At 73.7% G+C, this 50,801-nt stretch carries 39 protein-coding genes and 1 tRNA gene; 19 read left to right on the forward strand and 21 right to left on the reverse strand.

Annotated features, from left to right (window positions below):
• Positions 1-30: 30 nt before the first annotated feature.
• Positions 31-1,326, reverse strand: coding sequence for an acyl-CoA dehydrogenase family protein (locus tag ACFV57_RS38250; protein ID WP_385242396.1), 1,296 nt, complete (start codon positions 1,324-1,326; stop codon positions 31-33).
• A gap of 385 nt (positions 1,327-1,711) precedes the next feature.
• Here ACFV57_RS38250 and ACFV57_RS38255 point away from each other — a divergent pair, with 385 nt between their 5' ends.
• Entirely contained in the window at positions 1,712-2,911 is a 1,200-nt protein-coding gene (locus ACFV57_RS38255; RefSeq protein WP_385242399.1) for a Gfo/Idh/MocA family protein, read from the forward strand.
• Positions 2,912-2,999: 88 nt separating this feature from the next.
• Here the strand turns inward: ACFV57_RS38255 and ACFV57_RS38260 are convergent, their stop codons facing one another.
• Positions 3,000-6,248 carry an amidohydrolase family protein gene (locus tag ACFV57_RS38260; protein ID WP_385242402.1) on the reverse strand — a complete coding sequence of 1,083 codons (3,249 nt, stop codon included), beginning with the start codon at positions 6,246-6,248 and terminating at the stop codon, positions 3,000-3,002.
• Positions 6,249-6,471: 223 nt separating this feature from the next.
• Between ACFV57_RS38260 and ACFV57_RS38265 the strand changes: the two genes are divergently transcribed.
• Positions 6,472-7,395 carry an alpha/beta fold hydrolase gene (locus ACFV57_RS38265; protein ID WP_385242404.1) on the forward strand — a complete coding sequence of 308 codons (924 nt, stop codon included), beginning with the start codon at positions 6,472-6,474 and terminating at the stop codon, positions 7,393-7,395.
• Positions 7,396-7,426: 31 nt separating this feature from the next.
• Here ACFV57_RS38265 and ACFV57_RS38270 read toward each other — a convergent pair whose 3' ends face one another.
• Complete coding sequence (locus ACFV57_RS38270) at positions 7,427-8,329, reverse strand: transketolase family protein (protein ID WP_385242407.1); 903 nt, start codon at positions 8,327-8,329, stop codon at positions 7,427-7,429.
• An 87-nt stretch (positions 8,330-8,416) separates the two neighbouring features.
• On the reverse strand, positions 8,417-9,157 hold the full coding sequence (locus ACFV57_RS38275) for a transketolase (protein WP_385242409.1): 741 nt from the start codon (positions 9,155-9,157) through the stop codon (positions 8,417-8,419).
• A gap of 54 nt (positions 9,158-9,211) precedes the next feature.
• Between ACFV57_RS38275 and soxR the strand changes: the two genes are divergently transcribed.
• Positions 9,212-9,724 (forward strand): redox-sensitive transcriptional activator SoxR, encoded by a 513-nt coding sequence (gene soxR / locus ACFV57_RS38280; protein ID WP_385242411.1) that lies wholly within the window; start codon positions 9,212-9,214, stop codon positions 9,722-9,724.
• Here soxR and ACFV57_RS38285 read toward each other — a convergent pair.
• On the reverse strand, positions 9,705-9,998 hold the full coding sequence (locus tag ACFV57_RS38285; RefSeq protein ID WP_385242414.1) for a YiaA/YiaB family inner membrane protein: 294 nt from the start codon (positions 9,996-9,998) through the stop codon (positions 9,705-9,707). The two genes, soxR and ACFV57_RS38285, sit on opposite strands and share 20 nt — an antisense overlap.
• Before the next feature lie 190 nt (positions 9,999-10,188).
• Between ACFV57_RS38285 and ACFV57_RS38290 the strand changes: the two genes are divergently transcribed.
• The 6 genes from ACFV57_RS38290 to ACFV57_RS38315 all read left to right on the forward strand — a co-directional run bounded on the left by ACFV57_RS38290 (position 10,189) and on the right by ACFV57_RS38315 (position 16,425).
• Positions 10,189-10,265: transfer RNA gene (locus tag ACFV57_RS38290), tRNA-Pro, on the forward strand.
• Between the two features lie 113 nt (positions 10,266-10,378).
• Positions 10,379-10,876: a winged helix-turn-helix transcriptional regulator gene (locus tag ACFV57_RS38295; RefSeq protein ID WP_385242417.1), complete on the forward strand. Its 498-nt coding sequence runs from the start codon at positions 10,379-10,381 to the stop codon at positions 10,874-10,876.
• A gap of 502 nt (positions 10,877-11,378) precedes the next feature.
• Entirely contained in the window at positions 11,379-12,671 is a 1,293-nt protein-coding gene (locus tag ACFV57_RS38300; protein ID WP_385242420.1) for an MAB_1171c family putative transporter, read from the forward strand.
• A 60-nt stretch (positions 12,672-12,731) separates the two neighbouring features.
• Positions 12,732-14,003, forward strand: a complete 1,272-nt coding sequence (locus ACFV57_RS38305) for a cytochrome P450 (RefSeq protein ID WP_385242423.1) — start codon at positions 12,732-12,734, stop codon at positions 14,001-14,003.
• Positions 14,004-14,319: 316 nt separating this feature from the next.
• Complete coding sequence (locus tag ACFV57_RS38310; RefSeq protein WP_385242426.1) at positions 14,320-15,576, forward strand: D-alanyl-D-alanine carboxypeptidase family protein; 1,257 nt, start codon at positions 14,320-14,322, stop codon at positions 15,574-15,576.
• A 138-nt stretch (positions 15,577-15,714) separates the two neighbouring features.
• Entirely contained in the window at positions 15,715-16,425 is a 711-nt protein-coding gene (locus ACFV57_RS38315) for a DUF309 domain-containing protein (protein WP_385242429.1), read from the forward strand.
• 14 nt (positions 16,426-16,439) lie between these two features.
• On the opposite strand, the gene ACFV57_RS38320 is transcribed toward ACFV57_RS38315, so the two are convergent.
• From ACFV57_RS38320 to ACFV57_RS38355, 8 genes are all read right to left on the reverse strand, one after another.
• Complete coding sequence (locus tag ACFV57_RS38320) at positions 16,440-17,546, reverse strand: hypothetical protein (RefSeq protein WP_385242432.1); 1,107 nt, start codon at positions 17,544-17,546, stop codon at positions 16,440-16,442.
• A complete protein-coding gene (locus ACFV57_RS38325; protein WP_385242435.1) occupies positions 17,546-18,790 on the reverse strand; it encodes an MFS transporter in 1,245 nt (414 codons plus the stop codon). The genes ACFV57_RS38320 and ACFV57_RS38325 overlap by 1 nt, the downstream gene beginning before the upstream one ends.
• A 21-nt stretch (positions 18,791-18,811) precedes the next feature.
• Positions 18,812-19,792 carry a metallophosphoesterase family protein gene (locus ACFV57_RS38330; protein ID WP_385242438.1) on the reverse strand — a complete coding sequence of 327 codons (981 nt, stop codon included), beginning with the start codon at positions 19,790-19,792 and terminating at the stop codon, positions 18,812-18,814.
• Positions 19,793-19,914: 122 nt separating this feature from the next.
• Positions 19,915-20,247, reverse strand: coding sequence for a DUF427 domain-containing protein (locus tag ACFV57_RS38335; protein ID WP_385242440.1), 333 nt, complete (start codon positions 20,245-20,247; stop codon positions 19,915-19,917).
• A 128-nt stretch (positions 20,248-20,375) separates the two neighbouring features.
• The gene (locus ACFV57_RS38340) at positions 20,376-20,834 is read right to left on the reverse strand and encodes a thioesterase family protein (protein WP_385242443.1); all 459 of its coding nucleotides are present in this window, start codon (positions 20,832-20,834) and stop codon (positions 20,376-20,378) included.
• A complete protein-coding gene (locus tag ACFV57_RS38345; protein WP_385242445.1) occupies positions 20,831-21,787 on the reverse strand; it encodes a 3-hydroxyacyl-CoA dehydrogenase NAD-binding domain-containing protein in 957 nt (318 codons plus the stop codon). Before ACFV57_RS38345 ends, ACFV57_RS38340 begins: the two co-directional genes overlap by 4 nt.
• Positions 21,788-21,887: 100 nt before the next feature.
• Positions 21,888-22,781, reverse strand: coding sequence for a 3-keto-5-aminohexanoate cleavage protein (locus ACFV57_RS38350; RefSeq protein WP_385242497.1), 894 nt, complete (start codon positions 22,779-22,781; stop codon positions 21,888-21,890).
• A 37-nt stretch (positions 22,782-22,818) separates the two neighbouring features.
• Positions 22,819-23,676, reverse strand: a complete 858-nt coding sequence (locus tag ACFV57_RS38355; protein ID WP_385242447.1) for a TetR family transcriptional regulator C-terminal domain-containing protein — start codon at positions 23,674-23,676, stop codon at positions 22,819-22,821.
• A gap of 192 nt (positions 23,677-23,868) precedes the next feature.
• On the opposite strand from ACFV57_RS38355, the gene ACFV57_RS38360 reads away from it, so the two are divergent.
• From ACFV57_RS38360 to ACFV57_RS38375, 4 genes are all read left to right on the forward strand, one after another.
• Positions 23,869-25,932: a SpoIIE family protein phosphatase gene (locus tag ACFV57_RS38360; RefSeq protein ID WP_385242449.1), complete on the forward strand. Its 2,064-nt coding sequence runs from the start codon at positions 23,869-23,871 to the stop codon at positions 25,930-25,932.
• Positions 25,933-26,075: 143 nt separating this feature from the next.
• Positions 26,076-27,494 carry a glutamine synthetase family protein gene (locus ACFV57_RS38365; RefSeq protein WP_385242452.1) on the forward strand — a complete coding sequence of 473 codons (1,419 nt, stop codon included), beginning with the start codon at positions 26,076-26,078 and terminating at the stop codon, positions 27,492-27,494.
• The gene (locus ACFV57_RS38370) at positions 27,494-28,666 is read left to right on the forward strand and encodes an amidohydrolase family protein (RefSeq protein WP_385242455.1); all 1,173 of its coding nucleotides are present in this window, start codon (positions 27,494-27,496) and stop codon (positions 28,664-28,666) included. Before ACFV57_RS38365 ends, ACFV57_RS38370 begins: the two co-directional genes overlap by 1 nt.
• Before the next feature lie 85 nt (positions 28,667-28,751).
• Positions 28,752-30,032, forward strand: coding sequence for an MFS transporter (locus ACFV57_RS38375; protein WP_385242457.1), 1,281 nt, complete (start codon positions 28,752-28,754; stop codon positions 30,030-30,032).
• 40 nt (positions 30,033-30,072) lie between these two features.
• Here ACFV57_RS38375 and ACFV57_RS38380 read toward each other — a convergent pair whose 3' ends face one another.
• The 3 genes from ACFV57_RS38380 to ACFV57_RS38390 form a co-directional block, all read right to left on the reverse strand.
• Positions 30,073-32,454: a phosphoketolase gene (locus ACFV57_RS38380; RefSeq protein ID WP_385242460.1), complete on the reverse strand. Its 2,382-nt coding sequence runs from the start codon at positions 32,452-32,454 to the stop codon at positions 30,073-30,075.
• A gap of 143 nt (positions 32,455-32,597) precedes the next feature.
• Positions 32,598-34,097, reverse strand: coding sequence for a M81 family metallopeptidase (locus ACFV57_RS38385; RefSeq protein ID WP_385242463.1), 1,500 nt, complete (start codon positions 34,095-34,097; stop codon positions 32,598-32,600).
• A gap of 86 nt (positions 34,098-34,183) precedes the next feature.
• Positions 34,184-35,356: an ROK family protein gene (locus tag ACFV57_RS38390; RefSeq protein WP_385242466.1), complete on the reverse strand. Its 1,173-nt coding sequence runs from the start codon at positions 35,354-35,356 to the stop codon at positions 34,184-34,186.
• 223 nt (positions 35,357-35,579) lie between these two features.
• Between ACFV57_RS38390 and ACFV57_RS38395 the strand changes: the two genes are divergently transcribed.
• The 4 genes from ACFV57_RS38395 to ACFV57_RS38410 are packed head-to-tail and all read left to right on the forward strand — an operon-like array spanning position 35,580 to position 41,521.
• Positions 35,580-37,388: a peptide ABC transporter substrate-binding protein gene (locus tag ACFV57_RS38395; RefSeq protein ID WP_385242469.1), complete on the forward strand. Its 1,809-nt coding sequence runs from the start codon at positions 35,580-35,582 to the stop codon at positions 37,386-37,388.
• Entirely contained in the window at positions 37,385-38,335 is a 951-nt protein-coding gene (locus ACFV57_RS38400) for an ABC transporter permease (RefSeq protein WP_385242472.1), read from the forward strand. Before ACFV57_RS38395 ends, ACFV57_RS38400 begins: the two co-directional genes overlap by 4 nt.
• Positions 38,336-38,346: 11 nt before the next feature.
• On the forward strand, positions 38,347-39,270 hold the full coding sequence (locus tag ACFV57_RS38405; protein ID WP_385242500.1) for an ABC transporter permease: 924 nt from the start codon (positions 38,347-38,349) through the stop codon (positions 39,268-39,270).
• A 10-nt stretch (positions 39,271-39,280) separates the two neighbouring features.
• Complete coding sequence (locus tag ACFV57_RS38410; RefSeq protein WP_385242474.1) at positions 39,281-41,521, forward strand: dipeptide ABC transporter ATP-binding protein; 2,241 nt, start codon at positions 39,281-39,283, stop codon at positions 41,519-41,521.
• On the opposite strand, the gene ACFV57_RS38415 is transcribed toward ACFV57_RS38410, so the two are convergent.
• Positions 41,508-42,248, reverse strand: coding sequence for a L,D-transpeptidase (locus tag ACFV57_RS38415; protein ID WP_385242477.1), 741 nt, complete (start codon positions 42,246-42,248; stop codon positions 41,508-41,510). The genes ACFV57_RS38410 and ACFV57_RS38415 overlap by 14 nt on opposite strands.
• Before the next feature lie 578 nt (positions 42,249-42,826).
• Between ACFV57_RS38415 and ACFV57_RS38420 the strand changes: the two genes are divergently transcribed.
• Positions 42,827-44,218 carry an NADP-dependent succinic semialdehyde dehydrogenase gene (locus tag ACFV57_RS38420; RefSeq protein WP_385242480.1) on the forward strand — a complete coding sequence of 464 codons (1,392 nt, stop codon included), beginning with the start codon at positions 42,827-42,829 and terminating at the stop codon, positions 44,216-44,218.
• An 83-nt stretch (positions 44,219-44,301) separates the two neighbouring features.
• On the opposite strand, the gene ACFV57_RS38425 is transcribed toward ACFV57_RS38420, so the two are convergent.
• Entirely contained in the window at positions 44,302-46,542 is a 2,241-nt protein-coding gene (locus ACFV57_RS38425) for a SpoIIE family protein phosphatase (protein WP_385242483.1), read from the reverse strand.
• 410 nt (positions 46,543-46,952) lie between these two features.
• Between ACFV57_RS38425 and ACFV57_RS38430 the strand changes: the two genes are divergently transcribed.
• Positions 46,953-47,753 (forward strand): class I SAM-dependent methyltransferase, encoded by an 801-nt coding sequence (locus ACFV57_RS38430; protein ID WP_385242486.1) that lies wholly within the window; start codon positions 46,953-46,955, stop codon positions 47,751-47,753.
• 116 nt (positions 47,754-47,869) lie between these two features.
• Here ACFV57_RS38430 and ACFV57_RS38435 read toward each other — a convergent pair whose 3' ends face one another.
• The 3 genes from ACFV57_RS38435 to ACFV57_RS38445 all read right to left on the reverse strand — a co-directional run bounded on the left by ACFV57_RS38435 (position 47,870) and on the right by ACFV57_RS38445 (position 50,661).
• Entirely contained in the window at positions 47,870-49,114 is a 1,245-nt protein-coding gene (locus ACFV57_RS38435) for a metallophosphoesterase (RefSeq protein WP_385242488.1), read from the reverse strand.
• A gap of 126 nt (positions 49,115-49,240) precedes the next feature.
• Positions 49,241-49,783 carry a DUF1990 family protein gene (locus ACFV57_RS38440; RefSeq protein ID WP_385242491.1) on the reverse strand — a complete coding sequence of 181 codons (543 nt, stop codon included), beginning with the start codon at positions 49,781-49,783 and terminating at the stop codon, positions 49,241-49,243.
• A complete protein-coding gene (locus ACFV57_RS38445) occupies positions 49,780-50,661 on the reverse strand; it encodes a YndJ family protein (RefSeq protein WP_385242494.1) in 882 nt (293 codons plus the stop codon). The genes ACFV57_RS38440 and ACFV57_RS38445 overlap by 4 nt, the downstream gene beginning before the upstream one ends.
• Positions 50,662-50,801: the final 140 nt, after the last annotated feature.

The raw sequence follows: 50,801 nt of genomic DNA on the forward strand, positions 1-50,801 counted from the left end.
GAAGAAGACCCGCGCCACCCCTCGCCGGCGCTAACCGGTCGGCTGCAACTGAGCCCGCTCCCGCAGGAGAGAGGTGCGCCGGCCGGCCACCGCGGGCTCCGGCGTGTCCGTGGCCCGGTCGTCCTCCTCCGGGTCGGGCGGTTCCCTGCGCACCAGGTGCGACAGGCGGCCGGACCACTCGCCCTTGGCCGTGCCGAGCGCCAGCTCGCCCAGGCGCAGCAGCTGGATGTCGGAGGTCCCGGCCGGGGCGCAGATGTGGTGGGCGTCGCGCAGATAGCGCTCCACCGGGCGGTCCGTGAACAGCCCGCAGGCGGCGTGGATGTCCATCGCGTCGCGCGCCGACTCCAGCGCGGTCTCGACGTTGACCAGCTTGGCGTTCATCAGCTCGGCGTCGCAGGGCAGGCCCTGGTCGAGCAGGTGGACGGCGTGGTAGGCGGCCAGTCTGGCGGTCAGCAGCCGGGACTGGACGCGGCCGAGCTTGATCTTGATGTTGCCGAGGTGCGCCAGCGGTTTGCCGTAGCGCTCCCGCTCCGCGCAGAACCGCGAGGTCTCGTCCAGCACGGCCTGGTGGATGCCGAGCGACACCGCGGTCAGGTTCGGACGTCCGTACAGCACGCTGGAGGAGTACGCGACGGACAGCCCGTCGCCCTCCTGGCCGAGCAGATTCGCCGCCGGCACCCGGCAGTTGTCGAAGAACAGCTCCCCGAAGCCGAAGCCGTGCAGCCCCATCGCCTGCCGCTGCTCGCCGACCCGGACGCCCGGCCGGTCCGCCTCCACCAGGAACGCCGACAGGCCCGAGGAGCCCTCGCCGGTCCGCATGACGACACCGTGCAGATCGCCGACGTGGCTGTTGCCGACGTAGATCTTGCGGCCGTTGAGGACGTAGTCGTCGCCGTCGCGGACCGCCCGGCTCGTCATGCCGAGCACATGGCCGCCGGACTGCGGCTCGGTGACCGCGATGGTCGGCAGGCACTCGCCCGCGGCGATGGCCGGCAGCCAGGTCTTCTTCTGCTCCTCGCTGCCGAAGTGGATGATCTTCGCGGCGCCGAGCTGGGACGCCTGCGCCATGGCGCCCATGGCGCCGCTCACCCGCGACAGTTCCTCGATGATCAGGGTCTTGGCCAGATGTCCGGCCCCCATGCCACCGTAGGCGCGGTGGACGGTCGCGCCGATCCACCCCTGGCGGGCGATCAGGCGCGACAGGTCGTGGCACACCGTACGGGCCGCCTCCATCTCGGCTATCCGGGGCCGGATCTCGCTCTCCGCGAAGTCCCGCACCCGGCGCCGAAGCGCTTCATGCCGCTGGTCGGTGAAGTAGCGATGCAAGACGAGCCTCCTACGCTGTACGCCCCCGCGCTCTGCCGCCCCCTGCTTGCCGGACGGCGCCCCCCGGGTGTTCGCCGCCGGTCACCGTGGCCCCCAGCCCTGCCGTTTCGAACGGTCATCGGTTGCTTACCTCGTGCAATACCCGTTGGCATACCTGTTGCACGGCGCATAAAACATCAACTCCGTGCATTTATGCGAGCAATGGGAGTGCGAAGAACACATTCACCACCCCTGTGGTTTACGGTGCGTGAAGCACGTCCGGCAGTGTTCCCGCGGGGTGGCGAAGAAAGGCGCGACGCCGGTGGTCCACGGCCCCCGCCGCCCCGCCGTTCGCAGGTTCCGAACCCCACCGACCATGGAGTCCGTCAGCCTCTGGAGGCACCTCATGACCGACGATCTGCGCCTGGGCGTCATCGGCTTCGGCCTGCGCGGCGATCTCGCGCTCACCGCCCACCGGCCGGGGTACGGCGCCCGGGTCGCCGCGGTGGCCGACACCGATCCGGACGCGTTGGCGTACGCCGCCCGACGCCTCCCCGGAGTCGAGACGTTCGCCGACCACCGCGCGCTGCTGCGCCACCCCGGTCTCGACGCCCTGCTCCTCCTCACGCCCGACCACACCCACGCGGACCTCGCGCGCCAGGCGCTGCGCGCGGGGCGGCCCGTCTTCGTGGAGAAGCCGCTGGCGACCTCGATAGCGGACTGCGACGCGATCCTGCGCACCGCCTTCGAAACCGGTACGCGGCTGTACGTCGGTCACAACATGCGGCATATGCCCGTCATCCGCCTGATGCGCGAACTGATCACGCGCGGTGACATCGGCCGCGTCAGAACCGTGTGGGTGCGGCACTTCGTGGGACACGGCGGCGACTACTACTTCAAGGACTGGCACGCCGAGCGGCGGCACACCAACGGACTGCTCCTCCAGAAGGGCGCGCACGACCTGGACGCGCTGCACTGGCTCGCGAACGGCTACGCGCGCCAGGTGCAGGCACTGGGCGACCTGATGGTGTACGGCGACCCCGCGATGCGGCGCGCCCCCGGGGAGCCCCGTCCGGAGGACTGGCTGGCGCACGACGCGCACTGGCCGCCCGGCAGCCAGCGCGGCCTGAACCCGCGGATCGACATCGAGGACGTCTCCCTGGTGAACATGCGCCTGGACAACGGCGTGCTGGCCGCCTACCAGCAGTGCAATTTCAGCCCGGACTACTGGCGCAACTACACGGTCATCGGCGACGCGGGCCGGCTGGAGAACTTCGGCGACGGGCCGGGCGGTTCGGTACTGGTGTGGAACTCCCGCCAGTCCGGGTTCCGCGCCGACGCCGACGCCGTGTACGGGCTGCCGTCCGGCGAGGCGGACGACGAAGGCGGGCACGGCGGCGCCGACCCGCTGCTCGTGGACGAGTTCCTGCGGTTCGTCCGGCACGGCGGGTGTACCGACACGTCGCCGGTCGCCGCCCGGATGGCGGTGGCGGCGGGGGACCGGGCCACCGCCTCGCTCCGCGACGGCGGCACCCCGCGTGAGGTGCCGCCCCTGGACCCGGAGCTGGTGGACTACTTCGAGCGCGGCCAGACCAAGGGGGCGTGAGGGAGCGCGGGAGGGCGGCGGGCGTTCACCACCCGCCGCCGCCCGCGTCCGTACGCCTCCGCGTCGTCGGGCGCGCCCGCTCGCGCTCTCAGTGGCCCGCCCCGCAGCAGGAGTCGCGCCGGTGCTGCCGCCCCACCTCCAGCCAGTGCGCCTCGCCCGCCCCGGCCCCGGCCGCGCGGTCCGCGGGCGCGGGGAAGGCCGCCACCAGGTCCCGCTGCTCGAACAGCCGCCCGCCCCGCAGCACCGCCGACGTACGCACCAGCGAGTCGAAGTCGGTGAACGGGTCGCCGTCCACGATCACCAGGTCGGCCAGCTTGCCTTCCTCCAGGGTGCCGAGGTCCCGGTCCGCGCCGAAGACACGGGCGGGCAGGACGGTGGCGGTGCGCAGGGCCTGCGCGGCGGTGAGCCCGTAGCGGTGCAGGGCGCGCAGCGCCAGGTGCAGATGCAGGCCGACCGGCGTCAGCGGCTGGTCCGTGCCCAGGGCGACGAGACCGCCGCCGCGCAGCACCCGCCGGTAGACGCCGACTTCGGTCTCGATGTCGCCCAGCTGTTTCGGGGTGGGCCGGTGGCCCGCGTTCTCCCGCGTCAGCGCGGCGTCCCACGGCGGCATGAGGGTCGTGACGCGGGCGTCGTCGGCGAGCCCGGGGTCGGCGCCCAGCAGGACGGAGGCGGTGAAGGGGGTGGCGATGAGGTGGAAGTCGGTGCCGGTGTAGATCTCCTCCACGTCCTGGTACGCGTGGCCGGTGGCGGACACGGCGTGGCCGAACTCCAGGCGCTGGGTGGCCTGGAGGTGTGTCGTCATGTCCTGGCCGAGCTGTACGCCGGGGGACAGCAGATGACTGCCCGACCGCACGCGCAGCCGCTGGTGCGCGAAGCGCGCGGCCTCCTCCATGATCCAGCCGGGGGCCCGTACGTACGTCTTGACGAAGTCCCAGTCGAGCCCCGCGCCCCGCTCCAGCGACCGGCGCAGGCCCTCCCGCGTGGCGTGGGCGCGGCCCATGCTGTAGGCGACGCGGCTGCCGTCCAGGAGCTCGCCGCAGGACAGCAGCCGGGGGCCGGCGAGGGTCCCGGCGGCGACGGCCTCCCGGATGCGGGCCTGTTCGTAGGAGAAGCCGCCGAAGGAGACGGCGGTGGTGATGCCGTAGGCGAGTTGCAGTGCGGTCTGCCGGCCGCCGTACGTCGTCTGCCAGGGGTGTGTGTGCGAGTCCCACAGGCCGGGGATCACTGTGCGCGCGGACGCGTCGACGCGGCGGGCGGCGCGTCGGCCGGCTGCCCGGCCGTGCGGCTCGACGGCGGTGATCCGGCCGTCCCGCACCACCAGGTCGACGTCCTCGCGCACCTCCTCGCCGGTGCCGTCCCAGAACCGGCCCGCGTGCACGACCGTGTCCCGGGCGCGCGTGCCCCGGTGGTCCAGGGACACCTTGACCGTACGGGCGGGGCCGCCGTCCACGCCGGTGAGCCGCAGCCGGCCGGCCGACAGGTACAGCAGGGTGCGGGAGTCGCCGGACCAGGACGGGTGGTCGGCGCACTCGTCGGTCAGCCGGCGAGGGGCTCCGTCGGGCGTGCCGTCCGGCCGTACGGGCAGCACCCACAGGGCGGATTCGGCGATCAGTGCCATCCAGCGGCCGTCCGGCGACCAGACGGGTCCCGAGTCGTAGCGGTCGGCGATGGACAGCAGCGTGTGACCCGGGTCCGGGGCGTGCAGCCGGTCCTTTCCGGTGCGGGTGTCGACGACCCGGATGAGGTTGTAGCCCTCGCGGAAACGGCGGTTGAGGCGGTTGCGGTCGCAGAAGGCCACGTAGCGGCCGTCCGGCGACCAGCTGGGACGGCCCGGCACGCCGCCGGCGCCCAGCGGCGCGGTCAGCGTCTCCTTGCCGTCGGCCAGGTCGCGTACGACGAGGTTGCCGGACATGTCGATCGCGGCGAGCCGGCCGCCGTCCGGGGACAGGGCGGGCTGCACCCGGCCCCCGCCGGCCAGCACCGTCTCCTCGCCGCTCGCCAGGTCGTGCCGGCGGACCGCGAACAGCCCCTCGCGGTCGTCGGCGTACACCAGGGAACGGCCGTCGCGGGCCCAGCCCGGCCCGAGGATGTAGCGGGTGGTGTCCGCCCGGACGAGCCGCCGGGGTCTGCCGCCGGAGGCGGAGACCAGCCACAGCGAGTTCAGCGCGGCGAAGGCCACCTGGCGGCCGTCGGGGGAGAGGGCGGGCAGGTGCACGCCGCGCACCGGGCGCGCCCCCGTGCGTTCGAAGCCGTAGTCCTTGACCTCGTGGCGGGGCCGCCGTACCGGCAGCTCGGCGGTGAAGGGAATGGTTTCCGCATCGTCCGGCGCGGCGGGCCGCAGCACCGTGAACTGTCCGCCGACGGTCAGCAGCAGCTCCTCGCGTGAGATCCAGCGCGGCGGTACGGGCTCCACGTCGCCGTCCACCGGGACCTCGGCGCCGTCCACGACGAGGGCGCAGGTGGCGCCGGGGCGCTCGGTGGTCCGCAGATAGGCGAGCCGGGCGGCACCGCCCTTCGCGGCGGGCGCCAGGGCCGGGACCATGGCCTGGGTGCCGGAGGCGGCGGTGTGCTCGGTGACGACCTCGCCGCCGCCGTCGGCCCGTACGGACGCGATGGTGCGGCCGGCCAGGGAGGTGCCCGACACCGTGCCGCGCACGAACCACAGCCGTTCACCGTCCGGCGACCAGGTGGGGTCGAAGTCCTCCCAGGCGCCGTCCTGGTGGGGGCCCGGCTGCCCGGCCCGGCCGGTGACCCGGGTCAGCTTCCGGGTCCGCAGGTCCAGCACCCAGATCCGGTACGGACTGCCCGTCACCGGATCACCGCCCCGCTCGGAGGCGAAGGCGAGCCGGGTGCCGTCCGGCGACCAGGCCGGGCCGCGGTCGTCCCACGGCCCGTCGGTCAGCTGCTCCAGGTCCGAGCCGTCGGGGCGCAGTGTCCAGATGTGGAAGCCGCCGCCGCGGTAGGCGCAGACGGCGACGCGGCTGCCGTCGGGGGAGTGGACGGGCCGGGTGGGTTCCAGGTCCGGCGGGGTCAGCGCCCGGGCCTCGCCGCCGTCGCGCGGCAGGGACCACAGGACGTTCTGGACCTCGGCGATCAGCCGGTCGCCGGCGGGGGAGAGGGAGGCGGCGCCGTTCGTGGCGGCGGTGAACGAGAGGGTGGGCAGGCCGGCGGCGTCGGCGCCGGCGGCGTGGGCGGTGGCGGCGAGCGGGCCCGGGAGCCCGGCCAGGCCCGTGACCGCCGCGGCCGAGGCCGTGCCCTGCAGGAAACTGCGCCGGGACAGGGGCCGCGGGAAGCGCGCGGCCCGGGAAGCGTCGGCAGATCTGTCCGTGGTGTCCAACGGTCCTCCAGCCATGGGGGGTTGCGTGGGTCGGTGGCCTGCGGCGAACCGACTGATCGTGTCACGCGCCGACGGCCCGGGGTCAACACCTGACGGGCGCGTCCCTTGGCCGCTCGCGGGTTCCGGGGGAGAGTGGGGGCCGAAGATCCGCGGCGGCCTCCCGGAAGCGGTCCGCCCCGGCCGTCCCGTGCCCCGTCCGTTCCGGCAGTCAGGAGAGTGCGCCATGCAGGCCGTGCAGCAGGATTTCCACCAGGCCCCGGACGGCGCCCGCATCGCCACGTACACCTGGCTGCCGGAGTCCGGGCAGCCGCGCGCCCTGGTCCAGATCGCCCACGGCGCGGCGGAACACGCCCGGCGCTACGACCGGTTCGCGCGCTTCCTGACCGGCCACGGCTACGGAGTGATCGCCTCCGACCACCGGGGCCACGGCGCGACCGCTCCTTCCACCGGCGGCCTCGGCGTCGTCGGTGACGATGCCTGGCGCGCCGTCGTCACCGACCTCAAGCACATCGGCGACCGGGCCGGCGCGGACCACCCCGGCCTGCCGCTGGTCCTCCTCGGGCACAGCATGGGCTCGATGCTGGCCCGCGACTACGCCCAGGAGTACGGCGCCGACCTGGCCGGGCTGATCCTCACCGGCGTCCTGCGCAGCCTGCCCGGCGCCGAGGTCGAGAGCGGCGCGGCCGCCCTGGAGGCGGAGATCGCCGAAGGCGGCCGCGCCGCCCTCTCCGGCTTCGTCCCGGACCTCTTCGGCTCCTTCAACGACCCGTACGAGCCCCGCACCGGCTTCGAATGGCTCTCCCGCGACACCGCCGAGGTGGACCGCTACGTGGCCGACGAGGAGTGCGGCTTCCCCTTCAGCGCCGGGCTGTCCCTGGACTGGGTACGGGCGGTCCGCAAGGTCAACGACCCGCGCAACCTCGCCCGCGTACCGCTCGGGCTGCCCCTGCACATCGCCGTCGGCGACCAGGACCCCTGCAACCAGCGGCTGACGCACGTCGCCGAACTCCTGGAGGACTTCCGCTACGTGGGCCTGCGCGACCTGACCTGGCGGGCCTACCCCGGGGCCCGCCACGAGATCCTCAACGAGACCAACCGCGACGAGGTCCAGCGGGACCTGCTGGCGTGGCTGGACGAGCGCGTGTAGGCCCCGGCGTACGGCGTGCCGCGTACGGCCGTCACCGGGCGAGGAAACCGGTGATCCGCTCGCGCAGCGACCGGGCGTCCAGGCCCTGGCCCGCCAGATGCTCGTCGAGCTGCCCGTAACGCCGCAGTTCGCGGCGTCCGACGCCCAGACCGAGGACGCGGTGCGGCACGTGCTCCAGCGCGTCGTTCGCGTGCCGGGTCGAGGTGCCCTCGTGGTACGGCTCGACGATCACCACGTCCGCCGCCGTGCTCCCGGCGACCGCGCCGCGCAGGGCCGCGGCGTCGAAGGGCCGCACGGTCGTCGCGTACAGCACGGTCACGTCCAGGCCCTCGGTCGCGGCGAGGACGTTGTCCAGCATCGGGCCGACCGCCAGCACGACTGCGCCGCGCCCTTCGCGCAGCGTCAGGAAGCGTGCCCCGTCGACCGGCCGCGGCGCCTCGTTGCTCTGGACGGACAGCCGTACGTAGACCTTGTCGTCACCGGCCGCGGCGGCGTGCCGCAGCAGCGTCTCGGCCTCGTCCGGATGGCCGGGGACGTGCATGGTCCAGCCCTCCAGGCTGTCCAGCAGGGCGATGTCGCCCGGCGCCATGTGGGTGAAACCGCCGGCCGGCCAGTCGTAGGAACCGGCGGCGCTCACCAGCACCCCGCCCACGCCCTGGTGCCCGAAGTCCAGCTTCACCTGCTCGAAGGGGCGCTCCACCAGGAAGCTGGCGAAGGTGTGCACGACGGGCCGCAGCCCGGCCAGGGCGAGCCCGCCGCCCACCCCGACGAGCAGCTGCTCTCTGATGCCGACGTTCACCACCCGCCGCGGGTGGCGTTCGCGGGCGGACCGGAAGCCGTCGGCGCCGATGTCGGCGAGCACGACGGCCAGCCGTGGGTCCTTGTCGAGCAGTTGGGTGGTGACCGAGGCGAAGCGTTCACGCATGGTGTCCATCAGATGTTCCTTCTCGAAGTCGGTGCGGCGGCGGTGCGGCGATGGGGGCGCGGCGTGCGCGGGCGTGCGTACGGATACGGGTGCGGCTCAGGACGCCTTCGGCTTCGGCTCGCCCGAGTACTCCTTGGGCTCCACCCGGGCGACCACCGCGTGCGGCCGGTCCGGGTGGGGTGCGGTGAACGCCGCGTACAGGGCCTCGTGGTCGCGCCCGTCCACGGTCGTGGCGGACCAGCCGGCCGCCTCGAAGCGGGAGGCGATACCGCCGCGCCAGCCGTGCGTCGACGAGGAGTTGTCGACGACCAGCGTGTGCAGCCGGGACAGGCCGGCGGCGCCCGCGTACGCGAGGGCCTCGTGGTTGCTGCCCTCGTCCAGCTCCGCGTCGCCGACCAGCACCCACACGGCCGGGCCGGTGCGGCCCTGGGCGCGCAGCCCCAGCGCCGTGCCGACGGCGAGCGGCAGCCCGTGCCCCAGCGAACCGCTGCCGATCTCCGCGCCGGGCACCAGCAGCCGGTCCGGGTGGTGGCCGAGCGGCGAGTCGTACGAGCCGAAGCCCGGCAGCCATGCGGCGGGGAAGAAGCCCTTGGCGGCGAGCACCGCGTAGTAGGCCATCGGGCCGTGCCCCTTGGAGAGCAGGAAGCGGTCCCGGTCCGGGTCCTGGGCGGTGGCGGGGGAGACGCGCAGCACCCGGTCGTAGAGCACCCACAGGGCGTCGAGGGTGGAGGTGGCGGCCGGGCCGTGCTTCTCGTCGCCGGTCATCAGGCTCATCAGGCGGGGGAGAGCGGCGAAGTCCGCGTCCCGCGACGCGGCGGAGGGTGTGGTCGTCGTCATGGAAGAGAGCGTGCAACTTCAAGGACGCTTGAAGTCAAGCACTAGGCTGCGGGCATGACCTCACCCCACGACCGCCTGCCGATCGGCGAACTCGCAGGCCGTAGCGGACTGGCCGCCTCCGCGCTGCGCTACTACGAGGAACTGGGCCTGATCCACTCCGAGCGCACCGGCGGCGGACAGCGCCGCTTCACCCGCGCCACCCTGCGCCGCATCGCCTTCATCCGGGCGGCCCAGGTGGTCGGCCTCTCCCTGGAGGAGACCGGCGCGGCCCTGGCCAGGCTGCCGCGGGACCGGGCACCCAACGCCGCCCAGTGGAACAGCGTCGCCCGCACCTGGACCCGCCGCATCGACCAGCAGATCGCCGAACTCCAGAAGCTGCGCGGCCAGTTGTCCAGCTGTATCGGCTGCGGCTGCCTCAGCCTGCGCAAGTGCGGCCTGTACAACCCGCAGGATGCCGCGGCCGAGAATGGGCCCGGCGCCCGCTATCTGCTGGGCGACCGCCCCGAGGCGCCCGGAGCCGGGCCCCCTGTCGCCGGGGCGCCGCGCGTCACACCTGACCCGGCTTGAAGACGTCCTGCTCGATGAGGAGCTTGTCGATCCTGGCCTTGTCCACCCGGTTGGTGACCTCCTCGACCTCCTGCCGGTCCCGTACGCATTTGGCCAGCGTGAACGCCGACGAGACCACGAAGATCAGACCGAGCCCCAGGAACCCGCGCTCCCAGGCGCCCACGGGCAGCTTGACGATGCCGACGGTCACGGCGACCAGGGAGAGTCCGAACGAGATCGCGGACTGCACGAAGAAGGCGGTGGTCGTCGGCCGCTGTATCGAAGGAGTGGTCATGCGCGTAGCGTGCCGCCGGTCCGCCGGGAGCGCATGAGTACGCGTACTCACGCGGGCGCGCGGCCGCGCCGGCGAGCCCGGCACCGCCGCGCGGGCCCGCTGCCCGAAACCTGGCGGTGGACACCCCCTGACATGCGGTATTGTTCTCATGCACGGCCAGCCGGGGGAAAAACCCGGGCCGGACGGGCATCGGGACGTGGCGCAGCTTGGTAGCGCACTTGACTGGGGGTCAAGGGGTCGCAGGTTCAAATCCTGTCGTCCCGACCAGCGTTTTCGCAGGTCGTAGGCCGTTCTCGCAGGAATGCGGGAGCGGCCTTCGCGGCGTTCGCGCGCGACGCCTCGGCCGGGGCCGGCCGAGGGGACCCTCGTATGCTCGCCGCATGAGGCGCACTTCCTTTGCCGACTGGCCCTGCTCGATCGCGCGCACCATGGACCTGCTGGGCGACTGGTGGACGCCGCTGGTCCTGCGCGAGGCGTTCTACGGGATCCGGCGGTTCGACGCGTTCCAGCGCGAGCTGGGCATCGCCCGGAACACGCTGACCGACCGGCTGCGCCGGCTGGTGGACGAGGGGCTGCTGGAGAAGCGCCCCTACCAGCGCGACCCGGTGCGCTTCGACTACGTCCTCACCGAGAAGGGCCGGGACTTCTTCGGCGTCCTCGCGGCCATGAACCAGTGGGGCGACCGCTGGCTGGCCGGCGCCGACGGGCCGCCGGTCCTCTTCCACCACGAGCGCTGCGGTCAGGACAGCCACGCCGAGGTGGTCTGCGCCGGATGCGGCGAACCGATGACGGCCGCGGACACCCGGCCGCGGATCGGCCCCGGATATCCGCGGCGGCTGGCCGAACGGGCCGACGTACGGCGGCGGTTCGGGGACTGACCCCGGTCGGCTCCGGCTTGGAATCCTTGGCCGCGCGTCCCTCTTTCCCCGCTTTTCCCTGTCCATAAGTGGACTGGTGCGCGATATCGCGCGCGTGACAGGATGCGGGCTGCGGTTTCGGCGGTGACAACTGCGTGCGGGGCGCGGGCGGCCGGAACCCGGGGGAGCGAAGCCGGGGGGCGGATGCTGATGGGGGGCGTGCGGACCGGGAGCGGGGCGCGGAGCACGCGCACGCGACGAGGGAACCGCCTGCGCGCGGGCGTACGGGCCCGGCGGGCGCGATACCGGTGCGAGCGGCCGGGCGGCACGGCCCAGGGCCCGAAGGCCCGCACCGCCGACGGGGACAAGACCTTCCACGGACTCCGGACCGCTTCGCGGCACCGGACACACCTCGTGCCGTACGCACCCGGCCGTCCGCCGCCGGGGCGCGACACGGCCGGCGCCGGTGGAAAGGACGGCGCCGCGCGCGGCGCCGGAACGGCCGACTCGGACGGGGGATCGAGTGTTTGACGTGCTGTATCTGAGCTTGGGTGTGCTGGCCTGGACGGTCGTCGCCTTCAAGATCCGCACCTGGCTCCGCGACCGCGGCGACGCCGATCTGAGGCTGACCTGCGTGATGAGCGCGGGGGTAGCGACGGTGTTCCTCTTCTCCGCCCCCAGCGTCTACCAGTGGTTCGACCGGCTGACCGGCGTGCCGAACCTCGCCATGGTCTTCCTCTACTCCGCGGTCGTGGTGTTCGCGGCCGGCGCCTTCGTCCTGCTGCTGCGCTGGAACGGCGGCGGTGGTGCGGCGGGCCGCGCGCGGGCCCGGCAGCGGTCCCGTAGGGCTGTGGCGGTCGTGGCCGTGGCCTGGGCGGCGGCCGTGGTCTGCTTCGTCTTCGGGCGGCCCGACGATGTCGAGCATCCCCGCGATTTCAGTACGGCCTACACCGGATCGCCCGGCGTGATGACGTTCCTGGTGCTGTATCTGGCCATTTTCGGCACGAGCCTCGCGGGCCTGGGCACCCTCTGCCCGCGCTACGCCGGCCGGCTCGGTACCTCCTGGCTCGCCCGCGGCCTGCGGGTGCTGGCCGCGGGCTGCTGGCTCGGCCTGGCCTACTGCGCCTGCAAGCTGGTCGGCTTCGCCCTGTCCTGGGCCGGCCGCGAGGCGCTGTGGCTCTCCGACGGAGTGGCGTCGCTGAGCGCCATGGCCGGCGCGGTCCTGGTGCTCGCCGGGCTCGCGCTGCCCGCCGCGGGCCCCCGGGCGGGCGCCTGGCGCCGGATGCGCCGTCTCCAGCCCTTGTGGAAGGACGTCACCGCGCAGGCCCCCGAGGTGACCGCGCGGCGGACGCACTGGCCGTTCGCCGACCTCCAGTGGCGCGCGGACCGGCAGCTCGCGGAGATCCGGACCGTACAGCGCGGCATCCGGCGGTACGTGGAATCGGACACGATCGACATCGCGCGCGAGCGCGGGCGCGCGGTGGTGGCGGACGAACGGCAGCTGGCGGCCGTCGCGGAGGCCGCCGCGCTGCGCCGCGGGCTGGAGAACCGGGCGATCGGGCTGGTGCCCGTCCTCGGTGCCGACAGTGTGGTGGTGCGGGTGGAGGGGTGGCCGGGGGAGCGCGGCGGGGTCCGGGCCGCAGGGGGCCGGGAGCAGCTGACGGACGGCCGTCCCGGCGGCGCCGGGTCCGGACGCTTCGCCGAACTGGCGGCGGAGTTCGAGCACTTGGCGCGGGTGGCGGATGTCTACCACTCCCCGCTGACCGACACGGTGCTCACCGAACTGCGGCAGCGCAGCGCGGCGCGGCGGCACTGACCGAAACGGCCCGCCGGCCGCCCGCCGCCCCGGCGCCCGCCGTGTCTAGAGTCGTGGACCATGCAGAAGACCGCCGAGACCGGCCCCGACGACCTGATCGACGTGACACACCTGCTGGACGATCCGTACGCCGGCTACGCCGCGCTGCGCGAGGCCGGGCCCGTACACCGCATCGCCGGCCCCGACGGGCAGCCCGCGTGGCTGGTGACCCGGTACGAGGACGTGCGCAGGTGTCTGTCCGACCCGCGGCTCTCGCTGGACAAGCGCCACGCGCACGGCGGCTACCGCGGTTTCTCGCTGCCGCCCGCCCTGGACGCCAACCTGCTCAACATGGACCCGCCGGACCACACCCGGGTGCGCCGCCTCGTGGCGAAGGCGTTCACCCCCGCCCGCGTCGAGAAGCTGCGGGCGCCCGTGCGGCGGCTGGCCGACAGCCTGCTGGACGCGGTCGAGGGCGCCGGCCGGACCGACCTGATGGAGAGTTACGCGGGCCCGCTGCCCATCGTCGTCATCTGTGACCTCCTCGGCGTGCCGGAGCGGGACCGTCCGGACTTCCGCGCCTGGACGGACGCGCTGATCGCGCCCGACCCGGCCCGGCCGGAGGAGGCCAAGCAGGCCGTCGGGGCGATGATGCGCTACTACACCCGGCTGATCGCGGCGAAGCGGACCGCGCCGGGGGACGACCTGCTGTCCGACCTGATCATGGTCAGGGACGGCGGTGCGGAGGGCGGCGCGGACCGGGGCGCGGACGGCGGTACGGGCCCGGCCGCGGCGCCGGACGCCGCCGGGGACCGGCTCACCGAGGACGAACTCACCTCGCTGGCCTTCCTCCTCCTGTTCGCCGGTTACGAGAACACCGTGCACCTCATCGGCAATTCCGTGCTCGCGCTGCTGGACCACCCCGAACGCCTCGCGGCGTTGCGTGCGAATCCAGCCGAACTATCGGGGGCCGTGGAGGAGTTCGCGCGCTACGACGGACCGGTCGCGCTGGCCATCCGCAGGTTCCCCGTGGAGGACGTGGAGATCGGCGGCGTACGGGTGCCCGCGGGGGAGACTGTGCTGCTCTCCCTTGCCTCGGCGGACCGGGACCCGCACCGCTTCCCCGCCGCCGACACGCTGGGGACGGACCGCGACGCGGGAGGCCACCTCCAGTTCGGCCACGGCATCCACTACTGCCTCGGCGCGGCCCTGGGGCGGATGGAGACCGAGACCGCCATCGACGCTCTCATCAGCCGTTTTCCCGGTCTGCGGCTCGACATCGCGCGCGCCGACGTACGCCATCGCCGTACCCTGCGCGCACGTGGCCTGATCTCGCTCCCCGTCGCCTGGTAATCGCGGGACGAACAAGTTTTTGAGGCATAACCGTTCCTTCATGCGGTAGAAAGGTCGTGAGGCCCGCCCGGTGTGCATCCCCCGTCGCACCGGGCGGGTCCTCGTGTGTACGGGGCGGGCGCGGCCCGGGTGCCGCGCCGCGCCGTACGGCGTCCGCCCGCCGCGCGCCTCCCGGCCGGCCGTAGCCGCCTGTGAGCCTTTGGCCCTCGCCGCCTTCGTCGCCCGGCTTCCCCCGCTCTCCTCGCGTGTTTCGGCGCTTCGGCCGTCTGGCGTAGGCCCGTCTGCGGCCGGGGTGCGCGCTTCCTAGCGTGAAGGCATGGCAATTGACACGCTTTTGTCCCGGAATGCCGGTGCGCTGGCCGTCATCGCCGCCACCGGTCTGACGCTCACCTCCATACCGGCGGTGGCCCATGCCGAGGAGGCGGCGGCGACCCGGCAGGCCGCGGACCGCGGGACGGGGGCGGCCGGACCGGCGGCGGACCGGCTGGCGGACCGGACGGGGCGCGAAGTGGTGGGGGCCGGGGCCCCCGCGCTGCCCGCCGGGGTGTCCGGCCGCTCCTGGACGGTCACGGACGTCCGTACGGGCGATGTGCTGGCGGCCAGGAACGCGCACCAGCGGCTCGCGCCCGCCAGCACCCTCAAGACCCTGTTCGCGGTCACCGTCCTGCCCAAGTTCCGTGCGCAGGCCGTCCACAAGGTCACCCCGAAGGAACTGGCGGGCATCGGTCCGGGCAGCAGCCTCGTCGGCATCCAGGAGGGCCGCCGCTATCAGGTCGCCGACCTGTGGCGCGGCGTCTTCCTGCGCTCCGGCAACGACGCGGTACGGGTGCTCGCCTCGATGAACGGCGGCTGGACGGCCACCGCCCGCGAGATGCAGGCCAGAGCCCGGCAACTGGGCGCCCGCGACACCACGGTGAAATCCCCGGACGGGTACGACAGCCCGGGGCAGGTCTCCTCGGCGTACGACCTGAGCGTGTTCGGCCGCGCGGGGCTCGCCAACGCGGACTTCGCCGCGTACTGCGCCACCACGACCGCCCGGTTCCCCAGCAAGGGCAGTCCCTCCTTCGAGATCCAGAACACCAACCGGATGCTGTCCGGCTCGAACGGGATGCGGCGCTACCCCGGCATCGTCGGCGTCAAGAACGGCTACACCAGCAACGCGGGCAACACCCTGATCGCCGCGGCGGAACGGGGCGGCCGTACCTTGCTGGTGACGGTGATGAGCCCGCAGTCGGGCGCGTCCAACGCCGTCTACAACGAGGCGGCGTCGCTGCTGGACTGGGGTTTCAAGGCCGCGGGCAAGGCCCGCCCGGTGGGCTCCCTGCAAGCCGCGGCCGCCACGCCGGGCGGCCGGACCGCCCCCTCGGCCGACGGTGCGCGCGGCGGCGCCGGACGCCATGCCGCGACGGTGCGGCCGGTCGCCGCCGAGGTCTCCCGCGAGGCCGGGCGGTCGTCGGAGGCGACGCTGTGGGCGCTCGCGGGGGGCTTCGCCGTGGCCCTGGCGATCGGTGCGATCTTCGGCTGGCGGATGTACGTACGCGGACGGCGCACGCCAGGGGGCGGCGGCTCCTGAGCAGGCCGCTCCCCCGGACGCACGCGGGTGCACGGCACCGTCGTGATCCGGCCATGATGCGGCCGGGACCGGTGGGCCGATCCGTACGGCCGCCGCCCTGGGCGCACACCGCCCCGTCGCGCCCTGCACAATCGAAGCGTGAACGTGACGCGACGCGACGAGGGCGGCGACCCGGCCTGCTGGCTGGACCAGGTGTGCCAGGAGTGCGGCCGTATCTCGGACCGTCCGGCGGAGCCCGGCTGCGAGCACTGCGGGGCCGGGACCGGGGCGGAAGCCGTGCCCGGCGCCGCGACCGCGGCGGACCCGCCGGAACCGGAAGGACGGAGCATGGCTGCCCCCGACCCGAACGACACCCGCGGCGGCGTCCGCGACCGTGACCCCGAGGGCCGGGCCCGCAACGCCCGGCCGCGGGACGGCCTCGGGCGCCCGCTGCCGTACGGCGCTCCGGGCGTGGCCCGGCAGCCCGAGGGCGTCGAGCGCAGCCCTCACCAGGCGCTCACCGAGGCCCAGGACCTCCTGGACCGCGGAATGCCCTTCCACGCCCACGAAGTGCTGGAGGACGCCTGGAAGATGTCGCCCGAGCCGGAGCGGCAGCTGTGGCGCGGCCTCGCCCAGCTCGCCGTCGGCCTCACCCACGCGGCCCGGGGCAACGCCAAGGGCGGCGCGACGCTGCTGCTCCGGGGCGCCGGCGCCATCGCTCCGTACGCGGACACCGTCCCGTACGGCATCGACGTCCCCGGGCTCACGGCCTGGGCGCGCGACCTGGCGGACCGGACCGACGGGCCGGTGGCGGCGGCCGGGAACGCGCCGCGCCTGTGCGCCGGCGACGTCCCCCGGGCGGGCGAGTAGCGGACCGGTCCCGGTCAGCGCACCAGTGCCGGTGACGAGGCCCCCGCCACCCGCAGGGCCGGGGTGCCCGTGCCGTCCGCGGGGACGGTCCAGACGTCGCTGCCCTTCCCGTCGCCGCCCGGCAGCGCGTAGCCGAGCGTGTGGTCGTCCAGCCAGGCGGCCTGGTCGTCCACGCTGCGCTCCTCCGCGAGCGGCCGCTCCCGCATCGTGCGCAGGTCCAGCACGTACAGCCGCCAGGGGGCGCGTGCGCCCTCCCGTACCCGCTTCTTGAACGCGAGACGGGTGTTGTCCGGCGAGAGGGACGGGCACTCCACGTTCTCGCGCAGTGTGCGGGCCGCCCAGCGGCGCATGTCGCCCTCGACGAGGTAGGTGCGGCCCTTGGTGGAGACCGTGGCGTAGAAGCGGTTGTCGTCGCGGGCGAAGGTGACGCCCCAGTAGTTGACGTCGGGGGAGTGGTAGCGGCGGCCGTCGAGGGTGAGCGGGATGTCCTCCATGTTCTTGACCAGATAGCCGGTGCGGGTGTCGAGGATCGAGGTGCGGGTCGAGAAGGACGTGGTGGCGTACGAGTCGCCGGTGGCGAACATCGTCCAGGACAGCATCCGGCCCGAGGCGGAGACCCGCGCCCGGTTGGGGATGCCGGTCAGGGCGATACGGCGCTGCTCGCGCAGCCGCCCGTCCAGCACGACGGCGTACGCGGCCGGGGGGATGCCGGGGCGGCGCTGGAGGCACAGGGCGGTGCCGCCGGCCGCGTAGAAGCGCTCGCAGGCGGGGCCGCCGGTGGTGCGGTGGTCCGCGGCCGGTGCCCGCATTGCCGCGACGCCGGGAGAGGTGGCAGTGGCGGGAGCGGCGGCCAGGCGTGCGACCCGGCCGGCGCCCTCCCCGTCTCGCGTACTGCGGAAGTACAGCTGCCCGTGGTCCAGGCCGAACGCCGAGGGCGTGTCGGCGGGTTCGGCACGCCGGGCCGCCGTCACCGTGTAGACCACGGCGACCGTGGCGAGGACGGCCGTGGCCACCGCTACGGCGACGACGCGGGCGCGCATGGAGAATCCGGCCGGGCCCTTACGGGCCTCGTCCGCCACGTCCGCCGTCTCCGGTGAACGTGCCGTGTCTGTCACGACCACTACGACCGCCTCTCCGTACGGGGAAGCAGCGCGACGGCACCCGCCAGCGCGGCTGAGAGGACGACGACGGCTGCGACCAGTGCGGGCCCGCTGCCCCACAGCGTCCAGGCGGCGCCGAAACCCGCGGCGGCGAGAAGACGGGACAGCGCCTGTCCCGTCTGTAGCAACGCCATGCCGCTCGCCCGCCGTGCCGCCGGCAGGGCCGGGCCGGCCAGCGCCATCAGTACGCCGTCGGTGGCCGCGTAGAAGACACCGACCAGCAGCAGCACACCGGCCAGCAGGACGGTCCCGTCACCGACGGCCAGCAGCACGTAGGCGGCGAGCAGCGCCACGTGCCCGAGGAGGAAGGGGACCCGCCGCCCGATGCGGTCACCGAGGCGTCCGGCGGGCACCGCGAGCAGCAGGTAGACCGCGGCGGTGCCGAGCGGCAGCAGCGGGAACCAGCGCACCGCGAAGTCCAGTTGCCGCTGGAGCAGCAGGTAGACGAACGAGTCGCCGATGGTGGCCGCGCCCAGCAGGGCGGCGGCCAGCATGATGCGCCGGAAGGCGGCGTCGCGCAGCGGCTCGGTGATCCTGGCGCGCAGCGGGGCCCGCGGCCCGGCGGCTGCGGCCACCGGGCCCAGGGCGGCCCGCCCCGGGACGAACGCGACCAGCAGCAGCACGCCCAGCAGCCCGACGCAGAAGCTGACGACGAACACCGCGTCGTAGGCGTCCGCGGTCGCCCACAGCAGCGCGAACGCGGCGAGTGGGCCGAGCAGCGCGCCCGTGGTGTCCATCGCGCGGTGCACGCCGAACGCCCTGCCCAGGGTGTCGGGCGGGCTGCTGAGCGAGATCAGCGCGTCGCGCGGGGCGGTCCGTACGCCCTTGCCGATGCGGTCGGCGGCGATCGCGGCGCTGATCCCGGCCGTGCCGCCGCCCGCGAGCAGCAGGCCCAGCCGGGACAGCGCGGACAGCGCGTACCCGGTTCCGGCCACGAGCTTGTGCCGTCCGCCGCGGTCGGCGGCGTGTCCGCCCACCAGCCGGACGAGCGCGGTGACGCCGTTGTAGAGCCCGTCCAGGAACCCGAACTGGAGGGGCGACAGGCCCAGTTGGAGGACGAAGTAGAGCGGCAGCACCGCGGTGACCATCTCGGAGGAGATGTCGGTGACCAGGCTGACCGTGCCGAGCGCGAGGACCGGTCCGGCGACGCGGCCGCGCGTCAGCTGCGAGGTGGCGGCGGCCGCGCCGGTGGTGGCGAGATACATGGTGGGTGGGTCCCGGGCCGGTCAGTGGCACCGGTAGGACGGGCTGCTGTCCTTCGTCTTGCCGTCGGTGCCGACCAGGTCCCAGGAGTAGCCGTCGTCGGTGAAGTTCAGCTTGATCACGCCGAAGGTCTTCGTCAGCCGCTTCTCGCTGTTCGGCTGGACCTCCTCGATCTTGTACGGGTTGGCGCCGCCCATCCCGGCGAGCAGTTCGACCAGCCCGTCCGGGTCGGCCTTGCCGTCCGGGTTCTGCGGCGCGAAGCGCTCGTAGTGGTGGTCGTGCCCGTTCAGGACCAGCTCCGCCTTGGCGTCGTACAGCAGCTTCCACACCGAGCGGCTGACCGGCTGGTTGCCGTGCTCGCCGGAGGAGAACAGCGGGTGGTGCCAGTAGGCGGCGACGCACTTCTTGGAGTTGTCGGCGAGGTCGTTCTTGAGCCACTTGGTCTGCGCGGAGTCCAGGCTGTTGGAGTCCAGCGCGATGAAGTGCCAGTTGCCGTGGTCGAAGCTGTAGTAGCTCTTGCCCTGGGGGTAGGCGACGGAGCCGAAGTAGGACTTGTAGCCGGACAGCTTGCCGGCCGGGTCGTACGTCTCGTGGTTGCCGGCGACCGGGTGGGTCTTCGCCTTGAAGGCGCCCCAGGACGTGTCGTAGTACTTCTGGAAGTCCTTCAGCCGGGCGTCGTCGTACTGGTTGTCGCCCATGGTGAGCACGAAGGCCGGGTCGATCTTCTTGACCTGGGCCGCGGTCTTCGGGTGGACGCAGCTGCTGCTGCTCGCGGTGCACTGCTCGGCGATGTCACCGGCGGCGACGGCCGTGAAGCCGCCGGCCCGCGCCGCGGTCCGCTCCGGCGCGGCGTCCGCCTGTCCGGCCGGCGACCACAGCAGCGCACCGCCGACGAGCGCGAGGACCGCGCCCGCCGCGGTGGGTATGCCGGTGCGGGGGTTGCGGAGGAAGGGTCTGGCCGGGGGCGTGGTGCGGGACTTCGCGGCGCGGGGGGTGGGCGTCATGTCCGTCTCCTCGGTCGGCGGAGGTGCCGTTCGGAGGAATCTTGACGACAGCGCATGTACGCGTCAATAAGTCCGGCGGAGAATAGTTAGGAAACTTTCCTACTCACTGCGGCGCCGTGCCGCTACACCAACTCCGCCGCGTAGAAGCACAGATGGTCCTTGATCTGCCCGACCGCGGACTTCGGCGCAGGGTACGCCCACGCGATGTCCTCCGGGCCACCGGAAAGCGACCAGTAGGAGGCATCTCCCTTGAACGGGCAGTGGGTGCGCGTCCCGGACGGGACGAGCAGATCGGTCCGTACGTCCTCCGGCGGCAGGTAGTAGCGCACCGGATAGCCGGTCTCGTGGAGCAGCAGCGGGCGGCGGCTGTCGGCGACGACCTGGCCGTCGTGGACGACGCGGACGTGGTCGGTGCCCTGTTCGACGGTGATGCGGTGACCTGGTACGGACGGCATGGTGTTTCCTCTCCGGACGGGGCGCGCGGGGCGCCGCGCCCTCAGGGTCGCACCGCGGAGCGGGCGCGCGGCCGAACCCGGCCGCGTGCCCGCTCCGCGATCCATGTGGCACACCGTGCAACGCGCCCTCAGACCGTCCGGATTCCCCGCCCCGCCCACTCCGGAGCCGGGCCGGCCGAGGCCGTCAGCCGCTCGTACGCCTCGTCGGGCAGCGGCGTGGCGCGGCCCTCGTCCTGGTGGACGTGCAGGGCGAAGATCTCCTCCGTGGCCACCGGGTCGCCGGACGCGTCGCCCACGTACATCTCGTGGACGAAGCGCACCTTCTTCGCGCTCGCGCCCAGCACCGTCGTCCGTACGACGAGTTCGGCGCCCCGCGGCACCTCCGCGAGATAGCGCACGTGCGCCTCGACGGTGTAGAGCGAGTGGCCGGTGCGGGCGCGGTAGTCCGCGTCGAGTCCGGCCGTGTCCATGAGGGCGTCGGTGGCGAAGCCGAAGACCAGGACGTAGTACGCCTCGGAGAGGTGGCCGTTGTAGTCGATCCAGTCGTCCTGGACCGTCCGCCGGAACAGCGGCAGGAGCGCCGTCACCGGGCGGTCCCGTCCAGCCGGCCGGTCGCCCGCAGCACGTCGATGACGCCCTGGTCGCGCTCGGCGACGAGCTGGGCGTACGTACGGCCGTCGGCGGCCCGGTCACAGCCGTCGACCACCGCGTCCCGCAGCGCCCGGTCCAGCTCCGGCGCCTCCAGCCGGGTCCAGGGGGACTTCAGCGACGGACCGAAGTGATCGAGCATGTGCGCCATCCCGCCCTCGCCGCCGGCCAGCGCGAACGTCAGCATCGGGCCCATGAACGCCCAGCGCAGCCCCGGCCCCTCGGTGATCGAGGCATCGATGTCCTCGACCGTGGCCTCGCCGTTGGCGACCATGTGCAGCGCCTCGCGCCACAGGGCCTCCTGGAGGCGGTTGGCGATGAAGCCGGGCAGCTCGCGGTCCATGGTGATCACGGACTTGCCCGCGGCGTCGTAGAACTCCGCGGCCCACTCGACCGACGCGCGCTCGGTCCGCTCCCCGCCCACGACCTCGACCAGCGGAATGAGATACGGCGGGTTGAACGGGTGTCCGACGACCAGGCGGCCGGGGGCGGCGGCCGTGGTCTGCATGTCGGTCATCGGGTAGCCGGAGGTGGACGAGGCGATGACCACGCCGGGCGGGGTGGCCGCGTCGAGCTGGGCGAGCAGGTCGCGTTTGAGCTCCAGCTGCTCGGGAGCGCTCTCCTGGACGAACTCGGCGTCGGCGACGGCCTCGGCGAGGGTCGGCGCCACCGTGAGGCGGTCGACGGACGCGCCGTCGGCCAGGCCGAGCTGCTCCAGCGCGGGCCAGGCGGCCGCGACCAGGCGGCGCAGCTTGTCCTCCGCGTCCGGCGCGGGGTCCCAGGCGGTGACGTCGTAGCCGCGGGCGAGGAAGTGGGCGACCCAGCCGCCGCCTATGACGCCGGCGCCGATGCACGCCACACGGCGTACGGAGGTGGGAGGGGTGGGGGACATGAGGGCTCCTGGGAGGTGGGGCGGGTGTACGGCAGGGGGCGGCCGGTCCGGCGCCGGACTCGTGGTCCGGCACCGGGCCGTACGCGGGGACGGGCCGGTCTCAGCCGCGCGGCTTGAGGCCGAGGCGCGCGCGGGCCTGGTCCGGGGTGGCGACGGTCGCGCCCAGCAGCTCCGTGATCTGCACGGCGCGCTCGACCAGCTGGCCGTTGGTCGCCTTGACGCCCTTGCTCAGGTAGAGGTTGTCCTCCAGGCCCACCCGTACGTTGCCGCCGAGCAGGATGGACTGCGCGACCCACGGCATCTGCATCCGGCCCAGCGCGAAGCTGGCCCACTGGGCGCCCTCGGGAAGCATCGCGACCATCGACTGGAGCACACTCGGGTCGGCCGGCGCGCCCCACGGGACGCCCATGCACAGCTGGAAGACGGTCGGGTCGTCGAGCAGCCCCTCGGCCAGCAGCTGCTTGGCGAACCACAGCTGCCCCGTGTCGAAGATCTCCAGCTCCGGCCGTACGCCCAGCTCCTGGATGCGCCGGGCGCCCGCGCGCAGCATGTCGGGCGTCGAGACGTAGAGGTTGGAGCCCTCGCCGAAGTTCAGCGAGCCGCAGTCCAGGGTGCAGATGTCGGGCAGCAGCTCCTCGACGTGCGGCAGCCGCTCCAGGCCGCCGACGAGGTCCGTGCCGGGCAGGTGCCGCAGCGGCTCGTCCGGGTCGATGACCAGGTCGCCGCCCATTCCGGCGGTCAGGTTGATGACGACGTCGGTGCCGGTCTCCTTGACGCGCTCGACGACCTCGGCATACAGGCGCGGGTCGCGGGACGGGGCACCGGTCTCGGGGTCGCGTACGTGGATGTGCACGACGGCGGCGCCGGCCGAGGCCGCCTCGACCGCGGACTTCGCTATCTGCTCGGGCGTCACGGGCACGTGCGGCGAACGGCTCACGGTGTCGCCGGCGCCGGTCAGCGCGCAGGTGATGATGACCTCGTTGTTCACGGGGATTCCTTCGGAGAGGGTGCGGGGGAGGGGGATTACCTGTTCACGGCGCCAGTTCGCTGTCCACGAAGGCGAGCAGCGCCGCGTGCATGCTGTCGGGGCCGGTGCTGTCGGGCGCGGTGGCGAGCACCTGGGTGGCCAGGCCGTCGATGAGCGCGGTCAGCCGCAGCGCCGTGAACTCCGGGTCCACGGACCGGAAGACGCCCTGCTCGACGCCCCGGCGCAGGACCTCGGCGACGGTGGTCCGCCACTGCCGGTAGTAGTGCTCGTGCAGCTGCCCGACGGCGGTGGAGCGGGCGGCCTGTGCCCACAGGTCGAGCCAGACCAGCCACTGGCGCCGCTGCTGGTCGGTGCGCGGCGTCTGGAGCGCGATGAGGTGCAGCAGTTCGGCGCGCGCGTCCGGTGCGTCGGCCAGGCCCGCCGCGCGCCGCGCGGTGTCCTCGTCCATGCACCAGCGCACGGCCGCCTCCAGCAGCTCGTCGCGGCCCGGGAAGTGGTAGTGCACGGCGGCCGTGCTGGTGCCGCAGGCGGCGGCGATGTCGGCGACCCGGACGCCGTGGAAGCCGTGTTCGGCGATCAGCCGGACGGTCTCCCGGACGATCTGCAACGGCCGGCCGCCCTCGGGCACCGCGACCGGCTCCCGGCCGCGCGTCGCCGCCGGGACACCGCCCCGGGAGCCGAGCAGCCACGCCACGTCCACGCCGCCGATGTCCGCGACGCGCACGATCTCGGCGAGCGTGAAACGCCGGGTGCCGCCCAGCGACCTGGACAGCTTCGAGGGGTCCATCACGATGCGCCGGGCGAACTCGCGGCGGCTGCATCCGAGGCTGTCGACCACCTGGCGGACGCGGTCGGCCACGTCGCCGTCGTCGGGTACCCGGGTGCCGGGGGCTTCGTCCATGGCCAGGGACCGTACCAATACGTTGAGAACATCGCAATGCCATCGATGGAGCGCGGACACGTCCAGGCCGTTCAGAGCGGTTCAGACAGGCATTGATGAGAACTGACTGATGCGAAAGTCAGGAAGATCGAACCGCCGGGTCCCGGACGCCGGGAACACCCGCTGTCCGGTCATATGTGGGAAAGTGGCGACATGGCTGACCGGGGTGCGAAGCCGCCGGCCGTGTCGGTGCCGGACGACTGGCCCGCCCACCCGGACCTGACCCTGGCGCTCAACGGCATGGGCGGCTTCGACTGGGACCTCGACAGCGGCCGTATGCACATGGACGGCTCCGCTCTGGAGGTCTTCGACCTGCTGCCGGAGGAGTACGACTCCGACCCGGCCGCCCTGGCCTGCCGTCTGCCGCAGGAGGAGGCGGCCCGCCTGGACACCCTCGTCGCCACGTCGCTGAAGGACGGCAGCGAATCCTACGGCGCCTACTTCCGCGTCCGGCTGCGGGACGGCACGGTGCGCTGGACCCACACCCAGGCCAGCATCCGCCGGGACGACAGCGGCCGGCCGCGCCGCATCATCGGCATCGTCCGGGACGCCGGCCAGGAGTACGTCCAGGCGGCGGAACGGGTGCGGGCGCACGAGCGCAAGCTGCGCAACACCGGCCTCGTGGAGCGGACCACGGCGGCGCTGGCGCACGCCAGGACCGTCCGCGACGTCATCGACGTGCTCGGCGACGACCAGGCCCTGATCCGGCTGGGCGCGCGGAACGTCATCGTCGGCCTGGTCGAGGCGGGCCGCATCCGGGTGGTCCACGAAGGGCAGGAGGGCAGCTTCGTACCGCAGCACGAGGTCCTGCGGATCGAGGACGAGTTCCCCATGAGCCAGGTGGTGCGCACCCTCACACCGTGCTTCATCCGCTCCCGCGCCGAGTTCGCCGAGCGCTATCCGACGCTCTGGCCGCACCTCGAACGGATGGACTTCGGCTCCGCCGCGTATCTGCCGCTCATCGCGCAGGCCCGCCCGATCGGCGTGGTGGGACTGTTCTACCGCTCGGAGAACCCGTTCGGCGCACAGGAGCGCAACCTGCTGGTCGCCCTCGGCTCCAGCGTCGCGCAGAGCCTGGCCCGCGCCATGCTCTACGACCAGGAGCACGACCTCGCCGAAGGCCTCCAGCAGGCCATGCTGCCGCGCCGCATCCCCGGCATCCCCGGCGCGCAGATCGCCGTCCGCTACCGCGCCGCCCGGATCGGCCGGGACATCGGCGGCGACTGGTACGACGTGATCCCGCTGCCCGAGGACCGGGTCGCCGCGGTCATCGGCGACGTCCAGGGGCACGACACGCACGCCGCGACCGTCATGGGCCAGCTGCGGATCGTGCTGCGCGCCTACGCCGCCGAGGGGCACCCGCCGTCCACCGTCATGGCCCGCGCCTCCGCCTTCCTCGGCGAACTGGACACCGACCGCTTCGCCACCTGCACGTACGCGGAAGCCGACCTGGCGACCGGGACGCTGCGGCTGGTGCGCGCCGGACACGTCGACCCGCTGCTGCGGCACGCCGAGGGCCGGTGCGGCCGGCTGGAGGTGACCGGTGGCCTCCCGCTGGGCATCGCCACCGGCTTCCGGGACCTGGACTACCCCGTGACCACCGTGCACATGGGCGTCGGCGAGACCCTGGTGCTGTACACCGACGGGCTGGTCGAACAGCCGGGCGTCGACATCGACGACGGCGTACGGCACCTGGCCAGGGTGGTGCGCGACGGCCCGCAGGACGTCCAGCAACTGGCCGACCGGCTCTGCGACCTGGCGGCCGAGCAGACCGGCGAGGACGACATGGCGATGCTGATCCTGCGGCGCGGCGGCGAGCCCGCCGCGCCGGCCGCCGGGCGGCTCCAGCAGCACGTCGCGCCCGACGACCCCCGTGGGCTGTCCGCCGCCCGCCACATGATCCGCTCCGCGGTACGGGCCTGGGGCGCCGCGGGCCGCGCCGACGAGGTCGAACTCGCCGCCGACGAGCTGATCACCAACGCGCTGCTGCACACCGACGGCGCGGCGCTGGTGACGGTCCGGATGCCGCACGGCACCGAACGGCGGCTGCGGCTGGAGGTGACCGACCGTTCCAGCGCGCTGCCGCGGCGCCGCGATCCCGACGAGTCCGCCCTGTCGGGGCGCGGGCTGCTCCTGGTGGACCGGCTGGCGGATGTGTGGGGTGTGGAACCGCGCGGCACCGGAAAGTGCGTATGGTGCGAGTTCGACTGTCCGTGACGGCCGGTCCGCTCTCCGCGGGCGGGACGGCCGCCCACGGGGCAACCGCCCCTTTTCGGGGGCGCCGTGGCACGGACGGCGGGCAGGGACACAAGCTCGATCGGCCGCGCGTGCGCGGCATGGCGGAACAGGGGACACGCGCTATGGAACCGGGGCCTGCGCAGCAGTGGGGCGACGCCCGCCGGACAGCGGCACGGCTGGACGCGGAACACGTCCGGGCCATCGCCCTGACCTGGGTCGACAACGCGGGCATCGCCCGTACCAAAACCGTGCCGACGGCCCGGCTGGCGCCCGCCGTCCAGCGCGGCGTCGGCATGTCACCGGTCTTCGACGTCTTCACCTCCGACGACGCCATCACCGCATCCGCGCACCTCGGCGGGCCCGACGGCGACCTGCGGCTCTTCCCGGACCTGGAGCGGGTCACCGTGCTCGCCGCGCAGCCCGGCTGGGCCTGGGCGCCGGTGGACCGCTACGACCAGCTCGGCACGCCGCACCCCGGCTGCCAGCGGCAGTTCGCCCGCCGCATGGTGGACCGCGCCGCCGACGCCGGGCTCGTCCTGCGGATGGGCTTCGAGACGGAATGGGTGGTCACCCGTGCGCCGGGAGGCGGCGGGCCGGAGGGCGGACACCCCGACGGCGCCGCGGGCGTCGGCGAACCCCTGGAATATCCCTGTATCGGCCCCGCCTACGGCATGACCCGGGTCGTCGAACTCTCCGACTACCTCCGCGATGTCGCCGAAGCCCTCGCCCTCCAGGGCGTCGACGTGCTCCAGCTCCACCCCGAGTACGCGCAGGGCCAGTTCGAGGTCTCCACCGCGTCGGCCGACCCGCTGCGCGCCGCCGACGACCTGGTCCTCGTCCGCGAGACCGTACGGGCCGTCTCGCTGCGCCACGGCCTGCGGGCCAGCTTCGCGCCCACCGTCGTCGCCGGGCAGGTCGGCAACGGCTGCCACCTCCACCTCAGCCTGCACCGCGGCGAACGCAGCCTGCACCGCGACCCGGACGCCGAATGGGGCCTGGACCCCGATGCCCTGCGGTTCCTCGGCGGCGTCCTGGACGCCCTGCCCGCCCTGCTCGCCGTCGGCTGCCCGTCGCCCGCGAGCTACCTGCGGCTCGGCCCCTCCGTATGGGCCGGCGCCTACCAGTGCTGGGGCGTGGAGAACCGGGAGGCCGCGCTGCGCCTGGTCACCGGCGCCCCCGGCGACCCGGACGGCGGCCACGCCGAGATCAAGCCCTTCGACGCCGCCGCCAACCCCTACCTGGCGGTCGGCGCGGTGATCGCCGCCGGGCTGCACGGCCTGTCCACCGGCACCGCGCTGCCGCCGCCGGTCACCGGCGACCCCGGCGTCCTGGGCGTACGCGAACGCGCCCGGCGCGGCATCGTCCGCCTGCCCACCTCGCTGACCGAGTCCACCGACCGGCTGGCGGAGTCGGCGACGCTGCGGGAGGCCATGGGCGAGGTGCTGCACGGCGCCGTGATCGCGGTACGCCGGGCCGAGGCGACGCACTTCGCCGACAGCGAGCCCGACGAGATCGCCGCCGCGACCCGCTGGAGGTACTGATGAGCGCGACCGCACCCGGCGGCGAACCGGCGCTGGACCTGCCGCCGCTGGTCGACCAGCACTGCCACGGCGTGCTGCGCGGCGACCTGTCGGCGGCCGAGTTCGAGGCGTACCTGACCGAGTCGGACCGGCCCGCCGCCGCGGGCACGACCTTCTTCGACACCCAGACGGGTTTCGCCGTGCGCCGCTGGTGCCCGCCGCTGCTCGGCCTCGCGCCGCACTGCCCGCCCGGCGAGTACCTCACCCGGCGGCGCGCGCTGGGCGCGGCCGAGGTACGCCGCCTGCTGCTGGGCGGCACCGGCATCGGTACGTACCTGGTGGACACCGGACTGCCCGGCGACCTCACCGGCGCGCACGAGACGGCCGAGGCGGGCGGCGCCACCGGGCACGAGATCGTCCGCCTGGAGACGCTGGCCGAACGGGTCGCCGCAGGCGTGCGGGCGGGGGAGGCGGGCACGGCCGCCGGGTCCGGGGCGGCGGCCGAGGTGTTCGCCGCCCAGCTTGCCGGCGCCGTACGGGACGCGGCCCGCGACGCCGTGGGCTTCAAGTCCGTCGCCGCCTACCGCCACGGCCTGGCCCTGGCCCCCGAGCCGCCCACCACCGCCGACGTGCTGACCGCCGCCCGCGACTGGCTCGCCACCGGCACCCGCCGCCTCACCGACCCGGTCCTGCTGCGCCACCTGCTGTGGCTCGCCACCGCCACCGGCCGCCCCCTGCAACTCCACACCGGCTTCGGCGACCCCGACCTGCGCCTGCACCAGGCCGACCCGGCCCTGCTCACCGACTTCGCCCACGCCACCGCGGGCACCGGCACCGACCTGGTCCTGCTGCACTGCTACCCGTACCACCGCCAGGCCGCCTACCTGGCGCACGCCTTCCCGCACGTGTACGCCGACGTCGGCCTGACCCTGACGCACACCGGGCCGCGCGCGGCGGCGGTGCTGGCCGGCTTTCTGGAACTGGCCCCCTTCGGCAAACTCCTCTTCTCCACCGACGCCTACGGCCTGCCGGAGCTGTACACGGTGGGCAGCGCCGCCTTCCGCGCGGCGCTGGAGGAGGTGCTCACCGGCTGGGTCCGTTCCGGCGCCTGGTCGGCGGCGGACGCCACCCGCGTCGCGGCGCTGATCGCCGCGGGCAACGCCCGTCGCGTATACGGGCTTTCGGGCGGCTGACCGGGCCCCGCCGGGGCCCGGAAATGTCGTCATGATCACGCCGTTCCGGTAGGTGGCACCACCACGGATCGTGTTTTACTGGCCCGTGCCTCCTGCCATATCCGCCCCCAAGTCCCGCGCCCCGCTGCGCACCCGCGTCTTCGCCGACATCACCCCGCTGCGCACCTCCGCGCACTACCGGCGCCTGTGGTTCGGCAACACCGTCTCCTGGGTCGGCCAGCAGATGACCGCCCTCGCGGTCTCCCTCCAGGTGTACGCCCTCACCGGCTCCACCTTCGCCGTCGGCATGGTCGGCCTGTGTTCCCTGGTCCCGCTGGTCGTCTTCGGGCTGTACGGCGGCGTCATCGCCGACACCGTCGACCGCCGCAAACTCGGCCTGTTCAGCGCGGTGGGCGCCACCGTGCTGTCCGTGGCGCTGGCCGCCGCCGCGCTCCTGGACGTACGCCAGGTCTGGGTGCTCTACACGGTCGTCGCCCTCCAGGCGGTCTGCTTCGCGATGAACGCGCCCGCCCGCTCGTCGATGATCCCGCGCCTGCTGCCGCCCGAGCAGCTGCCCGCCGCCAACGCCCTCAGCTCGCTCACCAGCAACCTCGGGCTGATGGGCGGCCCGATGCTCGGCGGCGTCTTCGTCGGCCTGTGGGGCTACCAGGCCGCGTACCTGATCGACGTGGTCTGCTTCACGGCCGCCCTCTACGCCATGTGGCGACTGCCCGCCATGCGCCCCGACCACGGCGACGGGGAAGCGGCGCCGCGCCGCCCCTCGGTCCTGGAGGGACTGCGCTTCCTGGCCACCCGGCCCAACCTGCGCATGACCTTCTTCGCCGACCTGGCGGCCATGGTGCTCGCCCAGCCCCGCGCGCTGTTCCCCGCCGTCGCCGTGCTCTGGTTCGGCGGTGACGCGAAGACGGTGGGGCTGCTCGTCGCGGCGCCCGCGATCGGCGCCGTCCTCGGCGCGCTGTTCTCCGGCTGGCTGGGCGCCGTCCGCCGGCACGGCCTGGCCATCCTGATCTCGGTCGCCGCCTGGGGAGCGGCCGTCGCCTGCTTCGGCCTCACCCGCCACCTGTGGCTCGGCCTGTTCTTCCTCGCCGTCGCCGGCTGCGCCGACACCGTCTCGATGGTCTTCCGCGGCACCATGCTCCAGGCCGCCGCGCCGGACCGGATGCGCGGCCGCCTCCAGGGCGTGTTCATCGTCGTGGTCGCGGGCGGCCCCCGGCTCGGCGACTTCCTCGCCGGTTCGGCGGCCGACCTCGCCTCGCCGGCCGCGGCGGTCGTCGGCGGGGGACTCGCCTGCGTCGTGACGGTGCTGCTCCTGGCCCTGTGGCGGCGCGACTTCGCCCGCTACGACGCCCGCGACCCGCAGCCCTGACGGCGCCTTGCGGGGCCGGACGGCGGCCGGCCCCGTCCCGTCACCGCCCGCCGTCCGGCCAGCTCCACTCCACGACCTCCGGCAGGTCCGTGCCGTGCTCGCGAATCCAGCGGTGGTGGCGCTGCCGTACGTCCGCCATCGCCTGCCGCACCCCGGCGGCCCGTACGGCCAGGCCCGGCACCCGGTCCACGACGTCCATCACCAGCCGGTAGCGGTCCAGGTCGTTGGTGACGACCATGTCGAACGGCGTGGTCGTGGTGCCCATCTCCTTGTAGCCGCGCACGTGCAGGTTGGGGTGGACGGCCCGGCGGTAGGTGAGCCGGTGCACCAGCCACGGGTAGCCGTGGTACGCGAAGACCACCGGGACGTCGTGCGGGAGCAGCGCCTCGAACTCCCGCTCCGTCATCCCGTGCGGATGCTCCTCGTTCGGCTGCAGCCGGGTCATGTCGACGACGTTGACGACCCGTACGGACAGCTCCGGCAGGCGGGCGCGCAGCAGCGAGGCGGCGGCCAGCGTCTCCTGCGTCGGCACGTCCCCGGCGCAGGCGAGCACCACGTCGGGGCGGGTGCCGGGCCGCTCGGTGCCCGCCCACTCCCAGATCCCGGCGCCACGCGCGCAGTGCGCCCGCGCCTGCCCGATGTCCAGCCAGTCGAAGCACGGCTGCTTGCCGGCGACCACCACGTTGACCACGTCACGGGTGCGCAGCACGTGGTCGGCCACGCACAGCAGGCTGTTGGCGTCCGGCGGCAGGTAGACCCGTACCGTGTGCGGGTCCTTGTTCAGGACGTGGTCGACGAAGCCGGGGTCCTGGTGCGAGAAGCCGTTGTGGTCCTGGCGCCAGACGTGCGAGGTCAGCAGGTAGTTCAGGCCCGCCACCGGGGCCCGCCAGGGGATGTCGCGGGCCGTCTGGAGCCATTTGACGTGCTGGGAGGCCATGCTCGACACGATGTGCGCGAACGCCTCGTACGAGGAGAACAGGCCGTGCCGGCCGGAGAGCACGTACCCCTCCAGCCAGCCCTGGCACAGGTGCTCCGAGAGCACCTCCATCACACGTCCGTGCCGGCCCAGGTGCTCGTCGGTGGGCTCGGTCGCGGCCTGCCAGGCCTTGTCGGTGACGTCGTACACGTCCTGGAGGCGGTTGGAGGCCGTCTCGTCCGGGCCGAACAGCCGGAAGTCGCGGCGGTCGGCGGTGCGCTCCATCAGGTCGCGCAGCAGGCCGCCGAGGACGCGGGTCGGCTCGTGCAGCTGTGTGCCGGGCTTGTCGACGGGCACGGCGTAGCGCTCGGGTTCGGGCAGCGGCAGCGTGCGCACCAGCCGGCCGCCGTTGGCGTGCGGGGAGGCGCCCAGCCGTCGGTCGCCGCGCGGCACGCAGGCCAGCACCCGATCCACCGGCCGGCCCTCGCCGTCGAACAGCTCGCCCGGTGCGTACGACCGCAGCCAGCGCTCCAGCTGGCGCAGATGGTCCGGATTGTCCCGGACGCCGGCCAGCGGGACCTGGTGGGCGCGCCAGGTGCCCTCGACGGGGTTGCCGTCCACCTCGCCCGGGCCGGTCCAGCCCTTGGGAGTGCGCAGCACGATCGCGGGCCAGCGGGGCCGGGGCCGGTCGCCGCCGCCGCTGCGGGCCGCGCGCTGGGCCTCGTGGATGCGGTGCAGGGCGGTGTCCATGGCGGCGGCCATGTCGCGGTGCACCTGCGCGGGGTCGGAGCCGGTGACGTACAGCGGCTCGTGTCCGTAGCCGCGCAGCAGCGCGTCCAGTTCGTCCTGGTCCAGCCGGGCGAGCACGGTGGGGTTGGCGATCTTGTAGCCGTTCAGGTGCAGGATCGGCAGTACGGCGCCGTCGTGCGCCGGGTCCAGGAACTTGTTCGCGTGCCAGGAGGCGGCCAGCGGCCCGGTCTCCGCCTCGCCGTCGCCGATCACGCACGCCACCAGCAGATCCGGGTTGTCCAGCGCGGCGCCGTACGCGTGCGAGAGGGAGTAGCCCAGCTCACCGCCCTCGTGGAACGAGCCCGGCACGTCGGGCGCCGCGTGGCTGGGCACTCCGCCGGGGAACGAGAACTGCTTGAAGAGCCGCCCCATCCCGGCGACGTCCCGCCCGACGTCCGGATTCAGTTCCCCGTACGTGCCCTCCAGCCACGCCCCGGCGAAGACCGCGGGCCCGCCGTGCCCCGGGCCCCACACGCACACCGCGTCCTGCCCGTGGGTGCTGACGACCCGGTTGAGGTGGGTGTAGACGAGGTTCAGGCCGGGGCAGGTGCCCCAGTGGCCGAGCAGCCGCGGCTTGATGTGCTCGGGCCGCAGCTCCTCGGTGAGCAGCGGGTTGCCGGTCAGGTAGATCTGGCCCGCGGCGAGGTAGTTCAGCGCCCGCCAGTGGGCGTCGAGATCGAGCAGATCGCTCTCGGTGAGCGGGTTCGGCGACTCCATCGGGGCCCTCCGTCGGGAAAGGTGATCAGGGAGCGCCTCTCCACCGTACGGGCCGCCTTGCAGCGGTGCCGCGCATATCGGCCGTACCGGTCAGTCGCCGACGTACCGCCCCACCGGGCCTCCGTGCTGCCGCCGGGCCCCGCTCAGAGCAGGACCGGAGTCAGGTCCGGGTCCTCGAAGCCCGCGTCGTCGAACGGGTAGAGCGGGCGGGTGACCCGGTGGTGGCCCAGCCGCAGCAGGTCCTGGTCCACGCCGCCGGGGGTGAGGGCGAGCAGCCAGTCCGCCGCCATCTCGTGCAGCTCCGGCTCCAGGTAGCCGATCTTCACGACGACGATGTCGTACGCGGCCGGGTCGAGCGTGCCGAAGTCGGCCCGGGTGTGGAAGGGCTTGCGCCGCTCGGTGAGGACGGCCGTCACACCGCCGCGGGTGACGGCCGCGGTACGGCCGCCCCCGTCGTACGCGGGATTGCCGCGCGGGGCGCCGGCGGCGGGCGCGGCCGGGTCTTCGAGGGCGGTCACCGTGCCGGTCAGCTCGTACGGCTCGGCGTGCGGGCCGGTACCGGCGCTGATGTGGCCGCCGACCTTCAGTGTCACCGGCGCGCCCACCCCGGCCTCGAAGCACGCGGCCACGGCCGCCGGGTCCGTGATGCCGGGGTGCAGCGCGGTGACCCGCCCGCTCGCCAGTTCCTCGTTCGCCAGCAGGCGCCGCAGCATGTACGCGAGGTCTCCCGCGCCGCCCGCGGTGGGGTTGTCGCCGGAGTCGCTGATCAGGAACGGGCGGGCGGTGGACGCCGCGGCGCGGGCGATGCAGTCGTCGGCGTCGCCGGTGGGGCCGACGAAGACGAAGTCGCGGCGCACTTGCCAGTACTCCTGGGCGAGCGAGCGGGCCTGCTCCACCGCCAGGTCCGGATCGTCGCCGGTCACCACCACCGCGGCCCGGCAGCGCGCCTCGTCGGCCCAGGCATAGCCCACCCAGATCGCCGCGTCGACGATGCCGTCCAGCGCCTCGACCGAAGCGAGCCTCCCGTAGAGGGACCTGGCCGGTTCCAGCCGGGTGCTGGTCTTCTCGCCGGGCAGCAGGACCGGCACCTGCACCCAGGCGCGGTGCGGGCGGCCCGTGCCGGACGCCAGCCGCCCGACCAGCTTGCGCGCGGCCCGCTCGCGCGTGTCCCAGGCGTCCTCGTGCGGGGCCAGGCGGTGCGCGGTGAGCAGGTCGAGGGGGTCGGCGAAGCGGCGCGAGACGTTGCCGTGCAGGTCCATGGCGGCGGAGATCAGGGCTTCGGGGCCGAGCGCGTCCCGTACGGCGCCGGTGAGGTCGGCCTCGGCGTCGTCCAGGCCGACGACGCTCATGGCGCCGTGGATGTCGTACACCAGGCCGTCCAGCGGACCGGCCTCCCGTATGCGCGTGACCAGTTCGGACTTGATCCGGTCGTACGTCTCCCGCTCGACCGGCCCGCCCGGCAGGGCCACCGCGTGCACCAGCGGCACCCACTCCACGTCGCCCGCGAGGTCGCTGTCCGGCCCCGTCCACGTGTAGCGGTCCAGCAGCGCGGCGCCGCGGGTGACGCGGAAGTCGTCGTACGTCGAGCGGTGCGGGCAGAACTGGCTGGACTCGATGGCCATGCCGCCGATCGCGATGCGCATGTCGGTCGTACACCTTCCGTTGGGCAGTCGTGGGGGCGTGCGGAGTTGTGGGGTGGCCCGTGGCGGTCCGGGCGGGGCGCGGGCGCTTACGCACGGGAGGCGGGCAGGGCCGGCAGTCCGCCGTCGGCGGCCAGTTCGCGGAGCGCGGCATGGCCGGCGCCGAGCAGGCCCGCGTCCGGGCCGCAACTCGCGGCGACGATCGACAGCGCGCTGGTGGCCATCGGCAGACAGCGCTCGTACAGCACGCCGCGGACCGCCGCGACCAGCGGCTCCGCCGCGGAGAGCGCCCCGCCGAGCACCACCGCCTCCGGGTTGAAGAAGTTCACCACGACGCCCAGCACCGCGCCGATGTGCCGTCCGGCCTGCCGTACCAGCGTCGTGGCGTGCGGCTCGCCGTCCTCGACGAGGCGCAGGATGTCGGTGGCGGAGTCCACCTCGATGCCCTGGCCGCGCAGCGCGGCGGCGATCGCGGCGCCGCTGGCCACGGTCTCCAGACAGCCGATGTTGCCACAGGAGCAGGGGCGTTCGGCGGCGGCGTCCACCCGTACGTGGCTGATGTCCCCGGCGCTGCCGCGGGCGCCCCGGTACAGCCGGCCGTGGCTGATCACGCCGGAGCCGATGCCGCGGCCCGCCTTGACCACGACGAGGTGCCGCAGGTCCGCGTGGGCGGCCCGGTGCTCGCCCAGGGCCAGGACGTTGGCGTCGTTGTCGACCAGGACGGGCAGGTCGAGCCGTTCGGCGAGGCGGTCGCGCAGCTCGTACAGATGCCAGCCCGGCATCCGGGACGGGGCGATGACCCGGCCGGACGCCGGGTCGACGGGCCCGGGGAAGCCGATGCCCACCCCGCACACGGTGCGCCCGGCGGCGCGCTGGCGGTCGGCCAGCGCGGCCAGCCGTTCGGCGAGCAGGCCGACGGCCGGTTCCGGGCCGGTCGTCAGGTCGAGGGCGCACTCCTCGACGTCGAAGCCGGTGCCGGTCAGGCCCACCGCGCCGGTACGGATGTGGTGGCTGCCCAGGTCGGCGGCGAGCGCCACGGTGCCGCCGTCCGGGACGCGCAGCAGCCGCGGGCGGCGCCCGCCGCGCGAGGCGCCCTCGCCGGACTCGGTCAGCAGTCCGGCGTCGACCAGTTCCTGGACGCGTGCGGAGACGGTGGAGGCGGCGAGCCCCAGCTCCCGTACGAGGTCGGCGCGGGAGCGGGCGGTGCCGGCCGCGACGAGTTCGAGGACATGCGCGGCGGAGCCGGGCTCGGCGGTGGTCATGTCGGGGCCTCGGCGGTGGTCATGTCGATGCCTTCCGGCTGTGAACGGCAGGGGACACATCGTGCGGCACCCCGTTCTTTCTTCGCTTACCGAAGAAAGGGCGGGAATGAAGTGGCCCTCAGTACACATCAATTGCCGAAGTTCCGCCAGACCCTTGACTTCTTTTCGCGGCCGTCCGTACTTTTCTCGCACTCTTCGACCGGCCGACCCTTCCGGAGGCAGCATGGGCCCGCGCAGTTCCCGCCGACGCGGGCCCGTCCGCAGCTTCTTCTGCGCGGTGACCGCGCTGCTGCTGGCCCTGGCCGCGCTCACCGGCTGCGGCCCGGCGGACGGCGCCGTCACCGGCGTCGGCACCACCGGCGGCACCCGCGTCGAAGGCGGTACGGCCACCATGGCGCTGCCGCCCGCCGCCACCCCCAACTGGATCTTCCCGATCGGCGCGGCCGGCTACCTGGCCTCGTACAACAGCGCCGTGCAGAACCTGCTCTACCCGCCGCTGTTCACGCCCGAGAAGAAGGGCGCGGGCCTGACCATGGACAGCCCGCGCAACCTCGCCGAGCAGCCCCGCTACAGCGACGGCAACACCACCGTCACCATCACGCTCAAAAAGGGCTACCGCTGGTCCGACGGCAAGCCCGTCACCAGCCGCGACGTGAAGTTCTGGTACGACCTGATCAAGAACGACAAGGAGGAGTGGGCGGGCTACTCGCCGGGCCTGCTGCCCGACAACGTCAAGAAGTTCGAGACGCTGGACGACCACACCTTCCGGCTGCGCCTGGACCGCGCGTACAACCCCGCCTGGTTCACCGGAAACCAGCTCTACAACTTCACCCCGCTGCCCGAACACGCCTGGAACCCGGACGGCGAGAGCCCGAAGAAGGTCTTCGCGCGGCTGCTGCAACACGCCAAGCAGCTCTCGAAGTTCGCCACCGACCCGCTCTGGAAGACCGTCAGCGGCCCCTGGCGCATCGAGAAGTGGACCACCTCCGGACAGGTGTCGCTGGTCCCCAACAAGCAGTACGGCGGGCCCGACAAGCCGCACCTGGACCGCGTCGTCCTCAAGCCCTTCACCACCGCCGACTCCGAGTTCAACGTGCTGCGCGCCGGCGGCGTGGACTACGGCTACATCCCGCCGTCGGTCATGGCCCAGTCCGCCCGCTTCAAGAAGATGGGCTACCGCATCGATCCGTGGGAGGGCTGGGCGATCACCTACATCGTCCTGAACTTCAACCACCCCACCGCCGGGCCGCTGCTCCGCCAGACCTACCTGCGCCAAGCCCTCCAGCACCTCATCGACCAGCAGACGATCTCCGACGTGGTCTGGCACGGCAGCGCGGAGCCCACCCGCGGCCCGATCCCCGCCGGACAGCTCGACCGCGTGCCCTTCCCGTACGACCCGAAGAAGGCGGAAGCGCTGCTCACCGCGCACGGCTGGCAGCGCACCGACGGCCGGCTGCGCTGCGCGCGGCCCGGCACCGGCCCCGGGCAGTGCGGCAAGGACATCCCCGCCGGGCAGCCCCTGCGCCTGGAACTGCTGTCCCAGTCCGGCTCCACCGAGACCTCCAACACCATGCAGGAGATCAAGTCCGCCATGGACAAGGCCGGCATCACGCTGGACATCCGGCAGCAGCCGCTGAACACCGTCCTCGGCACCACCGTCCCCTGCAAGAAGACCGAAGCCGTGTGCTCCGCCTGGCAGCTGGGCTTCTTCGGCACCCAGGGCAGCTGGTACTTCCCGACCGTGGCCAGCGGCGAGTCGCTCTTCGCCACCGGGGCGCCCTCCAACATGGGCAACTGGTCCGACCCGAAGGCCGACCAGCTGATCAAGGAGACCGAGTACTCCGACGCGCCGACCGCGCTGCGCGACTACGCCCGCTACACCGCCGGCCAGGTGCCCGTCCTGTGGACGCCCAACCCGGCCTACCAGGTCTCCGTCATCCGCAACGACCTGCGCGGCATCGACCAGAACCCCACCCTCAGCCTCGCGCCCCAGGACTGGTACTTCGTGAAGAAGGGCGGTGCGGGCCGGTGATCCGCTTCCTCGTCAAACGCGTCGCGCAGGCCGTCGTCGTCCTGCTGCTCGTCTCCGTCATCGTCTTCGTGCTGCTGCACCTGCTGCCCGGCGGACCGGCCCGCGCCATCCTCGGCGTCAAGGCCACCCCGGAAGCCATCGCCCACTTCGACCACGAGCAGGGCTACGACCGTTCCCTGCCGCAGCAGTACCTGATGTACCTCGGACGGCTGCTCACCGGCGACCTCGGCGAGTCCTACAAGCTCAACCAGACCGTCAGCTCCCTGCTCGGCGAACGCCTCCCCAAGACCGCGCTGCTGGCCGGCCTGTCGATCGCGCTCGCCGCCGTACTGGCCGTCCCGCTCGGCATCCTCCAGGCCGTACGCCGCGGCAAGGCCGCCGACTACCTGCTCACCGGCGCCGCCTTCCTCGCCTACGCCACCCCGGTCTTCTTCCTCGGCCTGGTCCTCGTCCTCGTCTTCAGCCAGCAGCTCCAGGTCTTCCCGGCCGAGGCACCGCAGGCCGACACCGTCGGCGGGCTGCTCGCCGACGCCCCCGCCCTGGTCCTGCCCGTCGTGACCACCGCGCTCGGCATCATCGCCGCGTTCAGCCGCTACATGCGCTCCGCCGTACTGGACAACCTCAACGAGGACTACGTACGCACCGCCCGCGCCAAGGGGCAGTCCGGCGCCCGCATCATGGCCCGGCACGTGCTGCGCAACGCGCTGATCCCGCTCGCCACCCTCCTCGGGCTCTACCTACCCACCCTCTTCAGCGGCACCCTCGTCGTCGAGTCGATGTTCAACTACCCGGGCATGGGGCTGCTGTTCTGGAACGCCGCCCAGGGCTCGGACTTCCCCGTCCTGCTCGGCGTCACCCTGGTCGTCGGCGTGGCCACCGTGCTCGGCTCACTGATCACCGACATCGCCTACGCCGTACTCGACCCCCGTATCAGGAGCGTCTCGTGACCGCACCCTCCATGGACGCGCCGACAGGCGGCGGGAGCGCCGCGGACCCCCTGGCAGCCGCGGACCCCACCCCGCCCGGGGCGGCCCCCGGCCCGGCCCGCCGCGTCCTCGCCGTCTTCGCCCGCAACAGACTCGCCGTCACCGGCATGGCAGTGCTGCTCGGCCTGCTGGCCCTGTGCTACCTCGGCCCGCTGCTGCACCCCACCGACCAGGTGCACACCGACCTGTCCCAGGCGAGCCTGCCGCCCGGCAGCCCCGGCCACCTCCTCGGCACCACCGACCTCGGCTACGACATGCTCGGCAGGCTCATGTACGGCGGGCAGACCTCCCTCGAAGTCGGCCTCGCCGCCGGGCTGCTGGCCACCCTCTTCGGCACCGTGTACGGCGCGGTCGCGGGCTACTTCGGCGGCTGGGTGGACGCGGCGATGATGCGCGTCACCGACGCGGCGCTCGCCATTCCCGCCCTGTTCCTGCTGGTCGTGGTCGCCGCGATCGTCACGCCCAGCAAACCCGTCCTCATCCTGATCATCGCCTCGGTCGCCTGGCTCTCCCCGGCCCGCCTCATCCGCGGCGAGGCGCTCGCCCTGCGCAGCCGCGACTACGTGCACGCGATGCGCCTGATGGGCGGCGGCGGAGGCCGGGCCGTCTTCCGGCACATCCTGCCCGGCGCCGTCGGCACCGTCATCGTCAACGCCACCTTCCAGATCGCCGACGCCATCCTCTACGTCGCCTACCTCTCCTTCCTGGGGCTGTCCATCCCGCCGCCGGCCGCCGACTGGGGCTCCATGCTCTCCGCCGGCATCACCTACACCCAGGTCGGCCACTGGTGGCTGATCTTCCCGCCGGGCCTCGCCATCGTCCTCGTCGTCGCCGCTTTCAACTTCGTCGGGGACGGCCTGCGGGACGCCTTCGACGTGCGCCTCCAGAAGAGCTGAGGAAGGGCCCATGACCGCCGACCCCCTGTCCGCGACCACCCGTCCGCCGTCCGGGACCGCCGCGCCGCTGCTCTCCGTCGAGGACCTGCGCGTGCAGATCACCGGCCGCGACCGCACCGTGCACGCCCTGGACGGCGTCACCTTCGACCTCGCCCCCGGAGAGGCCCTCGGCATCGTGGGCGAATCCGGCTGCGGCAAGACCATGACGGCGCTGTCCGTCCTGGGACTGCTGCCGAAAGGGGGCCGGGTCACCGGGGGACGCATCCTCTTCCGGGACGCCGGCGGCGACGGGGCGCCGGGCGGCAACGGGACCACCGACCTGGCCGCCGTGCCCGAGCCCGTCCTGCGGGACGTCCGCGGCAACACCATCGGCATGGTCTTCCAGGACCCGCTGACCTCCCTCAACCCGACCATGACCATCGGCGCCCAGGTCGCCGAACCCCTGCTGCTGCACCGCCGGATCACCCGGCGGCAGGCATGGGAGAAGGCGCAGGAGACCCTGCGGCTGGTCGGGATGCCGCAGCCCGCCGAGCGGATGAGGAACTATCCGCACCAGCTCAGCGGCGGCATGCGGCAGCGCGTCGCGATCGCCATGGCCCTGGTGTGCGAGCCCCGGCTGCTGATCGCCGACGAGCCGACCACCGCCCTCGACGTCACCACCCAGCACCAGATCCTGGAACTCATCGACGACCTGCGCGACCGCCTCGGCATGGCCATGATCCTGGTCACCCACGACCTCGGCGTCATCGCCAAGCGCGTGGACCGGGTCGCGGTGATGTACGGGGGCAAGGTCGCCGAACGGGCGGGCGTACGCAGCCTCTTCGCCACCCCGCGGCACCGGTACACCCAGGCCCTGTTCGCCGCCCTCCCCGAACGCGCCGCGGGCGAACGCACCACACTCGCCACGATCCCGGGCCTGCCGCCCGCGCTCGTCACCCGGCCCGCCGGCTGCCGGTTCGCGCCGCGCTGCGCGTTCGCGACCGACCGGTGCCGTACGGAGGAGCCGGCGCAGGCGGGGGACCAAGGCCATGCGTACGCGTGCTTCCACCCGGTGCGCGACGCGGCCGGAGGGCCCGCGGACGACCGGGCGCACGGCGCCGCCGCACCGGCATCGACACCCGCACCCGTGATCACCCCCGTACCCGACGGGACCGGACCAGCAGCCGACAGGACCGCACCCGTACCCGACAGGACCGCACCCGTACCCGACAGGACCGCACCCGCTTCCGCGGCGCCCGCCGACCGGGACACCCTCCTGGACCTCACCGGCGTCACCAAGCGCTACGCCCTGCGCGCCAACCCCTTCGCCCGCCGCAAGGGCGCCGGAGACATCGGCGCCGTCGCCGGAGTCAGCCTCACCGTCACCCGCGGCGAGACCTTCGGCATCGTCGGCGAGTCCGGCTGCGGCAAGTCCACCCTGGGCCGGATGGTCGTCGGCCTGGAGCCCCCGACGGACGGCACGATCCGCTTCGCGGGCCGCGACATCGGCGCCCTGACCCGCCGTGAGCTGCGCGCCCACCGCCGCGACGTCCAGCTGATGTTCCAGGACTCCTACGCCTCCATGGACCCGCGGATGCGCGTCGGCGCGATCCTGCGCGAGCCGCTGGTCATCCAGGGCATCGGCGACCGCGCCGCGCAGCTGCGGCGCGTCGCCGCGCTGCTCGACGACGTGGGCCTGCCACGCGGCGCCGTGGACCGCTACCCGCACGAGTTCTCCGGCGGCCAGCGCCAGCGCCTCGGACTGGCCCGCGCCCTCGCCCTCTCGCCGTCCCTCGTCGTCGCCGACGAACCGGTCTCCGCGCTCGACGTCTCCGTCCAGGCCCAGATCCTCAACCTCATGCGCGACCTCCAGCGCGACAGAGGACTGACGTATCTGTTCATCTCCCACGACCTGGCGGTGGTCCGGCACCTCGCGGACACCGTCGGCGTTATGTACCTGGGCAAAATGGTCGAGACCGGCCCGGCCCGGGAGGTCTTCGCGCGCCCCCTGCACCCGTACACCCGGGGCCTGCTCGACACCGTCAACGCGCCCGACCCGGCGGCCCCCGCCGCGGGCACCCCGCTGACCGGCGAGACGCCGTCGGCCGCCGCCCCGCCCTCCGGCTGCCGCTTTCGCACCCGCTGCCCGGCGGCCCGCGAACTGTGCGCGGAACGCGAACCCGAACCGGCCGAGCCGGTCGGCCCCGGACACCGGGTGGCCTGCCACTTCCCGCTGGTGCCGGCCGCGCGGGGCCCGGTCAGTAGCGGGTGATCGCCGTACGGCCGGCAGCCGTGCCGATCGCCAGGTGCGGGCGGGCGGCCGGCTTCACCCAGGACACGATGCGGGCCATCGCGCGGGCCGGTACGGACACACAGCCCGCCGTCGCCCCACGCCCGTTGACGTGCAGGAAGATGCCCGCGCCCCGGCCGCGTACCGGGCGGTGGTAGTTGAAGCCGACCACCAGGGCCCGGCCGTACTGCACCGGGTAGTCGGCCAGCCGCTCGGCCTCCTTCGCCGCGCAGTCCCGCGGCCGCGGGTCGGCCCAGCGGTTGTAGGCGGCCGACGCGTTGTCCTGGCACCACCAGGAGGTGGCACGCACCGGCCGGTACGGGACCTTCGTACCCGCCGGTGCCTTCGCGAGGCCGAAGGCGAACGGCAGGTCGTACAGGCCCGTGGGCGTGGTCGACGTGCCCTGCTTACGGGTGCTGCCCTCGGCCAGCCCGTTCGCCCCGAAGCGCGCGGGCGCCGTACCGACCCGGTGCCAGCGGCCCGCGCGACGCTCCCACCAGCTCACCGTGCCGGTAGTGGAGCGCAGGCCCGGGGCGCGGGCGGTGATGAGCTGACTGCCGCCGCCCGTGTCGGCCATACGGGCGGGCAGCGGCCGGCCGGCCGCCGGGGAGGCGGCGGGGGAGCGGGGCGCGGCCACGGCGGAGGCGGGCACGGTCAGGGCGAGCACGGCGGCGCAGGCCGCGGTCGTCAGGGTCCTCGCGGAGGTCATGCCCGCAATGTAGGGGGCCCGGAGCGGCCCGTCGCCGAACGAACCGGACAAGCCACCCGAAGGAACGGGGCGGCCCGCGGCGCAATCCACCGTGCGCCGGGGCGATAGACCGGCGAAACTCGGGTACCGGGGCCGGAGAACCACGTGCCGTCCGACCCAGGAGGTCTGCTGTGGAGCGGCAACCGATACCGCACCGTACGCGCGAGCCCGGGCAGGAGCGCGATCCCGTGCCGCCGACGCCCACGCCGTCCCCGGGGCCCGGCGGGCCCGAGCCGGGACCGGGGCCCGGCCCCGCGCCGGGGCCGACGCCCGGACCGCCGGTTCCCGGGCCGCCCGACCCGACCCCGCCGCCGCCCGCGCCGCAGCCGCCGACGCCCAACCCCGACCCCGTGCCGCGGCCGCCGGGCCCCGACCCCGTACCGGAGCCGTCACCGGCTCCCGGCCCGCTGACGTAGCGCGCGGCCCGCGGCCCGCGGCCCGTACCGGGCGCCGGGTCCGGGGGCCGCGAGCGCCCCGGGCCCGGGTCCCCCGACCCCGTCCACCACGCCCACCCACCACCCCACGGGAGGTGCACCCACATGGCCATTGCCACGGTCAACCCGGCCACCGGTGAGACGCTCAAGACCTTCGACGCGCTCAACGCGGGCGAGATCGAGGACCGGCTCGTCCGGGCCGAGCAGGCGTTCCGCGACCACCGGACGACGACCTTCGCCGAACGCGGCGAACTGCTGCGCAACGCCGCCGGCCTGCTGGAGGCGGGCCGGGACGGCATCGCCCGCACCATGACCACCGAGATGGGCAAGCCGCTGGCGGCGGCCCGCGCCGAGGTCGCCAAGTGCGCCAAGACGATGCGCTGGTACGCGGAGCACGCCGAGGAACTCCTCGCCGACGAAACGCCGGACGCCGGCGACGCGAAGGACGCGGGCGCGTCCCGCGCCTATGTGCGCTACCGGCCGCTGGGCACCGTCCTCGCCGTCATGCCGTGGAACTTCCCCCTCTGGCAGGTCATCCGCTTCGCCGCGCCCGCGCTGATGGCCGGCAACACCTGTCTGCTCAAACACGCCTCGAACGTGCCGCAGACCGCGCTGTACGTGGAGGACCTGCTGCGCCGCGCGGGCTTCCCCGAAGGCTGCTTCCAGACCCTGCTGGTCGGCTCCGGCGCGATCGAGGACATCCTGCGCGACCGCCGGGTCGCCGCGGCGACGCTCACCGGCAGCGAACCGGCGGGCCGCGCGGTCGCCTCCGTCGCGAGCGACGAGATCAAGAAGACGGTGCTGGAACTGGGCGGCAGCGATCCGTACATCGTGCTGCCGTCCGCCGACCTCGACGCGGCCGTACGGACGGCCGTCACCGCCCGCGTCCAGAACAACGGCCAGTCCTGCATCGCCGCCAAACGCTTCATCGTGCACACCGACGTCTACGACGAGTTCGCGGTCCGCTTCACCAAGCGGATGGCCGGGCTGACCGTCGGCGACCCGATGGAGGAGAGCACCGACGTCGGCCCGCTGTCCAGCGAACAGGGCCGCTCCGACCTGGAAGAACTGGTCGACGACGCGGTCCACCAGGGCGCGGCGGCCCTCTGCGGCGGCAAACGCCCCGAGAAGCCGACCGCCGGCTGGTTCTACGAGCCGACCGTACTGGCCGGCATCACCCCCGCGATGCGCATCCACCAGGAGGAGGCGTTCGGCCCGGTCGCCACGCTCTACCGCGTCAACGACCTGGACGAGGCGATCGCCACCGCCAACGACACGCCGTTCGGCCTCAGCTCCAACGCGTGGACCCGCGACGAGGCCGAACAGGACCGCCTCGTCCGCGACATCGAAGCCGGCGGCATCTTCTTCAACGGCATGACCGCCTCCCACCCGGCCCTCCCGTTCGGCGGCATCAAACGCTCCGGCTACGGCCGCGAACTGGCCGGCCACGGCATCCGCGAATTCTGCAACGCGACCACGGTGTGGCACGGGGCGTAGGGCCGCGGAGGGGTGCGCCTCCGCCTCCCGGGTGAGGCTCCCGGAGCCCCGGCCCCCGGCCTCGTACGGGTGCGGCGCTCTGGTCAGTCCTCGCCCGGGAGGGCGAATTCGCACCAGAGGGCCTTGCCGCTGCCCCTCGGCTCGGCTCCCCAGGAGTCCGACAGCGCTTCGACCATCATCAGGCCCCGGCCGGAGGTCGCCGTCTCGCCGGGGGTGCGGCGGCGGGGCCAGCGGCTGGAGCGGTCCTCGACCTCCAGGCGGATACGGCGCCGGCCGCCGCCCGGTGCGCCGGTTCTCGTGGGGAGGAGTTCCACCGTCACCAGCGCCCCGCTGTCCGTGTGCGTCAGCGCGTTGGTGATGAGTTCGGTGGCGGCCACCTCGATGTCGTACGCGAGCGGGCCCGCCCGCCACTGGTCCATCGTGCGCCGCAGCATCGCCCGTACCTCCGAGGCCCCGGACGGGTCCGCCTGATGGACGTGCAGCCGAAAGCGTGGGGTGACGGTGGTGGCACCGGGGGAGCGGTGCCGGTGCAGCAGGACGAGGGCCATGTCGTCGTCGGAGCCGGAGCGCGCCCACAACTGGTCCGAGAGCCGGTCGGCCAGGGCCTCCAGTTCGGCGGGGCCGTCCCGTACCGCCGCGGCCAGCGCGTCGATGCCCACGGCGATGTCCTGCCCCGGCTGTTCGACCAGGCCGTCGGTGCACAGGAGGAGCTTGGAGCCGGGTTCCAGGAACAGCTGGGTCTCGGGGAAGTGATCCTGGCCGAACGCGGTGGCCAGCCCCAGCGGCAGGCCGCCGCGTACCGGATGCCAGTCCGTGTGCCCGGCCGCGTCCCAGAGCAGCGGGCCCAGATGACCGGCCCGCGCCACGTGCAGCGCGCCGGATTCCAGGTCCGCCTGGACGTACGTACACGTCGCGAACCGTTCGGTCTCCAGCTCGGCGAGGAAGCGCGACGCCCGTACGAGCACCGTCTCCGGCGCGTGCCCCTCGGTGGCGTAGGCGCGCAGCGCGATACGGAGCTGGCCCATCACCGCCGCGGCGTGCGTGTCATGGCCCTGGACATCGCCCACGACCAGCCCGGTCCGCCCCTGGGGCAGCGGGATGACGTCGTACCAGTCGCCGCCGATGTCCCGGCCGGTGCTCGCCGCGTGGTAGCGGACGGTGACCTCGCCCCCGGCGATGTCGGGGACCCGGCGCGGCAGCATCGTGGCCTGGAGCCCGGTGGCGAATTCGCGTTCCTGGTCGAAGAGCATGGCCCGCTGGAGCGACTGGGCCACGACGCCCGCCAGCGCCAGGGCCAGGTTCCGGTCCTCCGCCGCGTGCTGTTTGGGTTCGGTGTTGAACAGCCCGAGCGCCCCGATCACGCGGTCCTGCGCCACCAGCGGCAGGAAGACGGCGCTGCCGGACGGGACGCGGTCCAGGTACGGGCGCAGCCGCGGATAGCGGGCGATCAGTTCGCCGCGGGAGGCCAGGAACGCGGCCCGGCGGGACAGCGCGGCGTCCGACAGCGGCAGCGTGTCGTCGAGCCGGGAGGCCATCATCTCCGTGGGGGTGGTGTTCGGCAGGCCCGTGATGGCGATGACCTCGAAGCGTTCGTTGTCGACCAGCCCGAGGATCAGCGCGTCGGCGCCGAAGCGCCGCGCGCCGCCCGTCCCGGTCAGCACCCGGGTCACGTCCGCGACGGACAGGGCCCGGGAGAGCGCCGCTGTGGTCTGCTGCACCATGGCGGTCTGCCGCTGCCGGTTCTCCTGGAGGGACCGCAGCAGCGCGGAGTCGGCCATCTCCGTGCCGGCCTCCCGGACGAGACCGACGATGCGGTACGGACGGCCGTTCGCGTCCCGCAGGAAGTGGCCCTGGGTGTGGGTCCACCGGGGCGTGCCGTCGCGGCAGTGGATGCGGAAGTACGCGCCGTAGGAGGGGGCACCGTCCTGGATGGCCTGGGAGACCGCCGCGTCCAGCCGGTACCCCTCTTCGGGCGGCACCCGGGCGGCGAGCGAAGCGGCCTGCCCGTCGTACTCGTCGGGCCGCAGATCGAAGACGTCCAGCCCGCACGCGTCCAGCTCCAGCGCCCCGCGGTCCAGATCCCAGTCGAACGTCCCCGTCCGGTTGAGCGAAAGCCGTTCGGACAGCCCGATCGGGGCCGGCGGGGGCCCGGCAGTCGGCCCGGGGGACCACCCGGTAGGCGTTCCGGCAGGAGGCCCTTGCAGTGGCCGGGGAGGCGTCCCGGCAGGCGTCCCGTCCGTATCCGCTTCCGGCCCGGCGGTCCCGTGCGGTATGCCGTGGCGCGGGTCGTAACGGCCGGGGGGTGTGATGTCCCGTCCGGTCATGAGCCGCCACGCCCCCGTCCCGAGGCCGAAGGCGCGCCGGCCCCGGCCGCCCACCAGACGGCCGGGACCGGCGGCGCCGGGGCCACCACGCCCGCCGCTTCCGTTCGCGGCCCGCCAGAGGGCGACCATCGCAACCGGGAAGCGGCCATGCGCCCACATTAGGACGGGGGTGGGATTTGCGCATTTTTAGTGGGGGTGTGGGGGGATGGGTGAGGGATGCCTCGGGAGTGCAGGGATCTGCGGGGCCTTGCGCCACATGGGGGAGGGGCGGGTGCGGGCAATTGCCGATTTCATTGAATCCGCAACTGCTGCCGCTTTCCGTGGGGCGGCAGCCAAGCGGGCCGGGGGCGTTGTCAGAGGGGGCGGGTAGGTTGAGAGCGTTGGCAGTTGAGAACGTTCCAGGGGGACCTGTGGCCGGTGACGGCTTTGATGTGGACGCGGACCAGCTCAAGTCCGCCAGTTCTCGCGCCCAGTCTTTCGATGTGGCCGCGGCTCAGTACGCGGCGAGTCGGCCTGCTTACCCCGCCGCACTCTTCGACTGTCTTGAGGAGTTCGCGGGCTGTCGTCTGGTGGGCGCCCGGGTCGCCGATGTCGGCGCGGGTACCGGAATCGCCAGCGTGCTGTTGCGGGAGCGAGGCGCTGATGTGATCGCTGTCGAGCCGGGTGAGGCCATGGCCGGTGAGTTCCACCGGGCGCTCCCGGGGGTGCCGGTCGTGAGGGGCGACGGTAACGCTCTGCCGCTGGCCGAGGCTTCCTGCGACCTCATCACGTATGCCCAGTCCTGGCAGTGGACGGACCCCGGCCGGTCCGTCCCGGAGGCATTGCGTGTCCTGCGAGGGGGCGGTGCGCTGGCGATCTGGTGGAACACCACGGCCTTCGACGTGCCGTGGATTCGCGAGCAGCACGGGCGCATCGCGCACCACTGCGGGGTGAGACCACGGTCTGCCGTGCGCCCTTCGGACGACGACGCCATCCGGCTGGCGGGGCTGGCGGGGCTGCGGGTTGCGCGCCGTCAAGTGCGCTGGAGCCGCACGGTCTCCGTGGACACGCATCTCGCCAACATCGGCAGCCGGTCGGCATTCCTCGTCCTTGAAGAGGCTGACCGTCAGGCGTTTTTCGCCGATGAGCGTGAGCGGCTGGTCGAGATTTTTCCTCGCGACGAGGTGGAAGAGACCTACGTGGTCGATCTCCTGGTCGCACTCCGTCCCTGACGTGGTGCGGCCGCGGGGCGGGGCGGCGCGCTCGTGCAGCCGAGACGAGCGACCGGCCGCCCCACCGAATTCAACCGCCACGCTCACCAACCCGGCGAACCTGTGCGGTCACGGCACTAGCTTGTTCCCGCGGGTATTCGTGCCGCCGTCGTGACCGGGCGTGTGGTTCGGGTGCGGTGGGCGAGGTGGGCCTGTTGTGTGGCGGTGTCGACCGTGTAGGTGTCGATGGTCATCGACGCGGGCGACACCTTCAGCACCATGAACCCGAGGTGGCTGAAGTCCTGCCAGGCGGCGGGGTGGGTGAAGTGCGGTTTGCCGTCGCCGGTCTTGGAGGCGGCGCCGCACACGAGCTGCCGGGTGCCGCGCGTACGGTCGGTGGGCTCCAGGACCTGCAGGGTGTGGTCGTGCCCGGACATGATCACGTCGGCGCGCCCGCACACCACCTCCTCGTACAGCTCCTTGAGGTGGATGCCGCTGGTGTAGTGCCCGATCACGAAGCCGTCGTACGCGCCGGCGCTGCCGTGCTGTCCGTTGTTGAGGTACGGGTGGTGGCCCAGGACGACCTTCCAGCGGGCGCGCGAGGCGCTCAGCGCGCTGTCCAGCCAGCTGCGCTGTTCGCGCATGTACGGGCCGTTCCACCGGTAGTGCGGGTCGGTCTGGACGACGTACGAGGCGACCGGGTTGGTGTCGAGCGCGAAGAACTCGACGAGCGGGTCTTCCTGTCCGCCGCCCGGCGGGAGGGCGACGTTGTAGTAGCGGGACGGCATGTACCAGCGGCGGGACGTGGCGGCGTAGGCGACCTCGCGGTCGCCGCGCGACGGGTCGCCGCCGCTGCCGGGTACCAGGCCCGAGCAGTCGTGGTTGCCCAGCACCATCAGCCACGGCATGTCGATGCCGGTGTTGGGCCGCTCGAACTTCTCGTCGAACTCCGAGTCGTGGTCGGACTCCGGGCCGTTCTCGTAGATGTTGTCCCCGAGGCCGACCGCCAGCCCGACGTGCTCGGTGCGGCAGATCTCCCTGGCCGCCGCCGTGACCGCGTACTGCTCCTCCTTGCCCGTCCCGGCGTCACCGGTGATCAGGACGGCGTACTCGCCGGAGGGGCCCGGCGCGGACGGGAGCGGGAACCGCTCCGGGCCGCCTGCCCGGTCCGCGGCGGCCGCGGGCTGCTGCGTCCCGAACGGCAGCGCGGCCAGCGCGGCTCCCGCCATCGCCCCGCCCAGCAGCGTGCGCCGGTGCACACCGCGCGCCACGTCCGGCGTGCCGTCCGGGCCGGCCGGGCCGGCGAGGCCGGGGCCGGCCGTCCGCAGCCACTGGTCCTCGGTCAGGTCCGCCCGCGGCGGGATCAGTTCGTCGTCACACATGGCTGGCTTTGTCTCATGGGTGATCGGGCAACTGGTGGCGGAGCCATGAACTCCGTGTGGACGTATGGAGAGGACGGAGTGTCCCGGCGGCCGGGTCCGCCGTGCCGCCGGGTCGCGGTACGGTGCTCAGCCGTCCCGGTGGGCGAGGCGGCGCAGCGTACGGCCGCAGTGGCGCGCGTACAGGCGCTGGAACACCGGGACGACCGGTGCCGCGAGCCGTGTGTACCAGCGGCCGGGCCGGCTGAAGGCCGTCATGGTGAACCACACCGCGCCGTCCGGCCGCATCTCGACCACGAACGACTCCTCGCCGCGCTGCGGGTGGCCGCCCAGCGTGCCGTACGCGAAGCCGATGCGCGCGCTGTCGTACTCGCTCCACACCACCCGGCACGGTGCCCACAGCCGCGCCGGGCCGAGGCCCAGGGCGCATTCCACCAGGACGCCGGGCGCGGCCTCCGGTGCCGAGGCCCGTACCCGTACGCCCGCCCGGCGGTGCATCCGGAAGGTGGTGACGGCCCGGCCCGCGCTTTCGAGGACCGCGCGGCCGTGGCCGAGGTAGGTCGCCTCGTGCAGATGGTGGTATCCGCCGGGCAGCGGGTGGCGGCGGGTGGCGCCTTCCTCGGGGTAGTTGAGGGGGGTGTGCCGGCTGGGGGCGGGGGTGCGGAGTGTCATGCCGGGGTGCCTGCTTCCTCGGAGGTGGGTGTGGGGATGGAGGTGGAAGTGGGGGTGGATGCGAGCTTGTCCCTGAGGCGGCGCCAGGCGAGCAGGGCGCACAGGGCGAAGCCCAGCGCGTTGCCCAGGCCGTGCGTGGCCGCCATCCATGCCAGTGTGGGGTGCGGCAGGCCGGTTGCCTCGCCGAGTGCCCAGCTCAGGGCGAGCAGCATGGTGGCCACGAGGACGGCGGCCGAGACGGCCAGCAGCGCCCGGGTGGTCCGGTCCGGCGCTGCCGTACGGACGTCCCGCCAGGTGATCAGGGCGACCAGCCACATGCCGCCGGTGAGGACCACCGCGCCGGCCAGCTCGGCCCAGTCGTCGACGAAGTAGCCCGCCAGGACGAGCAGGGTGCCCACCGGCACGCTGAGCGCGGCGAGCGGACCGGCCCTGCCGGGGCGCGCGGCGCGGCAGACCAGCCCGGCCACCAGGGCGGCGGCGAATCCGGCGAAGTGCAGGTGCGGCACGGTCAGCGACAGGATTTCCAGGTCGAAGCCGAACAATCGGTGGCCCGAGCGCTCGGCGACCAGGGCGGTGCCCGCGACGGCCGGGGTGGCGAGGGCCGTGAGCACCGCGATCTCGTCCGGGGCGAGGCTGCGGGTGCGGGCCAGCCGGCGTGGTGCGTGCAGCGCGAGGGCGAGGGTGGCGAGCGCGTAGCCGGTGGCGAGCGCCGTGGCGGCGGCGCCGCGCGGCAGCCAGAGCGAGGCCGCGCCCGCCGCCGCGGCCACCGGCCAGCGGCGCCGTAGCCATTCCGGCGCCGGGTCCCCGATCAGTGCGAGTCCCGTCGGTACCACGACGAACATGCCGAGCATGACGATGAGATCGACCAGTGCGGTCACGATGCCCCCCAACCCGGCCACAGCCGGTTTGAAAGGGTTCAAACCGGCACCCCCCGCCGGGCGAGGCCGGGGGGTCCCGGTGGGAGAGCCCCCCCCCGCCGGGGGGGGGCGCCCCCCCGCCCGGCGCGACGACCCCGCCG

The sequence above is a fragment of the Streptomyces sp. NPDC059788 genome, from assembly GCF_042732265.1.
Classification (GTDB): domain Bacteria; phylum Actinomycetota; class Actinomycetes; order Streptomycetales; family Streptomycetaceae; genus Streptomyces.

What these genes read in the sequence shown, in the direction of transcription:
- ACFV57_RS38255 (WP_385242399.1), top strand. Translation starts at nt 1,712, where the DNA reads ATGACCGACGATCTGCGCCTGGGCGTCATCGGCTTCGGCCTGCGCGGC.
- ACFV57_RS38265 (WP_385242404.1), top strand. Translation starts at nt 6,472, where the DNA reads ATGCAGGCCGTGCAGCAGGATTTCCACCAGGCCCCGGACGGCGCCCGC.
- ACFV57_RS38270 (WP_385242407.1), bottom strand. Translation starts at nt 8,329, where the DNA reads ATGGACACCATGCGTGAACGCTTCGCCTCGGTCACCACCCAACTGCTC.
- ACFV57_RS38275 (WP_385242409.1), bottom strand. Translation starts at nt 9,157, where the DNA reads ATGACGACGACCACACCCTCCGCCGCGTCGCGGGACGCGGACTTCGCC.
- soxR (WP_385242411.1), top strand. Translation starts at nt 9,212, where the DNA reads ATGACCTCACCCCACGACCGCCTGCCGATCGGCGAACTCGCAGGCCGT.
- ACFV57_RS38285 (WP_385242414.1), bottom strand. Translation starts at nt 9,998, where the DNA reads ATGACCACTCCTTCGATACAGCGGCCGACGACCACCGCCTTCTTCGTG.
- ACFV57_RS38295 (WP_385242417.1), top strand. Translation starts at nt 10,379, where the DNA reads ATGAGGCGCACTTCCTTTGCCGACTGGCCCTGCTCGATCGCGCGCACC.
- ACFV57_RS38305 (WP_385242423.1), top strand. Translation starts at nt 12,732, where the DNA reads ATGCAGAAGACCGCCGAGACCGGCCCCGACGACCTGATCGACGTGACA.
- ACFV57_RS38310 (WP_385242426.1), top strand. Translation starts at nt 14,320, where the DNA reads ATGGCAATTGACACGCTTTTGTCCCGGAATGCCGGTGCGCTGGCCGTC.
- ACFV57_RS38325 (WP_385242435.1), bottom strand. Translation starts at nt 18,790, where the DNA reads ATGTATCTCGCCACCACCGGCGCGGCCGCCGCCACCTCGCAGCTGACG.
- ACFV57_RS38330 (WP_385242438.1), bottom strand. Translation starts at nt 19,792, where the DNA reads ATGACGCCCACCCCCCGCGCCGCGAAGTCCCGCACCACGCCCCCGGCC.
- ACFV57_RS38335 (WP_385242440.1), bottom strand. Translation starts at nt 20,247, where the DNA reads ATGCCGTCCGTACCAGGTCACCGCATCACCGTCGAACAGGGCACCGAC.
- ACFV57_RS38345 (WP_385242445.1), bottom strand. Translation starts at nt 21,787, where the DNA reads ATGTCCCCCACCCCTCCCACCTCCGTACGCCGTGTGGCGTGCATCGGC.
- ACFV57_RS38355 (WP_385242447.1), bottom strand. Translation starts at nt 23,676, where the DNA reads ATGGACGAAGCCCCCGGCACCCGGGTACCCGACGACGGCGACGTGGCC.
- ACFV57_RS38360 (WP_385242449.1), top strand. Translation starts at nt 23,869, where the DNA reads ATGGCTGACCGGGGTGCGAAGCCGCCGGCCGTGTCGGTGCCGGACGAC.
- ACFV57_RS38365 (WP_385242452.1), top strand. Translation starts at nt 26,076, where the DNA reads ATGGAACCGGGGCCTGCGCAGCAGTGGGGCGACGCCCGCCGGACAGCG.
- ACFV57_RS38370 (WP_385242455.1), top strand. Translation starts at nt 27,494, where the DNA reads ATGAGCGCGACCGCACCCGGCGGCGAACCGGCGCTGGACCTGCCGCCG.
- ACFV57_RS38380 (WP_385242460.1), bottom strand. Translation starts at nt 32,454, where the DNA reads ATGGAGTCGCCGAACCCGCTCACCGAGAGCGATCTGCTCGATCTCGAC.
- ACFV57_RS38385 (WP_385242463.1), bottom strand. Translation starts at nt 34,097, where the DNA reads ATGCGCATCGCGATCGGCGGCATGGCCATCGAGTCCAGCCAGTTCTGC.
- ACFV57_RS38390 (WP_385242466.1), bottom strand. Translation starts at nt 35,356, where the DNA reads ATGACCACCGCCGAGCCCGGCTCCGCCGCGCATGTCCTCGAACTCGTC.
- ACFV57_RS38395 (WP_385242469.1), top strand. Translation starts at nt 35,580, where the DNA reads ATGGGCCCGCGCAGTTCCCGCCGACGCGGGCCCGTCCGCAGCTTCTTC.
- ACFV57_RS38405 (WP_385242500.1), top strand. Translation starts at nt 38,347, where the DNA reads ATGGACGCGCCGACAGGCGGCGGGAGCGCCGCGGACCCCCTGGCAGCC.
- ACFV57_RS38410 (WP_385242474.1), top strand. Translation starts at nt 39,281, where the DNA reads ATGACCGCCGACCCCCTGTCCGCGACCACCCGTCCGCCGTCCGGGACC.
- ACFV57_RS38415 (WP_385242477.1), bottom strand. Translation starts at nt 42,248, where the DNA reads ATGACCTCCGCGAGGACCCTGACGACCGCGGCCTGCGCCGCCGTGCTC.
- ACFV57_RS38420 (WP_385242480.1), top strand. Translation starts at nt 42,827, where the DNA reads ATGGCCATTGCCACGGTCAACCCGGCCACCGGTGAGACGCTCAAGACC.
- ACFV57_RS38425 (WP_385242483.1), bottom strand. Translation starts at nt 46,542, where the DNA reads ATGACCGGACGGGACATCACACCCCCCGGCCGTTACGACCCGCGCCAC.
- ACFV57_RS38435 (WP_385242488.1), bottom strand. Translation starts at nt 49,114, where the DNA reads ATGTGTGACGACGAACTGATCCCGCCGCGGGCGGACCTGACCGAGGAC.
- ACFV57_RS38440 (WP_385242491.1), bottom strand. Translation starts at nt 49,783, where the DNA reads ATGACACTCCGCACCCCCGCCCCCAGCCGGCACACCCCCCTCAACTAC.